The sequence below is a fragment of the Brevibacterium sp. ZH18 genome (assembly GCF_022748595.1).
In the GTDB taxonomy this organism is placed as follows: Bacteria; Actinomycetota; Actinomycetes; order Actinomycetales; family Brevibacteriaceae; genus Brevibacterium.
Genome location: NZ_JALDSX010000029.1, coordinates 1 through 41682, shown reverse-complemented (window position 1 = coordinate 41682; position 41682 = coordinate 1). Strand labels below are relative to the sequence as shown.

The 41682-nt window shown below is 65.4% G+C and carries 37 protein-coding genes; all 37 read left to right on the top strand.

Annotated elements, in window-relative coordinates:
- The first annotated feature begins 203 nt into the window (after positions 1-203).
- The 37 genes from efp (at position 204) to MPN20_RS11260 (ending at position 41567) form a co-directional block, all read left to right on the top strand.
- The gene (gene efp, locus MPN20_RS11440) at positions 204-764 is read left to right on the top strand and encodes an elongation factor P (RefSeq protein ID WP_242782270.1); all 561 of its coding nucleotides are present in this window, start codon (positions 204-206) and stop codon (positions 762-764) included.
- Positions 765-1172: a transcription antitermination factor NusB gene (gene nusB, locus MPN20_RS11435; RefSeq protein ID WP_242782268.1), complete on the top strand. Its 408-nt coding sequence runs from the start codon at positions 765-767 to the stop codon at positions 1170-1172.
- A gap of 256 nt (positions 1173-1428) precedes the next feature.
- Complete coding sequence (gene pyrR / locus MPN20_RS11430) at positions 1429-1980, top strand: bifunctional pyr operon transcriptional regulator/uracil phosphoribosyltransferase PyrR (RefSeq protein WP_242782266.1); 552 nt, start codon at positions 1429-1431, stop codon at positions 1978-1980.
- Positions 1977-2957 carry an aspartate carbamoyltransferase catalytic subunit gene (locus MPN20_RS11425; RefSeq protein WP_242782264.1) on the top strand — a complete coding sequence of 327 codons (981 nt, stop codon included), beginning with the start codon at positions 1977-1979 and terminating at the stop codon, positions 2955-2957. The genes pyrR and MPN20_RS11425 overlap by 4 nt, the downstream gene beginning before the upstream one ends.
- Positions 2950-4269, top strand: coding sequence for a dihydroorotase (locus MPN20_RS11420; RefSeq protein ID WP_242782262.1), 1320 nt, complete (start codon positions 2950-2952; stop codon positions 4267-4269). The genes MPN20_RS11425 and MPN20_RS11420 overlap by 8 nt, the downstream gene beginning before the upstream one ends.
- Positions 4254-4748 (top strand): hypothetical protein, encoded by a 495-nt coding sequence (locus tag MPN20_RS11415; protein ID WP_242782260.1) that lies wholly within the window; start codon positions 4254-4256, stop codon positions 4746-4748. The genes MPN20_RS11420 and MPN20_RS11415 overlap by 16 nt, the downstream gene beginning before the upstream one ends.
- Positions 4745-5896, top strand: coding sequence for a glutamine-hydrolyzing carbamoyl-phosphate synthase small subunit (gene carA / locus MPN20_RS11410; RefSeq protein ID WP_242782258.1), 1152 nt, complete (start codon positions 4745-4747; stop codon positions 5894-5896). Before MPN20_RS11415 ends, carA begins: the two co-directional genes overlap by 4 nt.
- Before the next feature lie 8 nt (positions 5897-5904).
- Entirely contained in the window at positions 5905-9180 is a 3276-nt protein-coding gene (gene carB / locus MPN20_RS11405; RefSeq protein ID WP_242782256.1) for a carbamoyl-phosphate synthase large subunit, read from the top strand.
- Entirely contained in the window at positions 9180-10037 is an 858-nt protein-coding gene (pyrF, locus tag MPN20_RS11400; RefSeq protein ID WP_242782254.1) for an orotidine-5'-phosphate decarboxylase, read from the top strand. The genes carB and pyrF overlap by 1 nt, the downstream gene beginning before the upstream one ends.
- Before the next feature lie 150 nt (positions 10038-10187).
- Positions 10188-10499, top strand: a complete 312-nt coding sequence (gene mihF, locus MPN20_RS11395; RefSeq protein ID WP_242782252.1) for an integration host factor, actinobacterial type — start codon at positions 10188-10190, stop codon at positions 10497-10499.
- 19 nt (positions 10500-10518) lie between these two features.
- On the top strand, positions 10519-11082 hold the full coding sequence (gmk, locus tag MPN20_RS11390) for a guanylate kinase (RefSeq protein ID WP_242782250.1): 564 nt from the start codon (positions 10519-10521) through the stop codon (positions 11080-11082).
- Positions 11083-11094: 12 nt separating this feature from the next.
- The gene (gene rpoZ / locus MPN20_RS11385; protein ID WP_242782248.1) at positions 11095-11430 is read left to right on the top strand and encodes a DNA-directed RNA polymerase subunit omega; all 336 of its coding nucleotides are present in this window, start codon (positions 11095-11097) and stop codon (positions 11428-11430) included.
- Entirely contained in the window at positions 11427-12854 is a 1428-nt protein-coding gene (locus MPN20_RS11380) for a bifunctional phosphopantothenoylcysteine decarboxylase/phosphopantothenate synthase (protein WP_242782246.1), read from the top strand. Before rpoZ ends, MPN20_RS11380 begins: the two co-directional genes overlap by 4 nt.
- Positions 12851-14053, top strand: coding sequence for a methionine adenosyltransferase (gene metK / locus MPN20_RS11375; protein ID WP_242782238.1), 1203 nt, complete (start codon positions 12851-12853; stop codon positions 14051-14053). Before MPN20_RS11380 ends, metK begins: the two co-directional genes overlap by 4 nt.
- Positions 14053-16425, top strand: a complete 2373-nt coding sequence (locus MPN20_RS11370; RefSeq protein WP_242782237.1) for a primosomal protein N' — start codon at positions 14053-14055, stop codon at positions 16423-16425. The genes metK and MPN20_RS11370 overlap by 1 nt, the downstream gene beginning before the upstream one ends.
- A gap of 78 nt (positions 16426-16503) precedes the next feature.
- A complete protein-coding gene (locus MPN20_RS11365) occupies positions 16504-17463 on the top strand; it encodes a methionyl-tRNA formyltransferase (RefSeq protein WP_242782236.1) in 960 nt (319 codons plus the stop codon).
- A 5-nt stretch (positions 17464-17468) separates the two neighbouring features.
- On the top strand, positions 17469-18932 hold the full coding sequence (locus MPN20_RS11360; RefSeq protein ID WP_242782235.1) for a transcription antitermination factor NusB: 1464 nt from the start codon (positions 17469-17471) through the stop codon (positions 18930-18932).
- 1 nt (position 18933) lies between these two features.
- On the top strand, positions 18934-19596 hold the full coding sequence (rpe, locus tag MPN20_RS11355; protein WP_242782234.1) for a ribulose-phosphate 3-epimerase: 663 nt from the start codon (positions 18934-18936) through the stop codon (positions 19594-19596).
- Between the two features lie 62 nt (positions 19597-19658).
- Positions 19659-20324, top strand: a complete 666-nt coding sequence (gene pnuC / locus MPN20_RS11350) for a nicotinamide riboside transporter PnuC (protein WP_242782233.1) — start codon at positions 19659-19661, stop codon at positions 20322-20324.
- A 69-nt stretch (positions 20325-20393) separates the two neighbouring features.
- Complete coding sequence (locus MPN20_RS11345; protein ID WP_242782232.1) at positions 20394-20657, top strand: phosphoribosyl-ATP diphosphatase; 264 nt, start codon at positions 20394-20396, stop codon at positions 20655-20657.
- 83 nt (positions 20658-20740) lie between these two features.
- Positions 20741-21580, top strand: coding sequence for an ATP phosphoribosyltransferase (gene hisG, locus MPN20_RS11340; protein WP_242782231.1), 840 nt, complete (start codon positions 20741-20743; stop codon positions 21578-21580).
- Complete coding sequence (locus tag MPN20_RS11335) at positions 21561-22022, top strand: PH domain-containing protein (protein ID WP_242782230.1); 462 nt, start codon at positions 21561-21563, stop codon at positions 22020-22022. Before hisG ends, MPN20_RS11335 begins: the two co-directional genes overlap by 20 nt.
- Positions 22023-22024: 2 nt before the next feature.
- Positions 22025-23230, top strand: coding sequence for a CoA transferase (locus tag MPN20_RS11330; RefSeq protein WP_242782228.1), 1206 nt, complete (start codon positions 22025-22027; stop codon positions 23228-23230).
- A gap of 69 nt (positions 23231-23299) precedes the next feature.
- Positions 23300-24802, top strand: a complete 1503-nt coding sequence (locus tag MPN20_RS11325) for an acetyl-CoA carboxylase carboxyltransferase subunit alpha/beta (RefSeq protein WP_242782226.1) — start codon at positions 23300-23302, stop codon at positions 24800-24802.
- A 10-nt stretch (positions 24803-24812) separates the two neighbouring features.
- Positions 24813-25577, top strand: a complete 765-nt coding sequence (gene hisF / locus MPN20_RS11320) for an imidazole glycerol phosphate synthase subunit HisF (RefSeq protein ID WP_242782224.1) — start codon at positions 24813-24815, stop codon at positions 25575-25577.
- A complete protein-coding gene (hisI, locus tag MPN20_RS11315) occupies positions 25574-25945 on the top strand; it encodes a phosphoribosyl-AMP cyclohydrolase (RefSeq protein ID WP_242782220.1) in 372 nt (123 codons plus the stop codon). Before hisF ends, hisI begins: the two co-directional genes overlap by 4 nt.
- A 127-nt stretch (positions 25946-26072) precedes the next feature.
- On the top strand, positions 26073-27707 hold the full coding sequence (gene trpE / locus MPN20_RS11310; protein WP_242782272.1) for an anthranilate synthase component I: 1635 nt from the start codon (positions 26073-26075) through the stop codon (positions 27705-27707).
- A gap of 1 nt (position 27708) precedes the next feature.
- Entirely contained in the window at positions 27709-28302 is a 594-nt protein-coding gene (locus tag MPN20_RS11305; RefSeq protein WP_242782204.1) for a Trp biosynthesis-associated membrane protein, read from the top strand.
- Between the two features lie 98 nt (positions 28303-28400).
- Positions 28401-28670: an HGxxPAAW family protein gene (locus tag MPN20_RS11300; protein WP_242782202.1), complete on the top strand. Its 270-nt coding sequence runs from the start codon at positions 28401-28403 to the stop codon at positions 28668-28670.
- Positions 28667-29464 (top strand): indole-3-glycerol phosphate synthase TrpC, encoded by a 798-nt coding sequence (gene trpC, locus MPN20_RS11295; protein WP_242782200.1) that lies wholly within the window; start codon positions 28667-28669, stop codon positions 29462-29464. Before MPN20_RS11300 ends, trpC begins: the two co-directional genes overlap by 4 nt.
- 82 nt (positions 29465-29546) lie before the next feature.
- Positions 29547-30761 (top strand): tryptophan synthase subunit beta, encoded by a 1215-nt coding sequence (gene trpB / locus MPN20_RS11290; protein ID WP_242782198.1) that lies wholly within the window; start codon positions 29547-29549, stop codon positions 30759-30761.
- The gene (trpA, locus tag MPN20_RS11285; RefSeq protein WP_242782196.1) at positions 30758-31549 is read left to right on the top strand and encodes a tryptophan synthase subunit alpha; all 792 of its coding nucleotides are present in this window, start codon (positions 30758-30760) and stop codon (positions 31547-31549) included. Before trpB ends, trpA begins: the two co-directional genes overlap by 4 nt.
- The gene (locus MPN20_RS11280; RefSeq protein ID WP_242782194.1) at positions 31546-31848 is read left to right on the top strand and encodes a hypothetical protein; all 303 of its coding nucleotides are present in this window, start codon (positions 31546-31548) and stop codon (positions 31846-31848) included. The genes trpA and MPN20_RS11280 overlap by 4 nt, the downstream gene beginning before the upstream one ends.
- Positions 31849-32035: 187 nt before the next feature.
- Complete coding sequence (gene gltB, locus MPN20_RS11275) at positions 32036-36733, top strand: glutamate synthase large subunit (RefSeq protein WP_242782192.1); 4698 nt, start codon at positions 32036-32038, stop codon at positions 36731-36733.
- Complete coding sequence (locus MPN20_RS11270; protein WP_242782190.1) at positions 36726-38168, top strand: glutamate synthase subunit beta; 1443 nt, start codon at positions 36726-36728, stop codon at positions 38166-38168. The genes gltB and MPN20_RS11270 overlap by 8 nt, the downstream gene beginning before the upstream one ends.
- Positions 38169-38284: 116 nt before the next feature.
- Positions 38285-39832 (top strand): pyruvate kinase, encoded by a 1548-nt coding sequence (gene pyk, locus MPN20_RS11265; RefSeq protein WP_242782188.1) that lies wholly within the window; start codon positions 38285-38287, stop codon positions 39830-39832.
- A 343-nt stretch (positions 39833-40175) separates the two neighbouring features.
- A complete protein-coding gene (locus tag MPN20_RS11260; protein WP_242782186.1) occupies positions 40176-41567 on the top strand; it encodes a dicarboxylate/amino acid:cation symporter in 1392 nt (463 codons plus the stop codon).
- Positions 41568-41682: the final 115 nt, after the last annotated feature.

The following is a 41682-nucleotide window of genomic DNA, read 5'->3' as shown; positions in this document are numbered from 1 at the left end:
TCGTCGTGTCTATGTCCCCGGGTGAAGAGCCTGGCGGGGAAATTTATGTGAGGCACGACCCTTGGCTACGCGGGGACTATCTATGAGTCTCGTCGCCGGATGGCAGCACATGCGCGGGCTTGCTAGAATTGCTGATTGGCGAAACTGCCGGACCACGACAGCGACATGCGGTGGCCAAGACTGAAGCGAAGAAGGACGAATTAGTGGCGACAACCAACGACCTGAAGAACGGCCTTGTGCTCAACATCGACAACCAGCTGTGGCAGGTGCTCGAATTCCAGCACGTCAAGCCAGGCAAGGGCCCGGCCTTCGTCCGCACCAAGATGAAGAATGTCATCTCCGGCAAGATCATCGATAAGACGTTCAACGCCGGCACCAAGGTTGAGACCGCCAACGTCGACCGTCGTGACATGCAGTACCTCTACAACGACGGCACGGACTACGTCTTCATGGACGCCAAGGACTACGACCAGGTCAACATCCCGCCCAGCCTCGTCGGCGACGCTGCGAACTACATGCTCGAGAACCAGGACCTGCAGATCTCCTTCCACGACGGCACCCCGCTGTCCGTGGAGCTGCCTGCCTCGGTCGAGCTCACGATCACCCACACCGAACCGGGCCTGCAGGGCGACCGCTCCACCGGCGGATCGAAGCCGGCCACGCTGGAGACCGGCCATGAGATCGCCGTCCCGCTGTTCCTCGAAGAGGGCACGAAGGTCAAGGTCGACACCCGCACCGGCGACTACCTGGGTCGCGTCAAGTAAGTGTCAGCACGCACGCGGGCCCGCCGCAGGGCCCTGGAACTTCTGTTCGAAGCAGGACAGCGCGGCCTCGAACTCGACCAGGTCGTGACCATGCGGTCCAACGACCCCGAATACCCGATGAAGGAATACGCGGTCGAGATCGTCGAGGGAATCATGAGCCGACGGGACGAGATCGACGAAGTCATCTCCACCTACGCTCAGGGGTGGACGATCGAGCGGATGCCGGCAGTCGACCTCGCACTGCTCGAGATCGGCACCTGGGAGATCCTCTTCAACGACGACGTGCCGGACAAGGCCGCGATCGACGAGGCCGTGTCCCTGGCGAAGCAGTTCTCCACTGATGACTCACCCGGCTTCGTCTCGGGGATGCTCTCGCGCATCCTCGACGTCAAGCCGACCTTGATCTGAGGTCCGGCCCAGCCCATTGCGGGCTCGGCCGACCTCGGCACGGGACGCTGCCTGACAAGGCCAGCATGTCCGGCCTGGGACAGCATCTCCGTCCGGAGCCGGCATTTCTTGTCCGGGGCCAACGCTTCGGCAGGTCAGCTGCAGGAGCTGAGTGGTCCGGAGTGCGGACCTGCACATCGAGGCCGGGCGAGCGAGGTCTACAATCGAATCGAACCACTCCTTTAACCACCGTCCGGAGAGGCGGAGAAGGGGAAGCATGACACAGCGAACAGTGCTCGATGCCCCAGATATGAAACGTGCGATGACTCGAATCGCACACGAGATCATCGAATCCAACAAGGGCGCCGATGACCTCGTGCTCTTGGGCATTCCGCGCCGCGGAGTGCCACTGGCCACCAGACTGGCCGAACAGATCGCGTCGATCTCAGGCCGTGAAGGTTCGGCCGCCGACCTCGTCGGCAGCCTCGATATCACGATGTACCGCGACGATCTGCGCGGCGGGGCCTACCGGGCCCCCGAGCCCACGACAATCCCCGCAGCGGGGATCGACTCCAAAACCGTCGTCCTCGTCGACGACGTCCTCTTCTCCGGCCGCACGATCAGAGCCGCGCTCGACGCGCTCTCCGATCTGGGCCGTCCCGCGAAGGTCCGTCTCGCCGTCCTCGTCGACCGTGGGCACCGCGACCTTCCGATCCGCGCCGACCACGTCGGCAAGAACCTCCCCACCTCGAGCAGCGAACGCGTCAACGTGTCCCTGGCCGAGATCGACGGCGAGGACGCAGTCACCATCTCGGGAGGCCGCGAATGAAGCACCTCCTCGACACCGTCTCGCTCTCCCGCGATGAGGCGATCTCGATCCTCGACATCGCCGAAGAGATGACCCAGGTCTCCGAACGCGAAGTCAAGAAGCTGCCGGTCCTGCGCGGTCGCACGGTCGTCAACCTCTTCTTCGAGGATTCGACGCGCACCCGGCTGTCTTTCGAAGCCGCGGCCAAGCGGCTCTCGGCCGACGTCCTCAACTTCTCCGCGAAGGGATCATCGGTGTCTAAGGGCGAAAGCCTCCAGGACACCATCCAGACGATCTCCGCAATGGGAGCCGATGCGCTCGTCGTCCGGCACTCCGGCGCAGGCACACCGCACCGCCTCGCCCACACCGGTTGGATCGACGTTCCTGTCGTCAACGCCGGCGACGGAACCCACGAACACCCGACCCAGGCCCTGCTGGATGCGTTCACTCTGCGCCGTGCGCTGGGCGGATTCCCCGCCTCGGGGGCGGTCAAGGACGGACCACGCGGACGCGGGCTCGACGGTGCCAAGGTCGCGATCGTCGGTGACATCCTGCACTCGCGGGTGGCCCGGTCGAACGTCCACCTGCTCTCCCGCCTCGCCGCCGAGGTCCACCTCGTCGCACCTCCGACGCTCCTGCCATGGGGTGTTGAGACCTGGCCGGTGACCCTGCACTACGACCTCGACGAAGCTCTGCGCAGCGAAGACTTCGCAGCAGTCATGATGCTGCGGGTCCAGCACGAGCGCATGCACGAGTCGTTCTTCCCCAACGAACGCGAATACGCGCGACTGTGGGGACTCTCGGCAGCCCGTCTGGCCGGACTGCCCGAAGAGACTTTCATCATGCACCCGGGACCGATGAACCGCGGCTTCGAGATCTCCGCGGCCGCCGCGGACTCACCGCGAGCCCTGGTCCTCGACCAGGTCGAGAACGGAGTGAGCGTGCGCATGGCGGTCCTCTACCGCCTGCTGACCGGTCGGGAGGAGACCAATGACTGATTATCTGATCCGCGGAGCCGATGTCCTGGGCCGAGGAGCGGCCGACATCGCCATCCGCAACTCGACCATCGTCGACCCCGAGCTGCTCGATCCGACCAGCTCGGATGTCGAAGTCATCGACGCCGGCGGCCTCGTCGCCCTGCCCGGGCTCGTCGACATGCACACCCACCTGCGCGAACCCGGCAAGGAGGATGCAGAGACGATTCTGACCGGTTCGCGCTCGGCAGCCGCCGGCGGATTCACCTGCGTCCACGCAATGGCGAACACCGCCCCTGTCGCCGACACCGCCGGTGTCGTCGAACAGGTGCACCGGCTGGGCCGCACCGCGGGATTCACCGAGGTCGTCCCCATCGGCGCTGTGACCATCGGACTTGCCGGGGAGCAGCTCGCCGAACTCGGTGCTATGGCCCGCTCCGCGGCTCGTGTGCGCATGTTCTCCGATGACGGGATCTGCGTCTCCGACCCGCTGCTCATGCGCCGCGCCCTCGAATACGTCAAAACCTTCGACGGTGTCATCGCCCAGCACGCACAGGAGCCGCGCCTGACCGAAGGCGCGCAGATGAACGAGGGCGTCGTCTCGGCCGAGCTCGGACTGCCCGGCTGGCCCGCGGTCGCCGAGGAGTCGATCATCGCCCGCGACGTGCTGCTGGCCGAACACGTCGGCTCTCGACTCCACGTCTGCCACGTCTCGACGGCAGGCAGCGTCGACCTCATCCGCTGGGCGAAGTCCCGCGGCATCAACGTCACCGCCGAAGTCACCCCGCACCACCTCATGCTCACCGACGAACTCGTGCGCACCTTCGACCCGGTCTACAAGGTCAACCCGCCGCTGCGCACCGATGCCGACATCTCGGCCCTGCGTGAAGCACTGGCAGACGGCACGATCGACGTCGTCGGCACCGACCACGCGCCCCACACCGCGGAGCACAAGTGCAGCGAATGGACGGCCGCGGCCATGGGCATGGTCGGAATGGAGACCGCACTGCCCATCGTCGTCGAAGCCATGCGCGACTACGACTTCGACTTCGGCGACCTGGCACGCGTCATGTCGTCGTCCCCGGCCCGGATCACCGGAGCCTCGGGACACGGCAGCCTCGAGGTCGGTGCCAGCGCGAACATCGTGCTCATCGATCCGAACTCCGCGCACTCGATCGTGCCGGACGACCATGCCACGAAGGGACGCAACAATCCCTTCGCCGGCCTCGAAGTGAAGACGACGATCACCGACACGTTCTTCTACGGCCACCGGGTACTTGCCGGCGGCGAACTCAGCACACCCCACCCGGCAGGAGCGTCATGGACCGACCAGTGAGCGTCATCATCATCGCAGTCGTCTTCGTCCTGCTGATCCTCGCGATCACCTGGGGCTGGACCCGTCGCAAACGCAGCCAGGACGATGTCGCGGCACCCGTGAAGCCGCACATGGGCATCACTGCGGTGGCGGACCCCGTCGAGGGCTCGTACGTATCGACGACTCGGGCCGGCCATCCGCTCGAACGGGTCGCCGTCCACGGTCTCGGCATCCGCACCACGGGCGAGCTCGTCGTCACCGACGGCGGGGTCATCATGGACCTGGCCGGGCGTGAGGATTTCCTCATCCCCAGGCGCGACATCGTCTCCGTGGACACCACTGCCGGCATGATCGGCAAATTCGTCGAACGCGGTGGAATCGTGCGCATCACCTGGCGGCTGGGGGAGTCCCTCGTCGACACCGGTTTCCGCGCCCGATACGCCGCGAGCACCACACCCACTGTCGACCGCATCCGCGAAATGATCGAAGAGGCACAATGATACTGAACACCACCGCTGCCGTCCTCGTCCTCGAAGACGGCCGTACCTTCCGCGGCTCCGCCTACGGCGCCATCGGCGAGACCTTGGGCGAGGCGGTCTTCGTCACAGCGATGTCCGGCTACCAGGAGACGCTGACCGATCCGTCCTACCACCGCCAGATCGTCATCCAGACCGCACCGCACATCGGCAACACCGGCGTCAACGACGCCGATGACGAGTCCGCGCAGATCTGGGTCGCCGGCTACGTCATCCGCGACGCTTCCCGTGTGTCGTCGAACTGGCGCTCCCAGGGCGACCTCGCCACCCGACTCGAGGAATCGGGTGTCGTGGGCATCAGCGACGTCGACACCCGCGCCCTGACCCTGCACCTGCGCGAGGCGGGCGCGATGCGCATGGGCATCTTCTCCGGCCCCGCCGCCGAGGTCAGCGAAGCAGATCTGCTGGCGAAGGTTCAGGCTTCGCCCCAGATGTCAGGCGCCCAGCTGGCCGAAGAGGTTTCGACCACCTCGGCGAGGCTCGTCCCGGCGCAGGGCGAGAGGAAGTTCAGCGTCGCGGCCGTCGATCTCGGCATCAAGTCGATGACTCCCCAGCGCCTGAGCGAACGCGGCGTCGACGTCCACGTTCTGCCCGCCACGATCACGTTCGAGGAGATCCAGGCTCTGAACGTCGACGGCGTGTTCTTCTCCAACGGCCCGGGCGACCCGGCGACGGCCGACGACCAAGTCGAACTCCTGCGTGAAGTGCTCCGAGCCAAGATCCCGTTCTTCGGCATCTGCTTCGGCAACCAGCTGCTCGGACGGGCGTTGGGCTTCGGCACGTACAAACTGCCCTTCGGCCACCGCGGCATCAACGTGCCCGTCATGGATCGCACGACCGACAAGGTCGAGATCACGTCCCAGAACCACGGATTCGCCGTCGATGCACCACTCGACAGGGATGTCCCAGCTCCCCACGATGGTGATTTCGGTCGTGTCACGGTCTCCCACGTGTGCCTCAACGACGACGTCGTCGAGGGACTGCAGTGCCTCGACATTCCGGCGTTCTCCGTCCAATTCCACCCCGAAGCCGCGGCAGGTCCGCACGACTCGAGCTACCTGTTCGACCGCTTCCTCGACCTCATGTCCGCGTCCCAGGTCGCCCAGGCCTAAGGAGAACCATGCCACTCAGACAAGACCTCTCATCCGTCCTGGTCATCGGCTCGGGCCCCATCGTCATCGGACAGGCCTGCGAATTCGACTACTCGGGCACCCAGGCCTGCCGCGTGCTACGCGAAGAGGGCCTGCGCGTCATCCTCATCAACTCCAACCCGGCGACGATCATGACCGATCCCGACGTCGCTGATGCAACCTATGTCGAACCGATCGATCCCGACATCATCGAATCGATCATCGAGAAGGAGCGCCCGGACGCGATCCTGCCGACATTGGGCGGACAGACCGCGCTCAACGCGGCGATCGCCCTCCACGACGCCGGCACGCTCGAGAAGTACGGTGTCGAGCTCATCGGCGCCGACGTCGAAGCGATCCAGCGCGGCGAGGATCGGCAGAAGTTCAAGACCATCGTCGAGGAGTGTGGCGCCGAGTCGGCGAAGTCCGTCATCTGCCACACCATCGAGGAGGCACTGGCCGGTGCCGAGGAGCTCAACTATCCCGTAGTCGTGCGGCCCTCGTTCACCATGGGCGGGCTCGGCTCAGGCATGGCTTACGACGAGAATGATCTCCGCCGCATCGCCGGCGCAGGACTCGGCGACTCCATCACCCATGAGGTCCTCCTCGAGGAGTCGATCCTCGGCTGGAAGGAATACGAACTCGAGCTCATGCGCGACCACAAGGACAACGTGGCCGTCATCTGCTCGATCGAGAACGTCGACCCGGTCGGCGTGCACACCGGCGACTCGATCACGGTGGCTCCCTCACTGACCCTGACAGACCGCGAATACCAGAAGATGCGCGACATCGGCATCGATGTCATCCGGGCCGTCGGAGTCGCCACCGGCGGCTGCAACATCCAGTACGCCGTCGACCCGAAGACGGGCCGCATCATCGTCATCGAGATGAACCCGCGAGTCTCCCGGTCATCTGCACTGGCATCGAAGGCCACGGGCTTCCCGATCGCCAAGATGGCCGCCAAACTTGCTGTGGGCTACTCCCTCGACGAGATCCCCAACGACATCACCAAGGTCACACCGGCCAGCTTCGAGCCGACGCTGGACTACGTCGTCGTCAAGATCCCGCGCTTCACATTCGAGAAGTTCCCGGCAGCGGACCCGACCCTGACAACGACCATGAAGTCCGTGGGCGAGGTCATGGCCCTGGGCCGCAACTTCACCACCGCTCTCCAGAAGGCCATGCGGTCGCTGGAGCAGAAGGGGGCGTCGTTCGGCTGGGACGACCTGCCGAACATCGACGACGAGGACGTCCGGGAATCCGTCCTCGAGGCCATCGGCCATGCCACGGCTGATCGCATCCACTCCGTCCAGCGCGGGTTGGCGGCGGGCCTCAGCGCCGAAGAGATCTTCGACGCGTGCGAGATCGACCCCTGGTACCTCGACCAGATCCAGCTGATCAACGAAGTCGCCGAACACATCCGCAGCGCCGACGAACTCGATGCCGACGTGTTCAGGATCGCGAAGAATCACGGGTTCTCCGACGAGCAGATCGCCCACCTGCGCAGCCTCGACACGGGAGTGGTCACCGGAGTCAGGCATGCACTGCGCATCCGCCCGGTGTTCAAGACCGTCGACACCTGTGCAGGCGAATTCGCCGCCCACACCCCGTACCACTACTCGAGCTACGACGAGGAGACCGAGGTCGCGCCGCGCGAGAAGCCCGCCGTGATCATCCTCGGTTCCGGCCCGAACCGGATCGGACAGGGCATCGAGTTCGACTACTCGTGCGTGCACGCGACGATGGCGATCTCCGAGGCCGGCTACGAGACCATCATGGTCAACTGCAACCCGGAGACCGTGTCCACCGACTACGACACTGCTGATCGTCTCTACTTCGAGCCCCTGACCTTCGAAGACGTGATGGAGGTCTACCACGCCGAGGTTGCCGCCGGTCCCGTGCTCGGCGTCGTCTGCACCTTGGGCGGACAGACCCCGCTGGGTCTGGCGGACAAGCTCAAATCCGCCGGTGTGCCGGTCCTCGGCACCCAGCCCGAGGCCATAGACCTGGCCGAGGACCGCGGCGAATTCGGCGCCGTCCTCGACCGCGCCGGACTGACCGCCCCGAAGCACGGCACAGCAGTGACCTACTCCGAAGCCGAGAAGATCGCCGAGGAGATCGGCTACCCGGTCCTCGTGCGTCCCTCGTATGTCCTCGGCGGCCGCGGCATGCAGATCGTCTACGATCGCACTCAGCTCGTCGACTACATGGCCACGGCCACGGAGATCTCCGTCGACCGCCCCGTCCTCGTCGACCGATTCCTCGAGGACGCCATCGAGATCGACGTCGACGCCCTCTACGACGGCACCGACATCTTCATCGGCGGCATCATGGAGCACATCGAGGAGGCAGGCATCCACTCGGGCGACTCGGCCTGCGTGCTGCCCTCGCTGACTCTGGGCGAAGATGTACTCGAGCGCGTCCGCCATGCCACGGCGGCGATCGCCGAGGGCACGAACGTGCGTGGGCTGCTCAACATCCAGTTCGCCATCACCGCTGACGTGCTCCACGTCATCGAGGCCAATCCGCGAGCCTCGAGGACCGTGCCCTTCGTCTCGAAGGCCACATCCACACAGTTGGCGAAGGCCGCCGCCCTCATCGCGGTCGGCCGCACCATCGCCGATATGCGCGGTGACATGCTCCCGGAGACCGGCGACGGTTCGAGACTCCCCCTGGATCATCCGATCGCAGTCAAGGAAGCGGTCCTGCCGTTCCGTCGGTTCCGGACCGTCGAAGGCAAGGTCGTCGACTCGGTGCTCGGACCGGAGATGCGCTCGACCGGTGAGGTCATGGGCATCGACCACGACTTCCCGACAGCCTTTGCGAAGGGTCTGCTGGGAGCATCGATCAAGCTGCCGACCTCCGGAACCGTGTTCGTCTCCGTGGCAGACCGGGACAAACGTGCCATGGTCCTGCCGGTCAAGGAACTCGTCGACATGGGATTCGACGTCGTCGCGACGACGGGCACGGCAGCCGTGCTCTCGCGCTACGGCATCAAGACCACCCAGGTGCACAAGCACTTCGAGGCCGATGCCGAGGACCGCACGATCCTCGACTACCTCAACGCGGGAACCATCGACATGGTCATCAACGTTCCCTCCGGTCGGCAGGAGCGAGCCGACGGGTACGAGATCCGCGCGTCGGCGACGGCCAACTCGGTGCCGCTCATCACCACCCTCGCCGAGTTCGCTGCTGCTGTGACCTCACTCGAAGTCGTCCGCGACAAGAAGTTCAAGGTCCGCAGCCTGCAGGACTGGAGCGCCTGATGTTCGGCACCCGGCTGCAGGAGGCCATGGCCGAGCACGGACCGCTGTGCGTGGGCATCGACCCCCACGACCACCTCCTCGAGGCGTGGGGGCTGCCGCGAACGGCTGCCGGTGTGCGGGAGTTCGCACTGCGCACGGTGTCCGAGCTCGCCGGAGGAGTAGCTGCGGTCAAACCGCAGTCCGCGTTCTTCGAGCAGTACGGCTCAGCCGGAGTCGCAGTCCTCGAAGAGACCTTGGCGGCCTGCCGTGAGAAGGATCTCATCAGCGTCCTCGACATCAAACGCGGGGACATCGGCTCGACGATGGGAGCCTACGCCCGAGCGTACCTGGACCCCGTTTCGGCGCTGGCCGCTGACTCGATCACAGTCTCGCCGTACCTCGGCGTCGGTGCGCTCGACCCTGCGTTCGACCTCGCGGAGGAACACGATCGCGGTGTCTTCGTCCTCGCTCTGACATCGAACCCCGAAGGCGCGGAGATCCAGCACGCACGTCGCACCGCGGATGGCGGCAGCGCTGACGGATTCGGCGACTCGGTGGCCGGTTCGATCGTCTCGCACGTGGCCGCCCGCAACGCAGGGGAGCCCGCAGGCCGCTTCGGGCTGGTCGTGGGCGCCACGATCGGTTCGGCCGCCCGCGACCTCGGGTTCGACCCGTCAGAGTGCGGGGGGCCGATCCTGGCTCCTGGCGTGGGAGCGCAGGGAGCGGGAATCAGGGAACTCGTCGAGGTCTTCGGCGAGCCCGCGATCGCTGCGAATCAGATCCTTGCCACCACTTCGCGCGCAGTGCTGGGTGCCGGACCGCAGGGTCTGCGCACAGCCGCGGCCGCCTTGAACACCTCACTGACGCAGCTGCGCTGAACTCGTCTCCTGCACGGCAGCGGCGGCTGAAACTGACCGGTTTCGGCCGCCGCTGAGTTTTCTTTCCAGCTTTATGCCTCTCACGAGGGTTTTTGTTTTAGACTGAAGCAACTTCCCTACCTGCCCGTTTATGGTGACAGAGGAGATAATGTGGCACTCGAACCTTTGACCCCGCAACAGCGTTCAGCCGCTCTTGACAAAGCTTTCAAAGCCCGTCAGGCGCGAGCTGAAGTCAAAACTGCGCTGAAGAATGGTCAAACCGATCTGGCCGCCGTCCTGAAGAAGGCCGATGGAGACGAAGCACTCGCGAAGATGCGAGTTCTCGATCTGCTCCGGTCTCTGCCCGGCGTCGGCGACCGCCGTGCGGAGGCAGCCATGGAGGACGTCGGAATCGCTGCGTCGAGACGTATCAAGGGGCTGGGCGTGCACCAGAAGACCGCCCTATTGGAGAAATACTCCTGAGTGTGTGAACAATAGATCTGTGAATAATCGATTGACCGTCCTCGCGGGACCCACCGCGGTCGGAAAAGGCACCATCAGCTCGTACATCAGAGATCATCATCCCGAAGTCTGGTTCTCGGTCTCCGCGACCACGCGGCCGCGGCGACCCGGCGAAGTCGATGGTGTTCATTATCACTTCATCAGCGACGACGAGTTCGATTCTCTCATCGCCCGTGATGAGCTTCTCGAGTACGCAGTCGTGCACGGACGACACCGATACGGCACCCCGAGCGCACAGGTCAGAGCGAAACTGGACGAGGGCGTTCCCTCCCTGCTGGAGATCGATCTGCAGGGAGCACGCCAGGTCAAGGCCAAGATGCCCGACGCCCAGTTCGTCTTCCTGGCCCCGCCCAGCTGGGAGGAGCTCGTCTCCCGGCTGACCGGTCGCGGTACCGAATCCGCGGCCGAACAGGAACGTCGCCTGGCGACCGCGAAACAGGAATTGGCGGCCGAATCGGAGTTCGACGTGACGATCGTCAATGACCACGTTCGCACTGCGGCCGAAGAACTCATATCATTGATGGGTATATCCATTCCCGATTAGATTGGACACTCCTTGCCTGCACAACCTGAAGGCATCACCAATCCTCCGATTGATGATCTGCTCGCCGTTACCAGTTCGAAGTACGAACTCGTCGCCATCGCGGCTCAGCGAGCACGCCAGATCAACTCCTACTACGCACAGCTCCAAGAGGGTCTGCTCGAGAACGTCGGTCCGCTCGTGACCCCGGGAACCCATGAGAAGCCCCTGTCGATCGCTCTGCGTGAGATCAACGAAGACAAGATCGTGGCCCGCGAGGTCACCGAAGCCGATTTCGCTCCGGAGCAGACCGCAGAGACTGCGCAGCCTGTTGCCAGCAACGACGGCGCGATCGACTTCACCGACCAGTGAGAACCGTACTCGGCGTCGCCGGTGGAATTGCCGCCTATAAGGCGGCTCACGTCATTCGGCGGCTCCGGGAACTCGGGCACAGCGTCAAAGTTGTGCCCACCGCGAGCGCCCTGAACTTCGTGGGCGCCGCCACCTTCGAGGCACTGTCCTCCCAGAGCGTGACCACTGACGTCTTCGACGACGTCGAATCGGTCAATCACGTGCGCATCGGCCAGGAGGCCGAACTCGTCGTCATCGCCCCGGCCACAGCCAATGTTCTGGCTAAGATCGCCGCCGGGATCGCCGATGATCTGCTCACCGCCACGATCCTGACGACGACGGCTCCGGTCGTCGTTGCCCCGGCGATGCATACCGAGATGTGGCACAACCCGGCCACCGTCGCGAACATCGACACCCTGCGCCGTCGTGGCATCCACGTCCTCGAACCCGCCGTCGGACGTCTGACAGGCCCCGACTCCGGGCCTGGCCGGCTGCCCGAACCCGAGCAGATCGTCGACTTCGCGCTGGCCGCTGCGGGTCATTCGGCTGCAGCTCATCGTTCAGCAGATCATTCGTCCGCTGCCCATTCGTCAGCAGATCATCCATCCGCAGCCCATTCGTCTGCAGATCATTCATCCGCCGAGGCGGTCGCCGGCTCACGTTCGTCTTCGCTGCCTCTTGCCGGTCGCCGGGTCGTCATCAGCGCCGGCGGAACCCGCGAGGCACTCGACCCCGTGCGCTTCCTCGGCAACCGGTCGTCTGGCAAGCAGGGCATCGCCCTTGCCCGAGCGGCAGCCGCCGTCGGCGCTGACGTCCACCTCGTCGCTGCCAACGTGGACTCCGGTCTGCTGGCGAGTGTGCCCGACGGTGTCCGCATCACTGAGGTCGAGTCGACTCTCGAACTTCAATCGGCGATGCAGGAAGCGCAGTCGCATGCCGACGTCATCATCATGGCCGCGGCCGTCGCCGACTTCCGTCCAGCCGATCGCAACGATTCGAAGATGAAGAAGTCCGGGGGAGACGGGGTGACCCTGACCCTCGTGCAGAATCCTGATGTCCTCGTCGGGCTCGTCGGCTCTCGGCGTGCCGGGCAGCTCATCGTCGGCTTCGCTGCTGAGACCGGAGACATCACTCACACTGCTCTCGACTACGCGAAGGCGAAGCTGCTGCGCAAAGACGTCGACCTGCTCATCTTCAATGACGTCTCCGATGATCGTGCCTTCGGCCACGATGACACAGTGGTTCAGGTCCTCTCGGCCTCCGACGGCTCCGCCGTTCCTGCTCAGAGCAGTTCAGCGGCCGCCACGACTGGAGACGCGGTCCGCAGCGCGGACGCGGATGAGGTCGTCGTCGGACCCGAGATCCAGGGGACCAAGGACCATGTTTCGCAGAAGGTCATCGAGGCCATCGGGACCCGACTTCAGTGCGTAGAATCGACGCCGTGAGTAATTCAAATCTTCGCTTCTTCTCTTCCGAGTCCGTCACCGAGGGCCACCCCGACAAGATCTGCGACCAGATCAGCGATGCGGTTCTCGATGACCTGCTGCGCCAGGATCCGAGTGCCAAAGTCGCCGTCGAGACGATGGTGACCACCGGCCTCGTCCATGTGGCAGGCGAGGTCAACACCGCCGCCTACTCCGACGTCGCCGGCATCGTGCGCAAGCTCATCACCGGTATCGGCTACGACTCCTCGGACACCGGCTTCGACGGGAATTCCTGCGGTGTGTCCGTCTCGATTGGCAGTCAGTCCACCGACATCCATTCGGGTGTGACGAACCCCCTCGACTTCCGCGAGGCAATCGAGTCCGACCATGGGTCGAGCCTCGGCGCTGGTGACCAGGGCCTGATGTTCGGGTACGCGGACAACGCCACCGACGTCCTCATGCCCCTGCCCATCCATCTCGCCTCGCGGATGGCGGAGAAGCTCTCCGAAGTCCGCAAGACCGGTGCTCTCGACTACCTACGGCCCGACGGCAAGACTCAGCTGACGATCGGGTACGACGGTGATGAGGCGGTCTCGATCGAGAACGTCGTCGTCTCGACTCAGCATGCGGCCGAGGTCGATCAGAGCCAGCTGCACGCCGAGATCAAGGACTTCGTCATCGACCCGATCCTCGAGGGCTTGGACCTCGAGACCGGCGACGCGAACATCCACATCAACCCCGCCGGACCGTTCGTCACGGGCGGGCCGATGGGCGACGCCGGACTGACCGGCCGCAAGATCATCGTCGACACCTACGGTGGATTCTCCCGCCACGGCGGAGGCGCGTTCTCCGGCAAGGACCCTTCGAAAGTCGACCGCTCAGCGGCGTACGCGATGCGCTGGGTGGCGAAGAACGTCGTCGCCGCCGGCCTGGCCGACCGCGCCGAGGTGCAGGTGTCCTATGCGATCGGACGCGTCGACCCGATGGGCCTCTACGTCGAGACGTTCGGCACCGAGAAGGTCGACCCGAATGCGATCTCGCGGGCCATCCGTGAGGTCTTTGACCTGCGCCCGGCCATGATCATCCAGGACCTCGACCTCCTCCGCCCGATCTACTCGCAGACATCGACCTACGGTCACTTCGGTCGTGAGCTTCCCGGATTCACGTGGGAGGTCACCGACCGCGCCGACGATCTGCTGCGAGCTGTCTCCGCGGCTTGATGGACGAACCCCTTCCGATCGACACCGGCACCTCTGCCATCGGGCAGGTGCCACTGGCACCGGATGATCCTGTGGCACACGTGCTCATCGATCATCCGGTGCCGCATTTGGCTCGGGTCTTCGACTACGCGGTGCCGGAGAAGTTCGCCGAGGCTGCCAAGCCGGGTGTCCGTGTCCGCGTGAAGTTCGCGGGCCGCCTGCGCGACGGCTTCATCCTCGAACGGGTGGAGAAGTCCGAACATCTCGGCCCTCTGGCCGCGATCGAACGCATCACCAGCCCGCTCGTCGTCCTCACCCCGACGCTCCTGCGACTCTGCGAAGCCACGGCGACCCGCTATGCGGGGACGGTCTCCGACGTCCTCCGGTTGGCGATCCCACCTCGGCATGCCCGCGCCGAGAAGGCTGTGTTCAAAGCGGACAAGACTGTGCCCAAAGCGGACGAGACTGTGCCCAAAGCAGACAAGACTGTGCTTACGGCCACGGCCACGGCCACGGCGGAGAAGGCTGTGCCCAAGGCAGAGATCGCATCACCCGGAGCGAAGGCACCCGCTGTCACAGATCCGGATGCTGTGGAGGCGCCTGAGGTTGTCAGGACACCAGCGGTTCTCAGGACACCTGAGGCTGTCAGGACATCTGCGACTGTCGCACCGTCGGGCGCCGACTCCGAGCGGACCACCGGCACGCTCAACCGCCTCGGCGAATGGGTTGCGGGAGCAGCCCCGGCAGGCAGCGACGATTCCTTCCCCGCTGCCGAGCATCCGCGTCTGGCTCTGACCTGCGTGCCCGGTTCGACACCGGGTCTGAGCTGGATCGTCGCCGGCATCGAGGCGGCCCGGGCAACCCTGCAGACAGGTCAATCGGTGCTGTGGCTGGTGCCCGATCACCGTGAACTTGCGGTCTTGTCGGCCGCCCTCGACGCCGTCATCGCTGGCGCATCCGGCGCAACTGGCACTTCCGGCACTTCAGGCACAGCCGGCACTTCCGACACATCCGACACAACTGGCACTTCCGACACACCTGACGCATCAGGCACATCCGGCGCATCTGGCACAGCCGGCAACGATCCGATCACTGCCTACGAGGTGCTCAGCGCTGATCAGTCGCCCGAGCAGCGATGGACTGCGTGGCTGCGGGGTCTGCTCGGACACACTCGCCTGATGGTCGGTACCCGGGCGGCTGCATTCGCGCCGATGGAGGACCTCGGACTCATCATCTGCTTCGATGATTCGGACTCGAACTATCTCGACCAGCATGCCCCCTATCCGCATGCCCGCGAGGTGTGCCTGCTCCGCTCGACTATCGAATCGACGGGACTGCTGTTCGTCTCCACCGACCGCAGCGCGGAGGTCCAGAGGCTCGTCGAGATCGGCTGGCTGCGTGACGGCACACCCACCGGCCCCGCTCGCCGAGGTGGTGCTCCCGTGGTGTTCGTCCCCGACGAAGAGCGTGACCCCTTCGCCTGGCAGCGCATTCCCTCACGGGCCTGGCAGCTCATGCGCAGTGCACTGCGCCCCGGACCCAAGGACACCAACGAGGCAGGACCTGTCCTCGTCCAGGTCCCTCGTGCCGGCTACTACCCGGTCTTCGCCTGCGCCCGGTGCCAGGAGGTCGCCCGCTGTCCACAGTGCTCAGCCACACTGACCACTCAGTCGGAGGTCGGTCCCTTCGCCTGCCGGTCGTGCGGCTACCACAGCGACGCCTTCTCCTGCGGGCGCTGCCGATCGAACCAGGTCCGCTCCATCGTGCGCGGCCGCGGTCGGACCGTCGAAGAGCTGCGCAAGGCGCTGCCCGGCATCGAGATCCTCGAATCAGGCGGTGACGACATTCCCGTCGTCGTCGACGAGACTCCCCGCATCGTCGTCGCCACGACCGGCGCCGAACCCTACGCTCTCGGCGGTTATGCCTGCGCCGTGCTGCTGGACTCTCTGTGGCCCGGGCCCTGGATGCGCTCGATCGACGAAGGCATCAGCCGGCGCCTGAATGCTGCCGTCCTCGTCCGTTCACGCGAGAGCGGGGGAGCGGTCTACCTCGGCGATTCGGATGAGACGATCCGAGCAGCGGTGACGACCTTCGATCCGGTCACGACGATGTCGCGTCAGCTCACCGATCGCAGGGAACTCGGGTTCCCGCCGTATCGACGCATCGTCGAACTCAGCGGAGCCGGCACGGACATCGATGCCGTGGCCTCGGCCGTGCCCGAACTGAGCGAGCTCATCCGCGACGAGGACGGCGACGAGCAGAGAGCAGTCGCCGCCTATCCGATCGCAGCGGGAGAGAGCGTGGGAGAGACGCTGGCGCACATCACAGCCTCCCGGTCGGCAAAGAAGCTTCCGCAGGTTCGCATCCGCATCGACGATCCCCGGTCACTGTGAGAGCAGCCTGCCCGGGTCGCTGTGCCTCTGCGATCCCCGGTCGCCCCGACCCTCGAACGAACAAGTAGAATTCCTCAAGTGGATATCGTCTTTGCCGGAACCCCGGATGTCGCAGTGCCAGCCCTCGACGCCTTCGTCGAATCAGGACACCGCATCCGCGCCGTCCTCACCCGACCGGACGCGCCCGTGGGACGCAAACGCATCCTCACGCCCTCACCCGTCAAAGCCCGAGCGCTCGAACTGGGCCTCGAGGTCATCGAAGCCAGCCGACTGCGCGGAGACGTCATCACCCAGCTGCGTGCACTCGACGTCGACGCTGTCGCCGTCGTGGCCTATGGTGCGATTGCCGGACCAGCCGCTCTGGCCAGTGCCCGTCTGGGCTGGTTCAACCTCCACTTCTCGCTCCTTCCTGCCCACCGTGGGGCAGCCCCCGTCCAGCGGGCACTCATCGCAGGCGAGACCTGCAGCGGAGTGAGCGTGTTCAAGATCGACGAGGGCATGGACTCGGGCCCACTCCTGCGCCGCCTCGAACTGCCCCTCGACCATCCCGACGTCGCTGCCGCACTCGCGGACTACGCGGTCAAGGGCGCCCCCGAACTCGTGGCGGCTTTCGACGACCTTGAGGCCGGGACCGCCGTGCTGAGCCTGCAGACCGGCCAGCCCAGCCACGCGGACAAGATCACCGTTGACGACGCCCACCTCGACTTCAGCACAACCGCCGCAGCGGTCATCGATCGTTCCCGCGGAGTCAGCCCGGCACCCGGGCCTTGGGCCGAGGTCGACGGGAAGCGGACGAAGATCTTCGGGCTCGCCCTCGCCTCGGCGGACATCGGCGCAAGTGAGCCGGGGCTCCTGACCACATGGAACAAGACCGCTGTCCTCGGCTGCGCCGACGCCTGGGTCACCGTCGACACGATCCAGCCCTTCGGCAAGGCCCGCATGGCCGCTGTCGACTTCCTGCGCGGACACGGCGATGTGCGCTTCGACCCGATCACCACCACCAGCAGGCCGGATGCCGACCCCGAGCAAGGAGCATGAGACCGATGCGAGATGACAATCGGATGCCACGGAAGAATCCGAGGGATGGCCGGAAGCCGACATCGGGAGGACCATCGTCAGGACGACCAGCACCGCAGGCGAAGGGAAGGCCGGCACCGCAGGCGAAGAACCTTCCCCGCCGCATCGCCTGGGAGGTCCTCGTCGACGTCGAGACGAAGGACTCCTACGCCAACCTCCTGCTTCCGGCCAAGCTGGCCCGCACGCACATGGAATCTCAGGATGCCGCGTTCACGACCGAACTCACCTACGGTTCTCTGCGCCAACAGGAGTTCTACGACGCGATCATCGCCAAGGCTGCCAATCGTCCCATCGACAGCATCGATCCCGAGCCGCTTGCCGGGATGCGCCTCGGCGCCCACCAGATCCTGTCGATGCGCGTTCCCGATCACGCGGCACTCTCCGAAACCGTCGCCGTCGTCAAGTCCTATGCGCCGAAGACCGCAGGCTTCGTCAACGCCGTCCTGCGCCGGATCTCGGAGATCGACCGCGCCGAATGGCTGCGCCGGGTCACCGCTGGGGCCACCCCTGTGGGCAGCCAGTCCATCGAGTACTCCCACCCCGAATGGATCGTGCGCGCCCTGACCCAGGCGCTCAGGGGCCACGGCCGCTCAGCAGACGAACTCGTCGCCCTCCTCGAGGCAGACAACGCCGCCGCGAAGGTCAGCGTCTCCGCTCTGCCCGGACTCATCGACCGCGACGAGCTGCCAGGCCAGCCGACAGAACTCTCACCCATCGGCGTCACCCTGGACACCGCTGTGCCCAAGAACGTCGACGCCGTTGCCGCCGGTCGCGCCCGAGTCCAGGACGAAGGCTCTGCGCTTGTGGCCCTCGCTCTGGCCCACGCCGAGGCGCCGGCCGGGACCTGGGCCGACCTGTGTGCGGGACCCGGAGGCAAGGCAGCGGTCCTGGCCGCCGTTGCGAAGCAGACCGGTATCCAGCTCGACGCGTTCGACTCGAGTGAACATAGGGTCGAACTCGTGCGGAACTCGACCCAGGCACTCGACAACGTCACCACCCGAGTCCAAGACGCCCGCGATGCCACCGGCCCCTACGCAAAGGTCCTCGTCGACGTGCCCTGCTCCGGCCTCGGTGCCCTGCGCCGCCGTCCCGAAGCCCGCTACCGCCGCCGCCCGGAGGACATCAACGCCCTGGCCGCCCTCCAGCGGGAGCTGCTCACCGCGGCCCTGGACGCATGCGCTCCCGGCGGGGTCGCCGCCTACTCCACCTGCTCGCCGCACTATGCGGAGACGGTGCTCGTCGTCGACGACGTCCTGCGGGGCACCGACGTCGAGGTCCTCGACACCCCAGCCGTCCTCGCCGAGGTCACCGGATCCGCCGCCGACGGCTTCGCCTCGGTGAGCAGAGGAGGCGGACGGTACGCTCAGCTGTGGCCCCACGTGCACAACACCGACGGAATGTTCCTGGCTCTCCTGCGGAAGGCGAACTGACATGGCAATTGAGATCAACCCCAGCATCCTCAGCTCCGATTTCTCGGACCTGCGTGGTGAACTGGCCAAAATCAGCACCGCCGACATGGCGCACATCGACGTGATGGACAATCACTTCGTCCCGAACCTCACGTTCGGCCCGCCCGTGGTCGAACGGATCCAGGCGATCAGTCCGATCCCGCTCGACGCCCACCTGATGATCGCCGAGGCTGACCGCAACGCTCCGGTCTACGCAGAACTCGGCTGCGCCTCGGTGACCTTCCACGCCGAGGCGACCGCAGCTCCCGTACGCCTGGCCCGGGAGATCCGGAAGCTGGGTGCCAAGGCGAGCCTCGCGCTCAAACCGGCCACCCCGATCGAACCGTTCATCGACCTGCTCGGTGAGTTCGACCAGATCCTCATCATGACCGTCGAACCCGGGTTCGGCGGACAGAAGTTCCTCGACGTGTGCCTGCCGAAGATCCGCCGGACTCGTGAGGCGATCTCGGCTGCAGGCCTCGAGATCAAACTGCAGGTCGATGGGGGAGTCTCAGCCTCGACGATCGAACGCGTCGTCGACGCCGGCGCGAACTCGCTCGTGGCAGGCTCTGCCGTCTACGGGGCCGACGACGCCGCGCAGGCGATCGCCGAACTGCGCGAACTCGCCGCGAACCACTCGCACTGACCCGTAGACCACGCGTGCTGCTCCGGTCCTGAACCGAGCAGCGCCGATCGAAGAGAGCCGATATGGAACTGCTCAACTGGCTGAACACCCCGGCATTCGAACTGCTGGGCAAGCCCGTGCCGTACTCGGACCTGTTCGGCAACATCTGCGCCCTGGCCACCGTGGTCCTGGCGCTGCGCCGCAACATCCTGTCCTGGCCGGTCCAGATCATCGGCTCCATCCTGCTCTTCTGCGCCAGCATCTCGGCCGGGTTGGGCGGCAACGCCTCGCGCCAGGTCGTCATCATCGTCGCCGCAGTCTGGGGCTGGACGCAGTGGAAGAAGTCGCGGGAAGCCTCCGGTGAGGTCATCATCCGCTGGGCCACGTGGAAGGAGCGCCTGATTCTGCTCGGCGTCCTGCTCGTCGGGACCGGTGTCTTCGGGTTCATCCTCGCCTCCGGCGGCTGGTCATGGAATCCCTACCCGGACGCGTACATCTTCATCGGCTCGCTCGTGGCCATGTACGCCCAGGGTCGGGCCATCGTCGAATTCTGGTTCGTGTGGCTGGCCGTCGACCTCGTCGGCATCCCTTTGGCTGTGGCCGGTGGGCTCGTGTTCTCCGGCGCCGTGTACCTCTTCTTCCTCGTCATGGTCATCGTCGGCTTCCTCGACTGGTCGAAGCGGTCGAAGCAGACGATCTCCGCGCCCCACCTCGGTGCCACGGATGTCAACCGCGGCCCCGAGGACTGAGACCAGGAGCACGTCCGCCGAGTGAGACCCGAAGCAATCACTCCCGGGTCGATGTACTACGCTGGATGCGTGAAGACCTTTGACTCGCTCTACGCCGAACTCCTGCAGAAATCCCTCGAACGCCCCGACGGCTCGAAGACCGTCGCGGAACTCGACGCCGGAGTCCATGCGATCGGAAAGAAAGTCGTCGAAGAGGCCGCCGAAGTCTGGATGGCCGCCGAATACGAGACCAAGGACGAGCTCGCCGAGGAGATCTCCCAACTGCTCTACCATCTGCAAGTGCTCATGGTCGCCAAGGGCCTCAGCCTCGACGACGTCAACACCCACCTCTAGCCTTTCGTCCGTTCACCGACGACCGTGGTCGCCGAACGGGCATCCTCACAACTGCTGACGACGATGAAACACCGAAGGACACCATGCTGCGTGTAGCCGTGCCGAACAAGGGCGCCCTGTCCGAAGCCGCCTCCGATATGCTCAGCGAGGCCGGATATTCCACTCGCCGGGGCAGCAAGACTCTCGTCCATCAGGATGAGGTCAACGGGGTCGAATTCTTCTACCTCCGCCCCCGGGACATCGCGATCTACGTCGGATCGGGAATCCTCGACGCCGGCATCACCGGTCGTGACCTTCTGCTCGAGTCGAAGGCCGAGGCCCAAGAGGTCATCGGCCTCGGATTCGGTGCCTCCCGCTTCTTCTACGCCGGGGTCGCCGGAACCTACTCCTCGGCAGCCGAACTGGCCGGGACGCGGATCGCCACGAGCTTCCCGAACCTCGTGGAAGCAGACCTCGAAGCCCGCGGCATCGACGCGAAGACCGTGCAGCTCGACGGTGCGATCGAAGTTTCGATCCAGCTCGGCGTGGCCGATGCGATCGCCGACGTCGTCGAGACCGGCAGCACCCTGCGTGCCGCGGGACTCGAAACCTTCGGTGAACCGCTGCTCGAATCCGAAGCGGTCCTCGTCCAGCGCGAGGGCGCAGCCGAGACGGTCGAGGTGCTCAGGCGCCGACTCGAATCAGTCATGGTCGCCCGCCAGTACGTCCTCGTCGACTACAACATTGAAGAGCGCCTGCTGCCCGAGGCACTCGGCCTCACCCCCGGACTCGAATCCCCGACGATCTCCCCTCTGCAGGAGACCGGCTGGGTCGCAGCCCGGGTCATGGTCGAATCCAAAGAGGTCAACAACGTCATGGACCGGCTCTACGCAGTCGGTGCCCGCGCGATTCTGGTGACGAACATTGGCGCCTGCCGAATCTGAGTTCCGGATCTTCCGGCCCCGCCAGGTGCGGGTCATCAGCATCGTCGGCGCCATTGCGGTCTTCATCGGATTCGCGGTGCTGTCCGTGGCGCTCATCGTGGTCGACTGGAAGCCCTGGACCACGCTCGATTCCGTCTGGATGAACGTCCTGGGCATCATCTTCGCGGCCGCATTGCTGCGCGTCGCGGACATCCAGGCCCGTCCCAGCGAATCGGGACTGGCCGTGAAGAACATGATCCGCACACGCACCTTCGCCTGGGGGCAGATCCTCGGCGTCACGTTCTCGCCTGAAGGCGACGATCCGTGGCCGATCCTCGACCTCGCAGACGGAACCACGTACTCGGTGATGGCAATCCAGCACGCGGACGGACCCCGCGCGCACGAGGAGTGCCGACGATTGCGTATGCTCATCGCTAGATGGACCCACTTCAAGGAGGACTAGGAATGTCGAACGACTCACCCGCAGGTGACCAAGGCCCACTGACCGGATACACGGTCATCGATCTCTCACGCGCGCTGGCAGGCCCCCACGCCGGAATGATGTTCGGCGACCTCGGTGCTCGAGTGATCAAGGTTGAGAATCCGGGCAAGGGCGATGACTCGCGCTCCTGGGGCCCTCCCTTCGTCGGACCCGAAGACAACCCGCAGGCCACGTACTTCTTCTCCTGCAACCGCAACAAGGAGTCCATCGCCCTCGACCTCAAGTCCGAAACCGGCAAGTCCACCCTGCGTGAGCTCATCTCCCGCGCCGACGTGCTCATCGAGAACTTCCGCTCCGGTGTCCTCGATCGACTCGGATTCTCGACTGCCGTGTGCATGGAGATCAATCCGCGCCTCATCATCCTCTCCATCACCGGCTTCGGCCACGACGGCCCGGAGGCTTCCCGCGCCGGATACGACCAGATCGCACAGGGCGAAGCCGGTCTGATGTCGCTGACCGGTTCGGGTCCTGACGACATGCAGCGCGTGGGGGTTCCGATTGCCGACCTCCTCGCCGGCATCTACGGTTCCTACGGTGTGCTCGCAGCTCTCCTCGAACGCGAACGCACGGGCAAGGGCAAGGTTGTGCGGACCTCCCTCATCGCCGGCATGGTCGGCGTCCACGCCTTCCAGGGCACCCGCGCCACGGTCGCCGGTCAGAACCCGCAGCCGGGCGGCAACCACCACCCCTCGCTCTCGCCCTATGGCCTGTTCAAATGCAAAGAGGGCGCCGTGCAGATCTCGGTGGGCAACGAGAACCTGTGGCAGAAGTTCTGCGCCGCCTTCGACATCGACCCGGCCACCGAGGGCATGGAAGACAATGCTGTGCGCGTGGGCAACCGCGGCGCCGTCATCGAGCTCATCGAATCCCGGTTCGCGGAGTTCGAATCGGACGAACTCCTGGCCAAGCTCTCGGCCGCGGGCATCCCCGCCGGCACCGTCCGGACCCTCGAAGAGGTCTACTCCTGGGATCAGGCGCTGAGCCAGGGGCTCAAGGTCTCCGTCGACCACCCGGTCCTCGGTGACATCGACCTGCCCGGACCGCCGCTGCGCTTCTTCGACGCCTTCGGTGAGTCCGAGGTCGAGACCACGAAGAAGACGCATGATGCTCCGCCGCTGCTCGACGAGGACGCCGAATCCATCGTGGCCTGGCTGGATTCGTCGAACTAGACCTTCGTCCTCGCAGCATGTTCTCGGCAGTGATGCCGGTCCGATCCATCTGAAACAGGAGATACGCACGTGGCACGGTTGAACGCACACGAACTCGTCGACATCGTCGTGGACGACGGGTCCTTCAGGTCCTGGGACACGACCCCGATCACCCCCGCCTCGGCGATATCGGAGGAGTACGCGGCCGAACTCGCCGCGGCACGGGAGAAGTCGGGAGTCGACGAGGCCATCATCACCGGCGAGGGCACGATCGAGGGCCGGCGGGTCGCCATCGTGGCCGGTGAGTTCCGCTTCCTGGCCGGATCGATCGGGGTCGCCGCGGCTCAGCGCCTCGTCGATGCGATCGAACGCGCCACTCTCGAAGGACTGCCGCTGCTGGCCGGACCGGCTTCGGGCGGCACCCGGATGCAGGAGGGCACGGTCGCGTTCCTGTCGATGGTGAAGATCACCAACGCGGTCGTCGCCCACCGCAGGGCGGGCCTGCCCTACCTGGTCTACCTGCGGCATCCGACCACGGGTGGGGTGTTCGCTTCGTGGGGATCCATGGGACACGTGACCGTGGCCGAATCCGGATCCCTCATCGGGTTCCTCGGCCCCCGGGTCTACGAGGCGATCTACGGAGAGAAGTTCCCCGAGAACGTCCAGACCGGTGAGAATCTGCACAAACACGGCATCATCGACGCCGTGATCAGCCCCGAGCGCATCCAAGCCACGGTCTCCCGGGTCCTCGACGTCCTCATGGGCGCCAAGGAGATCCCCGAGCGAGTGGCCGATCCCGACACCCGCCCCGAGGTGGTGGACCCTGAGTCCGACGCCTGGGACGCCATCACCAGGTCGCGCCGTCCCGAACGTCCCGGAGTCCGCGACCTGCTGCGCACGGCTGCGAACACCGTCCTGCCGCTCAACGGCACCGGACAGGGGGAGAAGGACCCCGGTCTGCTGCTCGCGATCGCGAAGTTCGGCTCGGCTCCGTGCATCGTCCTCGGTCAGGATCGCTTCCGCCAGGACTCGCGTGCTCCATTGGGGCCTGCCGCACTGCGAGAGGCCAGGCGCGGAATGCGACTGGCAGATGAGCTCCACCTGCCGTTGGTGACCGTCATCGACACCCCGGGTGCCGCCCTGTCGAAGTCCGCCGAGGAGGGAGGCATCGCCGGTGAGATCGCGCGCAGCCTCGCTGACCTCGCAAACCTCGACGCACCGTCCGTCTCACTCATCCTCGGCGAGGGATCCGGCGGCGGAGCCCTGGCGCTGATCCCCGCGGACCGCGTGCTCAGCGCCCAGAACGGGTGGCTCTCACCGCTGCCGCCCGAAGGCGCCTCGGCGATCGTGCACCGTACGACCGACCGCGCGCCCGAGATGGCTCAGAGCCAGGGCGTGCACGCGCCGATGCTCCAGTCCACAGGTGTCGTCGACCGCATCATCGCCGAGCACCCCGACGCCAGCGATGAGCCGCTGGACTTCGTGGCGCGAGTGGGTGCCACACTGGAGCACGAGATCATCGAACTCATGCGCGAACCCTCCGACCGCCGTCTGGCCCACAGGATGGATCGGTACCGGAGACTGGGAATCTAGAAGGAGCACCATGGTTGCCATCAGAGTCATCCCCTGTCTCGACGTCGACGGCGGACGCGTCGTCAAAGGCGTGAAGTTCGCGAACCTCAAGGACGCCGGGGACCCGGTCGAGCTGGCCAAGCGCTACGGGGAGTCGGGAGCCGATGAACTGACGTTTCTCGACGTCACCGCCAGCAGCGGCGATCGCGAGACGGTCCATGACATCGTCCGCGCCTGTGCTGAACAGGTCTTCATCCCGTTGACAGTCGGCGGAGGGATCCGCAGCGTCGAGGACGTCGATCGACTCCTGCGCGACGGTGCCGACAAAGTCTCCGTCAACACCTCCGCGGTGGCCGATCCGCAGCTCATCAGCGACATCGCCCATCACTTCGGCAACCAGGTCCTCGTCCTCTCCCTCGACGCCAGACGCACACAGGGAGCTGAAACGGCCTCCGGCTTCGAGGTCACCACCCGCGGCGGACGTGTAGGAACCGGCCGCTGTGCGATCGAATGGATCACCGAGGCGGCCGAACGCGGCGTCGGCGAAGTGCTGCTCAACTCGATCGACGCCGATGGCACCCGCGACGGCTTCGACCTCGAACTCATCTCCGCAGCCCGACAGGCCGTCGACGTGCCGCTCATCGCCTCGGGTGGTGCTGGGCGCGTCGAACACTTCGCGCCGGCAGTCGCTGCCGGGGCCGATGCTCTGCTGGCAGCGAGCGTCTTCCACTTCGGCACTCTCACCATCGGTGAGGTCAAGGGCGCACTGCGCGCAGAAGGGATCGAGGTCCGATGAGCTCACACGATGCGAATTCTGAGATCGACGCGACACCGGAGAACTGGCGGGACCTGATCACCGTCAACGCCGATGGACTCATCCCCGTCATCGTTCAGGAGGTCACGACCCGCGAAGTGCTGATGATGGCCTGGATGGATGTCGAGGCTATCGAACGCACACTGAGCAGCGGCCGTGCCACCTACTGGTCGCGCTCTCGTCAGGAGTACTGGGTCAAGGGTGAAACCTCGGGACACACTCAAGCTGTCGCCTCCCTCAGCCTTGACTGCGACGCCGATGCCCTGCTCATGGAAGTCGAGCAGACGGGACCGGCCTGTCACACGCTGACACCGACGTGCTTCACCGGAAGGAAGATCAGTGCCGACTGAATCAGAAACGAAAGACTCAGGGACTTCGGGCTCAGAGGCTTCGGGCTCAGAGGCTTCGGGCTCAGGCGTGACCGGCTCGGGCGCGACCGGCTCAGGGGCTTCGGGCTCAGAGGCTTCGGGCTCAGGCGTGACCGGCTCAGGGCTGCGGATCCGCCCCAGTCTGGAGGAATTCCGCGCCTCGGGCGCCGACCATCGACTGGTTCCGGTCCACACTGAGGTGCTCGCCGACGGGGAGACCCCGCTGAGCCTCTACCGCAAACTCACCGATTCCGGACCCGGCAGCTTCCTCTTCGAATCCGCCGTCTCCGGCGCCTGGGCCCGCTACTCCTTCATCGGCTCAGCTCCGGTGGCAACGCTGTTCTCCGACGGAGACAGCTTCCGGTGGGAGGGGACGCCGCCGGTGGGTATCCCCACCGAAGGCAGCGTCCTCGACGTCGTCCGAGCGACCCTCGAACTGCTCGCCGTCGATGAGACGGAAGCGGCCCTGCCGCCCATGGTCTCGAGCTTCGTCGGGTACTTCGGGTGGGATGTGGTGCGCGAGTTCGAGAAGCTCGGTCCGCCGCGGCCCAACGAACACCACCTGCCGACCGTGCAGCTGATGATCCCCGGCGACATCGCCGTCTACGACCACTACTCGGGCACACTGACGCTCGTCGCCAATGTGTTCAACGTCAACGGTGCAGACACAGGCATCGACGAGGCCTATCGCTCAGGCGTAAACCGAATCGAATCGATGCTCGAACGGATTTCGCGTCCAGCCGAGGCAGAGATCTCGAGCACTCACTTCGTCCCGCCCACGGTCGCCACGCGCACTGATCCGCAGGTCTATCTCGACGGTGTCGAGCAGGTCAAGGCGAAGATCGTCGACGGAGAGGCCTTCCAGGTCGTCCTCGGTCAGCGGTTCGACACCGACTGCGAGGCCGATCCGCTCACGGTCTATCGGATGCTTCGCCATTCGAACCCGAGTCCATTCATGTACCTGCTCAACCTCCACGACGACCAGGGGCAGCCTGCGAGCATCATCGGCTCCTCACCGGAGGCTCTGGTCACCGTGCGCTCCGGCAATGTCGTCACCCACCCGATCGCCGGCTCCCGGCCCCGCGGTGCGACGCCGGAGGAGGACGACACGTTCGCCCGTGAGCTGCTCGCTGATGAAAAGGAACGGGCCGAACACCTCATGCTCGTCGACCTCGCTCGAAACGACCTCGCGAAGGTGTGCCGAGCAGGCACCATCGATGTCAGCGAGTTCATGGACATCGTGCGCTACAGCCACATCATGCATATCTCCTCGACCGTGCGCGGTGAACTGGCGCCGGGGCACTCGGCCGTCGACGTTCTGCGAGCCACGTTCCCAGCCGGCACGCTCTCCGGAGCGCCGAAGCCGCGAGCCCTGCAGATCATCGACGAGCTCGAACCCATCGGTCGGGGGATCTATGGGGGAGTGGTGGGCTACATGTCGTTCACCGGCGACCTGGATCTGGCCATCGCGATCCGCACTGGGGTCCTCCGCGACTCCGTCATGAGCGTCTACGCAGGAGGCGGACTCGTCGCCGACTCCGTGCCCGAGACCGAATACCAGGAATCGCAGAACAAGGCCGCCGCCGTTCTGGGTGCGGCAGCGGCCGCCTCAGCCGTGCAGAGGCTGGCCCCGGGACGGGCTTCGGGCTCGGCCGGTGCCTCCGAGACTTTTCCGGCAGACTCCGTCGGCCCGGTCTCCTCCGGCGAGTCGGCTGCCTCCGGCTCCAAAGGGTACCGTGGCTGAAATGACCAAATCACGCGGAGTCCTCATCGTCCTCGTCATCGCCGCAGCACTCTGGGCGATCAGCCTCACCTCCTGGCAGGCCGGCGTCGCAGCCGACACGCTCGGCCCCTCCGGAGTGGCGAATGTCACGGACGATTCGGGATCGCAGGCTTCGCCGATCGCCACCTCGTGCGTCGCGATCATTGCAGTCACAGGATTGCTCTCGGCCATGCTCGGGAAGATCGGGAGATTCATCGTTCTCGGCCTCGCGGGCATCGCCGCGGTCGGATATGGGGTCACGGCACTGCAGTCCGTGTCGGCACCCGGCGCCACCTCGTGGCCCATCGTCGCTCTCTTCGCGGCGGCGATCGCTCTCGTGATCATCGCCTACGTCGCATTCGCCTCTGCGCGGTGGACGAGTACGAACCGCTATGCCAGGTCTGCTGAGGCCGACGGTGATGAGTTCGACTCTGCCGCGACCTGGGATGCCCTGTCTCGAGGCGACGACCTCGATGGTGGTGCACAGTCCGAGTCCGACGACGGAGCCGACCCTGTCGAGTCCGAGGCTGACGGACCGGAGCGTCAAGAGACTGACCCCGACGAGAAGTCGAAATGACCTCGTGACCGGGTCGGTGCCACACCCCAACTCGAAGCGTGTCACAATGGATGCAAGAAGTTTTCACGCGTGCCACGCCTGCATCTCTAAGGAGCATCATGTCGCAAACCGTCGCTCGTAACGGCGCCACCGATCTCGATAAGTCGACGATCGACTACGCCGCGATCGCTGACCCGGGCCACGGAAACTCGGTGGCCGGATGGACCGGTGTCATCATCATTCTGATCGGCGTCTCCATCGGTTGTGTCGGGTTCACCATCCACACACCGAACATCACCTACGTCGGCATCGGCGTCGTCGTCCTCGGTCTCATCGTGGGCATGATCCTGCGCGCCGTCGGTCTGGGAAACAAGCCGAAGAAGAAATGACCGTACTCGACGATATCGTCGCCGGGGTCGTCGCCGACCTCGACGAGCGCCGGAAGCAGACCCCACTGGCCGATGTCATCGACCGTGCACGTGCCGCGCAGCCGGCGCGCGCGTTCGACCTCGACGCGGACTTCGGCGTCATCGCCGAGGTGAAGCGGAAGTCCCCGTCTCGCGGAGACCTCGCGAACATCCCCGACCCGGGCACGCTGGCCGGCCTCTACGCCGCTGGCGGCGCCCGAGCGATCAGCGTTCTGACCGAGCAGCGTCGCTTCTCGGGCAGTCTCGCGGATCTTGATTCGGTGCGTGCTGCAGTCGACATCCCGGTCCTGCGCAAAGACTTCATGGTCGACGAGTATCAGTTCTACGAGGCACGCGCGCACGGGGCCGATCTCGTCCTCCTCATCGTGGCCGCTCTCAGCCCCGCGCAGCTCAGCGAATTCCACGCTCTCGCCGGCGAACTGGGTATGACCGCTCTGGTCGAGACCCACAACGCCGAAGAGCTGGCGATCGCGAGCGATCTGAAAGCACCGCTGATCGGGGTCAACACCCGCAATCTGAAGGACCTCAGCGTCGACACGAACCGCTTCGCGCCGCTGGCCGAACTCGCGCCCGCTGAGTGCACACTCGTCGCTGAGTCCGGGGTTGCCGGTGCGGCCGATGTGTCGGGCTATGCAAAGTCCGGTGCTGATCTGGTGCTCGTCGGCGAGGCTCTCGTCACCGGAGGCGACGCAGAGGCGGCGGTCGCCGAATTCACCGCGACGGGGCGCAAGCACCGCGCCCGCGCCGCATCCTGAGACAGCGGACGACGTTCCGAGAGTGCAGCGCCGCGAGCGAGCACATGGAGCTGAAGACCATCACGATCTACGAAGGACCGCAATGACCGACTTGAGCCAGGAGAACGGACCGTACTTCGGTGCGTTCGGAGGCAGGTTCATCCCTGAAGCGCTGATCCCCGCACTCGACGAGATCGAAGAAACCTGGCGCAAGTCGCAGGTCGATCCGGAGTTCACCGACCAGCTGCTCGACCTGCAGCGCAACTACATCGGCCGGCCCAGCCTGCTCACCGAGGCCACTCGCTTCGCCGCTCATTGCGGCGGCGCCCGAGTCTTCCTCAAACGAGAGGACCTCAACCACACGGGCAGCCACAAGATCAACAATGCCCTGGCCCAGGCTCTGCTGGCCAAGCGCATGGGCAAGACCCGCCTCATCGCGGAGACCGGTGCTGGTCAGCACGGCGTCGCCACTGCCACTGCCGCTGCCCTCCTCGACATGGAGTGCGTGGTCTACATGGGCGAAGAGGACACACAGCGCCAGGCCCTCAACGTCGCCCGAATGCGTCTCCTGGGCGCGAAGGTGAACTCGGTCACCAACGGCACCCGCACGCTCAAGGACGCGATGAACGAAGCGATGCGCGACTGGGTCGCCAACGTCGAGCGCACCCATTACGTCATCGGCACCGTCGCCGGCCCGCACCCGTTCCCGGCCATGGTCCGGTCCTTCCAGAAGGTCATCGGAGTCGAAGCCCGCGAGCAGATCCTCGACCAGGTCGGTCGGCTTCCCGATGCGATCTGCGCTTGTGTGGGCGGCGGATCGAACGCGATGGGCCTCTTCGCGGCCTTCCTCGCCGACACCGATGTGAAGATCTTCGGCTTCGAAGCCGGGGGAGAGGGCATCGACTCCGGTCATCATGCCGCTCGGTTCTCCGGTGGACGGCCCGGAGTCCTCCACGGCTCAGCCACCTACATCCTCCAGGACGAGGACGGACAGACTCAGGGTTCGCATTCGGTCTCTGCCGGCCTCGACTACCCTTCCGTCGGTCCCGAGCATTCGTATCTCCACGACAGCGAACGGGTGACGTACGAACCTGTCGTCGACGAGGAGGCCATGGAGGCCTTCCAGCTGCTGTCACGGACCGAGGGGATCATCCCCGCGATCGAGTCCGCACACGCCCTGGCCGGGGCGATGCGCGTGGGACGCGAACTGGGTCCCGATGCTGTTCTGCTCGTCAACCTCTCGGGTCGCGGCGACAAAGACATGGCGACGGCCGCAAAATGGTTCGACTACTTCGACGAAGGAGCTGTGCAGATATGACGAGTTCAGGACCCCGCACCTCCACCACCATCGACGGTGTGGCCGCATCCGGTCGCAGCGCTGCTCTGATCGGCTATCTGCCCGTCGGATTCCCCACCGTCCCCGGGTCGATTGACGCGATGGTCGAACTCGTGCGATCGGGCTTCGACATCGTCGAGGTCGGCATGCCCTATTCGGATCCTGGCATGGACGGTCCTGTCATCCAGCGCGCCGCTGAGAAGGGCCTCGAGAACGGCGTCCGGACGAAGGACGTGCTGACAGCGGTCTCGGCCGTCGCCGAGGCCGGAGGCACTGCCGTCGTCATGAGCTACTGGAACCTCGTCCTCCAATACGGCCTGTCCGCATTCGCCCGCGACCTCGACTCGGCCGGCGGAGCCGGAATCATCACCCCCGATCTCATTCCCGATGAGGCAGCCGACTGGATCAGCGCCTCCGACGAGTACGATCTGGACCGGATCTTCCTCGCCGCCCCGTCGTCGACGCCCGAGCGGATTGCTAAGATCGTCGGTTCGAGCCGCGGATTCGTCTACGCCGCCTCGACCATGGGTGTCACCGGTGTCCGCTCCGAAGTCGACAATCATGCCCGTGACCTCGTCTCCCGCCTCAAAGAGGCCGGAGCGCCTCGTGCCTGCGTCGGACTCGGAGTCTCGACCCGCGAACAGGCGGCCGAGGTCGCGGAGTACGCCGACGGCGTCATCGTTGGCTCCGCCCTGGTGCGGGCCCTCGACGCGGACGGCGTTCCCGGAGTCGCCTCCCTCGCAGCTGAACTCTCAGAAGGGTGTGCATGAGCCGGGCCCAGCTGCTGGCAGCTGAGGGACTCGAACTCGGCGGTGTCACCATCCCGGCCTGGGCACTGTGGATCCTCGCACTCGCCATTGTGCTCCTCATCGTCGGCATCGTCGTCGTGAGCCTCGCCCGCCGTGCCCGAAAGATCGCACGGGCCTCGAGCGAGGCCTCCCGTGGGGCCGGCGAAGGCGATGAACCGCACGGCTTCGGATTCTTCGGAGCAGTCACCTCGGCGATCTCGATCATCCCCGACGTCAAGTCGAAATCACGCGGCAACGATGGGCCCAATTCCGGCCGCTGAGACGATTTGGTCCGTTTTATGGTCCTTTTTCGACTGTGCGACATGGGGCTTGCGGGTGTAGGTTGGGGTTCCGACCGTGAGAACCACGTCACACCTGTGTCTGAGGACGATCTCCGTACGACACGTCGAAGCCAGCTTAGGACAGCGCCGTCTTCTGGAAAATGACCACACCCCGTGAAGGCAGCCGATGTCCAGTGAATGTTCGACGACCCCGAAACCTCTGCACCCACCAGTCCGCTCCGGACTCTACGATCCCGCACTCGAACACGACGCCTGCGGTCTTGCGCTCATCGTGCGCTACCGCGGCCCCGCCGACCATGAGGTCGTCGAACAGGCTCTGAGCGCACTGCGCAAACTCGAGCATCGCGGCGGCATCGGCTCCGATGAGGGAACGGGCGATGGTGCGGGGATCACCCTGCAGATCCCGCACGACTACTTCGCCGAGGTGGTGCGCGCCGAAGGCTTCGACCTTCCCGCCCCCGGCACCTACGCCGCAGGCATCGGCTTCTTCTCCCAGGACTACCGGCAGGACCTCACGTCGGACGTCGATCCCGAGGCGGAGGCGGCAGTCGAATTCCCCTCGGTCACCGGAGGGTCCGCGGCAGATGAGGAGGCGCTCGTCGCCCGCATCGCCGCCGAAGAGGGCCTGCGTGTCCTCGGCTTCCGCGACGTGCCTCATGACGACAGTGTTCTCGGCGAGATCGCCCGGACCACGATGCCGCGGATGCGTCAGCTCTTCCTCGCCTTCGACGAGGCCTACCCTGCCCGCGATGAGACCGATCTCAACCGCCGCGCCTACATTGTGCGCAAGCGCCTCGACCATGCCGGCATCTACTTCCCCTCGCTTTCGCCAGGGACGATCACCTACAAGGGCATGCTCTCGACGGGACAGCTCTCCTCGTTCTACACGGAGCTGACCGACGACCGCCTGACCTCACGGATCGCCCTTGTGCATTCGCGTTTTTCGACGAATACGTTCCCGTCGTGGCAGCTCGCGCAGCCTTTCGGCACGATCGCCCACAATGGCGAGATCAACACCGTGCGCGGCAACCGCAACTGGATGCAGGCCCGGGAGTCGAAGCTCGCCTCCGAACTGCTCGCCTCTCCGGTGCCGACGACGACGCGCAGCCTCGACCGTCTGTGCCCGATCGTGCCACCCGGCGCTTCGGATTCGGCCTCATTCAATTCGGTTCTCGAACTCATGGTCGCCTCCGGCAGGTCGCTGCCGCAGGCGATGCTCATGATGATCCCCGAGGCGTGGGAGAACAATCCCGGTATGGGAGAGGACCGCAAGGCCTTCTACGAATACCACTCGCTGCTCATGGAGCCATGGGACGGGCCGGCCTGTGTGGCGTTCACCGACGGCAAGCTCGCAGGAGCCGTCCTCGACCGCAACGGCCTGCGCCCGGCACGCTACGTCATGACCTCGGACACTGTGGTGCTGGCCAGTGAGATCGGAGTCGTCGATCTGCCCGAATCCGAGATCGTCACCCGCGGCCGGCTGACACCGGGGCGCATGTTCCTCGTCGATACCGAATCCGAGCGCATCATCTCCGACACGGAGATCAAGAACCAGCTCGCGACCGAACATCCCTACGAGGACTGGGTCAAGGGCTGCTCCCGCAAACTGGCCGACCTGCCCACCCGCGTCCACGTCACGCATCCGCAGGCTTCGGTGCGCAGGCGCCAGCGCACCTTCGGCTACACCGAGGAGGAGCTGCGGGTCCTCATCACCCCGATGGCTGAGACCGGTGCCGAGCCCCTGGGCGCGATGGGCACCGACACCGCCATCGCGGCACTGAGCACTCGACCCCGGCTGCTCTTCGACTACTTCCACCAGAACTTCGCGCAGGTGACGAATCCGCCCCTGGACTCCATCCGGGAGGACATCGTCACGAGCATGTCGTCCGGAATCGGTCGAGAGGGCAATCTGCTCGAATTCCGCAGGCCCGACTCAGCGCACATCCTCCTTGACCAGCCCGTCATCGACAACGACGAACTGGCAGCCATTGCGCACGTCCAAGGCCGTCACATCGGTGTCGACGACCAACGCCCGAGCGTGACCCTGGCCGGGCTCTACTCGGTCAACGCCGGTCCCCAGGCCATGGCCGACCGCCTCGAGGAGCTGTGCCGTGAGGCGAGCGCCGCGGTCGAGGCCGGAGCCGTGTTCATCATCGTCAGCGACCGTGATTCGACGGCCGATCTGGCTCCCATCCCGTCGCTGCTGCTGACCTCGGCCCTCCACCACCATCTCGTGCGTGAACGGTCGCGGACACGGGTCTCGATCATCGTCGAGGCCGGTGACGTCCGCGAGGTCCACCACGTCGGCACGCTCGTGTCGTTCGGGGCGTCAGCGGTCAACCCGTATCTCGTGATGGAGACCGCCGAGGCGCTCGTACGTTCGGACAGGATCCGCGGCATCAGCGAGGCTGCAGCAGTCGCGAACGTGCTCACCGCGCTGAACAAGGGTCTGCTCAAGATCATGTCGAAGATGGGCATCTCGACCGTGCAGTCCTACCACGGAGCGCAGACCTTCGAAGCGCTCGGGCTGGCCGACGACTTCGTCGACCGGTACTTCACCTCGACTCCGCATCAGCTGGGCGGCAAAGGGATCGTCGAGATCACAGCCGAGTCGAGTGCTCGCCATGCCGACGCCTACCGCGACGATCATCCGCGGCCCTCGCACCGCAACCTCCTCGTCGGCGGTGAGTATCAGTGGCGTCGGGAAGGGCCCGGTCATCTGTTCAACCCGGAGACGATCTTCAAACTCCAGCACTCGACGGCTACGGGCCGCTTCGACATCTTCGAGCAGTACACGAGCGCAGTCAATGAGCAGTCCCGTGAACTCATGACCCTACGGGGACTCTTCGACCTGGTGCCGATGGAGACGGGCCCGATCGACATCTCCGAGGTCGAACCGGTCAGTGAGATCATGAAGCGGTTCTCGACCGGAGCGATGAGCTACGGCTCCCTGTCGCAGGAGGCCCACGAGACCCTGGCGATCGCGATGAACCGCATCGGCGGCAAGTCGAACACCGGTGAGGGCGGGGAGGACACTGAGCGCCTCGTCGATCCCGAGCGGCGGTCGGCGATCAAGCAGATCGCCAGTGGTCGCTTCGGCGTCACGAGTCACTACCTCACCGAGGCCGACGACCTGCAGATCAAGATGGCCCAGGGTGCGAAGCCTGGTGAGGGCGGCCAGTTGCCCGGGACCAAGGTCTATCCATGGATCGCGAAGACTCGCCATGCGACCCCGGGCGTCGGACTCATCTCACCGCCGCCGCACCACGACATCTATTCGATCGAAGACCTTGCGCAGCTCATCCACGATCTGGGTCGGGCCAATGCGAAGGCCAGGGTCCACGTCAAGCTCGTGTCGGGCATCGGTGTCGGCACTGTGGCTGCCGGTGTGGCGAAGGCCGGCGCGGACGTTGTGCTCATCTCCGGTCACGACGGCGGCACCGGAGCCAGCCCGCTCAACTCGCTCAAGCACGCGGGCACCCCGTGGGAGCTGGGGCTGGCTGAGGCGCAGCAGACGTTGGTGCTCAACGGTCTGCGCGAGAAGGTCAGCGTCCAGGTCGACGGTCAGCTTAAGACCGGTCGTGACGTCATCATCGCCGCTCTCCTCGGCGGTGAGGAGTTCGGGTTCGCGACCACGGCCCTCGTCGTCTCCGGCTGCATCATGATGCGCGTGTGCCACAAGGACACCTGCCCCGTCGGCGTCGCCACGCAGAATCCGCATCTGCGCGAGCGCTTCCATGGTCAGGCCGATCACGTCGTGAACTTCTTCACCTTCATCGCCGAGGAGGTTCGCGGGTACCTCGCGGCACTGGGTATGCGATCACTCGACGAAGCCATCGGAGCGGTCGAGCGACTGCGCGTCGACGCCGACCGGGCAGCAGCCTCGGGGCTGGGCCTCGATCTCGATGCGATCCTGAAGATTCCCGTCGATGTCCGCGGCAGCACCGCGGTTGCGCGCAAATGCTCGACCCCTGTCGCCCGGGACTTCGCGGACGAACTCGACCTGCGCTTGCTGGGCGAGGCGGAAGAGGCGATCAGGTCCGGCACTCCGGTCACGATCACCTCGGCGATCGAGAACACGGACCGGTCCGCGGGAACTCTGCTGGGTCACCACGTCACGCGGGTCCACGCGGACCGGGGCCTGCCCGAGCACACGATTCGACTCGACCTGCACGGCACCGCCGGACAGTCCCTCGGGGCGTTCCTGCCTCGGGGTGTGAGCATCGATCTGCACGGCGACGCCAATGACTACGTGGGCAAGGGGCTCTCAGGCGGAACGATTAGTGTGCGTCCGCATGCGCAGAACCCGACCCGACCCGAGCACAGCGTCATCGCCGGCAATGTCCTCGGCTACGGAGCAACGGCGGGCAAGCTGTTTGTCTCCGGGCAGGTGGGGGAGCGCTTCATGGTGCGCAATTCCGGCGCCGAGGCGGTCGTCGAGGGAATCGGCGACCACGGCCTCGAGTACATGACCGGGGGAATCGCCGTCATCCTCGGCGCGACCGGACGCAACTTCGGCGCCGGCATGTCCGGCGGCACAGCGTACGTCCTCGACTTCAACCCGGCTCGGCTCAACCCCAAAGAGCGCGCGGCCGGCGTCTTCCGCTTCACCGGTGTGGGCGTCGACGATATGGCCGTGCTCGAGCGCATGCTGGGCGAACACGTCGAGTGGACCGGCTCACCGCTGGCCCGCGAACTGCTCGACGGCCTGCGTCGGGGACAGGACGTCCTCTCACGCTTCACGAAGATCATTCCCGTCGCCTACGCGACGGTCAAGGAGATCCAGGACGAGTTCGCCGCGGCCGGTGCGGCCGCGGACTCGGACGCCGCCTGGACCAAGATTCTGGAGGCCACCAATGGCTGATCCGCACGGATTCCTCACCATCGACCACCGCGAGCTGCCCAAACGTCGTCCGGTTCCGATCCGCCTGCTCGACTACCGCGAGGTCTACGAGGCCGGCGATCCCGAGCAGCTGCGGCGTCAGGCCTCGCGCTGCATGGACTGCGGCGTGCCGTTCTGCCACCAGGGATGCCCGCTGGGCAATCTGATTCCGGAGTTCAACGACGCGATGTACCGCGGCGAACTGCCGCGGGCTGTCGACCTCCTGCATGCGACGAACAACTTCCCCGAATTCACCGGTCGGGCATGTCCGGCACCGTGCGAGAACGCGTGCGTGCTCGGGATCAACCAGCCGGCGGTGACGATCAAGCAGGTCGAGGTCTCCATCGTCGATCAGGGGTTCGCCGCGGGCCTCATCCAGCCGGTGATCCCCGACCGCATCACCGGCTTCACCGTCGCAGTCATCGGCTCGGGGCCCACGGGCCTCGCCGCCGCGCAGCAGCTGACTCGGGCCGGGCATACGGTCGTGGTCCACGAACGCGACGACCGCCTCGGCGGGCTCCTGCGCTACGGCATCCCCGACTTCAAGCTCGAGAAGCACCATATCGATCGCCGTCTCGAGCAGATGCGCGCCGAAGGCACACGATTCCGGACCTCGGTCGAGGTCGGACGCGACATCAGCTTCGAGGAGCTGCGGTCCAGCTTCGACGCGGTCATCGTGTGCACCGGAGCCACAGTGCCCCGGGACATGAACATCGGGGGACGCGATCTCGACGGCGTCGAATTTGCGATGAATTATCTCGTCCCCTCGAACCGGGTGCAGGCGGGTGAGCCGGCCGAGCTCATCGATGCGAAGGACAAGCACGTCATCATCATCGGCGGAGGTGACACCGGTGCCGACTGCCTGGGTACAGCTCTGCGACAGAGCGCGGCCTCGGTCACGACCCTCGCGATCGGAGCGCAGCCTCCCGCCGAGCGCAGCGATTCCGACCCGTGGCCGACGGTGCCGCGGATCTTCGAGATCCAGTCCTCCCACGAAGAGGGCGGAACCCGGCGTTACCTGGCTTCGACGACCGGATTCGTCGGTGACGATCAGGGAAGGGTAACGGGCATCGAGGTTTCGGAGACTCAGTTCGTCGACGGTCGGCGGGTGCCGACGCCGGGCACGGAGCACCGCATCGACGCCGACCTCGTACTCCTGGCCTTGGGCTTCTCGGGTCCGGAGTCGGAGGCGCTCGGACTGGACGTGACCAGCGGCGGAGCATTCAGCCGTGATGAGACCTACCTGAGTTCGGCGCCCGGTGTGTACGTCGCCGGCGATGCCGGCCGCGGACAGTCGCTCATCGTCTGGGCCATCGCCGAAGGACGCTCGGTCGCGGCAGAGGTGGACCGGTTCCTCACGGGATCGACACGACTGCCGGAACCAGTGGGAACGCAGGACACAGGTTTTAAATGTTAAGATGATCTGTGTCAATTAATGAGAAAGCCGCACATCGGCGTGCGATGCTTTCATCCGACGATCATACGTGACGGGCGGGTCGAACCGCCCGTCACGGTACAGGTAGGGTGGTGTGCATGAGGCGTGCAAAGATAGTCGCAACATTAGGTCCGAACCAGAACTCCTATGAAGAGATCCGTGCGCTCGTCGATGAGGGCGTCGACGTGGCGAGGTTCAATCTCAGCCACGGCAAGCGGGAAGAGCATGAAGAGAAGTTCGCCTGGGTCCGCCAGGCCGCACTCGACACCGGTCGTGCTGTCGCAGTGCTGCTCGATCTGCAGGGTCCCAAGATCCGCGTCGGGAACTTCGCCAACGGCAAGGAAGAGCTCGTCGAAGGGGCCACCTTCACGATCACGAATCGCGATGTGCCCGGATCCGCCGAGGTCGTGAGCACGACGCTGTCGACTCTGCCCGGTGACGTCTCTGTGGGCGATCCGCTGCTCATCGACGACGGCCGTCTGCGTCTGCGGGCTACCGAAGTCACCGATACCGACGTCATCACCGAAGTCGAGATCGGCGGTACGATCTCCAACCACAAGGGCATCAACCTCCCCGGTGTTCCAGTCTCCGTTCCCGCGCTGTCGGAGAAGGACATCGAAGACCTCAAGTGGGGTCTGAAGCTGGGCTTCGACTGGGTGGCACTCTCCTTCGTCCGCAGTCCGGCGGACATGGACGACGTCCGCGCGGTCATGGACGAGGTCGGCATCTCCGCCCCCGTCATCGCCAAACTGGAGAAGCCGCAGGCCGTTGAGCAGCTCGACGCTGTCATCGACGCCTTCGACGGCATCATGGTCGCTCGCGGAGACCTCGGCGTGGAGCTGCCGCTGGAGCAGGTTCCGATCGTGCAGAAGCGCGCGGTTGAGATCGCCCGCCAGCAGGCCAAGCCCGTGATCGTCGCGACCCAGATGCTCGAGACCATGATCGATGCGGCCAGGCCCACCCGCGCCGAGGCGAGCGACTGCGCGAACGCAGTCCTCGATGGTGCGGACGCGCTCATGCTCTCGGGGGAGACCTCGGTCGGTGCGCACTGGATCGAAGCGATCCGGACGATGAGCCGAATCATCGAATCCACTGAAGAGCACGGCATGGAGAGAATTCCTCAGCTGGGCACGGTGCCCCACACGAAGGGCGGCGCCGTCACTGCTGCGGCAGTCCAGATCGCAGAGCAGCTCAACATCGATCTGCTGTGCACCTTCTCCCAGACCGGTGACTCCGTCCGCCGCATGTCGCGTCTGCGGCCGGCCTGGCCGATCCTCGGGTTCACGCCCGACCCACAGGTCCGTCATCAGCTCGCTCTGACGTGGGGTGTTCGCCCGTACCTCGTGAAGACCGTGCGGCACACGGATCAGATGGCCCGCCAGGTCGACGCCGTGCTGTTGGCCGACGGAACTGCCCGCGAAGGCGACCAGAGCATTCTCGTGGCCGGTTCGCCCCCGGGGATTCCGGGATCGACCAACGCGCTGCGCATCCACACGATGGGTGATGCGGCCAAGGGCGTCGCTGCCGCCTACGAAGACTCCTCGGATGACGAAGAGGATCCGCTGGCCGGCTACGGTGTCGTCGCTGAAGCGCCGATCACCCGCGAGGTGCCGATCGTCATGGCCAACGGCGCACCCAAGCACTGAGAGTCTGACCGGTTCGTCTCCGGAAGCGCTGAGTAGCTTCGTCTCCGGAAACGCTGAGCGATTTCGTCGCCGGAAACGCTGAGGAACTTTGTGTCCGGAAGCGCTGAGCAATTCGGTGCTGGTCATCAGAATCTGAGAACGGCGCCCATCCCCTGAGCAGGGATGGGCGCCATTGTCATGTTCGGTGCGAGGCACCTCACACGCCGGCGAGGAATTTCAGTGATTGCTCAACAGTTGTGCAGGGGGTTGAATAAATCCTGCACGCCCGTTCTCACCGCCGGTCACAGACCCTGTGAGTCGTCATGGAGGCAGTGGAGGCAAGCACAGCAGAGAAGGGAATGGCATGAGACTGCCGAAATGGAGCAAATCGTTCGGGGTGCAGGTCACCATCGCACTCATCGCGGGTGTCGTGCTCGGGCTCGTCGCCCGATCATGGGGGCCGGTGAGTGAGGGACAGGACAACTGGCTCGGTCAGACCCTGGAGACGATCGGCTCGTCGTATGTGACGCTCCTGAAGGCTGCCGTCGTTCCGCTCGTGATCACCGCGATCATCGCCAGCATCGGCAACTTGCGCAAGGTTACGAACGCGGCCAGGCTCGCGGTGTCGACGCTGCTGTGGTTCGCGTTCACCGCACTCATCGCCGTTCTCATCGGGCTCATCCTCGGTGTCGTCCTGCAGCCGGGTATGCACGCCGACGCCTCGTCGCTGAACGGCTCGGCCCCGGATCACCAGGGCAGCTGGATCGGCTTCCTCACCGGACTGGTTCCCGTGAACTTCTTGGGCCTCGAGGTTGCGACCTCGCCCGAGGAAGGTGGGGGACTGGTCTCTGAAGTCGACTTCAACATCCTCCAGCTCATCATCGCCTCCGGTGCGATCGGCATCGCCGCCGTCAAGGTCGGCAAAGCCGCTGAACCCTTCCTCCAGTTCACCGAGGCTGCTCTGGCCGTCGTGCAGAAGGTCGTGTGGTGGATCGTCCGCATCGCCCCCATCGGCACCCTTGGCCTCATCGGCAATGCTGTGAACTCCTACGGCTGGTCGACTATGGGATCGCTCCTGTGGTTCGTCGTCGCCGTCTACATCGGACTCGCACTCGTATTCTTCGTCGTCTATCCGACATTGGCGAAGCTCAACGGCCTCAAGGTCCGGCAGTACTTCTCAGGAGTCTGGCCCGCCACTCAGATGGGCTTCGTCTCCCGGTCATCGATCGGCACCATGCCCGTGACGCAGAAGGTGACGACAGATAACTTCGGCGTTCCCCAGAGCTATGCGGCCTTCGCAGTGCCCTTCGGCGCGACGACGAAGATGGATGGCTGTGCCGCCATCTACCCGGCGATCGCAGCAGTGTTCGTTGCTCAGTTCTTCGGCATCGACCTCTCGATCGTGCAGTACTTCCTCATCGTGTTCGTCTCGGTCATCGGTTCGGCTGCGACCGCCGGAACGACCGGCGCGACAGTGATGCTCACTCTCACGCTGTCCACTCTGGGTCTGCCGCTCGAAGGCGTGGGACTGCTTCTGGCCATCGAGCCGATCGTCGATATGGGACGCACCGCACTCAACGTCTCGGGTCAGGCGCTCATCCCTGCGATCGTCGCCAAACGCCATGGGATCCTTGACCAGGACCGCTATGACGCCGAGCGCATCGACGGCTATGTCCCCGTCGAGGAGAGCGCTGATGCTGATGCTGACGAGCCTGAGCTCGAGCAGGAGCACGCCACAGGAGCCGCCCGTCTCTGAGCATCTGAGCCTCTGAGGCTCCGATCTCCGTTGTCTGCGATTCTCGTCGTCTGCGACAATGAATGCCGATGACTGAATCCGGCGCCCGAGACAACGACCCTTCGGCCGGCATGAG

What these genes read in the sequence shown, in the direction of transcription:
- pnuC (WP_242782233.1), top strand. Translation starts at nt 19,659, where the DNA reads ATGGAACTGCTCAACTGGCTGAACACCCCGGCATTCGAACTGCTGGGC.
- trpB (WP_242782198.1), top strand. Translation starts at nt 29,547, where the DNA reads ATGACCGACTTGAGCCAGGAGAACGGACCGTACTTCGGTGCGTTCGGA.
- MPN20_RS11360 (WP_242782235.1), top strand. Translation starts at nt 17,469, where the DNA reads ATGCGAGATGACAATCGGATGCCACGGAAGAATCCGAGGGATGGCCGG.
- MPN20_RS11330 (WP_242782228.1), top strand. Translation starts at nt 22,025, where the DNA reads ATGTCGAACGACTCACCCGCAGGTGACCAAGGCCCACTGACCGGATAC.
- MPN20_RS11370 (WP_242782237.1), top strand. Translation starts at nt 14,053, where the DNA reads ATGGACGAACCCCTTCCGATCGACACCGGCACCTCTGCCATCGGGCAG.
- trpC (WP_242782200.1), top strand. Translation starts at nt 28,667, where the DNA reads ATGACCGTACTCGACGATATCGTCGCCGGGGTCGTCGCCGACCTCGAC.
- pyrF (WP_242782254.1), top strand. Translation starts at nt 9,180, where the DNA reads ATGTTCGGCACCCGGCTGCAGGAGGCCATGGCCGAGCACGGACCGCTG.
- pyrR (WP_242782266.1), top strand. Translation starts at nt 1,429, where the DNA reads ATGACACAGCGAACAGTGCTCGATGCCCCAGATATGAAACGTGCGATG.
- MPN20_RS11425 (WP_242782264.1), top strand. Translation starts at nt 1,977, where the DNA reads ATGAAGCACCTCCTCGACACCGTCTCGCTCTCCCGCGATGAGGCGATC.
- hisI (WP_242782220.1), top strand. Translation starts at nt 25,574, where the DNA reads ATGAGCTCACACGATGCGAATTCTGAGATCGACGCGACACCGGAGAAC.
- hisG (WP_242782231.1), top strand. Translation starts at nt 20,741, where the DNA reads ATGCTGCGTGTAGCCGTGCCGAACAAGGGCGCCCTGTCCGAAGCCGCC.
- carB (WP_242782256.1), top strand. Translation starts at nt 5,905, where the DNA reads ATGCCACTCAGACAAGACCTCTCATCCGTCCTGGTCATCGGCTCGGGC.
- MPN20_RS11260 (WP_242782186.1), top strand. Translation starts at nt 40,176, where the DNA reads ATGAGACTGCCGAAATGGAGCAAATCGTTCGGGGTGCAGGTCACCATC.
- gltB (WP_242782192.1), top strand. Translation starts at nt 32,036, where the DNA reads ATGTCCAGTGAATGTTCGACGACCCCGAAACCTCTGCACCCACCAGTC.
- MPN20_RS11305 (WP_242782204.1), top strand. Translation starts at nt 27,709, where the DNA reads ATGACCAAATCACGCGGAGTCCTCATCGTCCTCGTCATCGCCGCAGCA.
- pyk (WP_242782188.1), top strand. Translation starts at nt 38,285, where the DNA reads ATGAGGCGTGCAAAGATAGTCGCAACATTAGGTCCGAACCAGAACTCC.
- MPN20_RS11420 (WP_242782262.1), top strand. Translation starts at nt 2,950, where the DNA reads ATGACTGATTATCTGATCCGCGGAGCCGATGTCCTGGGCCGAGGAGCG.
- MPN20_RS11300 (WP_242782202.1), top strand. Translation starts at nt 28,401, where the DNA reads ATGTCGCAAACCGTCGCTCGTAACGGCGCCACCGATCTCGATAAGTCG.
- MPN20_RS11415 (WP_242782260.1), top strand. Translation starts at nt 4,254, where the DNA reads ATGGACCGACCAGTGAGCGTCATCATCATCGCAGTCGTCTTCGTCCTG.
- MPN20_RS11280 (WP_242782194.1), top strand. Translation starts at nt 31,546, where the DNA reads ATGAGCCGGGCCCAGCTGCTGGCAGCTGAGGGACTCGAACTCGGCGGT.
- rpe (WP_242782234.1), top strand. Translation starts at nt 18,934, where the DNA reads ATGGCAATTGAGATCAACCCCAGCATCCTCAGCTCCGATTTCTCGGAC.
- hisF (WP_242782224.1), top strand. Translation starts at nt 24,813, where the DNA reads ATGGTTGCCATCAGAGTCATCCCCTGTCTCGACGTCGACGGCGGACGC.
- carA (WP_242782258.1), top strand. Translation starts at nt 4,745, where the DNA reads ATGATACTGAACACCACCGCTGCCGTCCTCGTCCTCGAAGACGGCCGT.
- trpA (WP_242782196.1), top strand. Translation starts at nt 30,758, where the DNA reads ATGACGAGTTCAGGACCCCGCACCTCCACCACCATCGACGGTGTGGCC.
- MPN20_RS11270 (WP_242782190.1), top strand. Translation starts at nt 36,726, where the DNA reads ATGGCTGATCCGCACGGATTCCTCACCATCGACCACCGCGAGCTGCCC.